This is a genomic window from Azomonas macrocytogenes, from assembly GCF_014191985.1.
Taxonomy (GTDB): domain Bacteria; phylum Pseudomonadota; class Gammaproteobacteria; order Pseudomonadales; family Pseudomonadaceae; genus Azomonas; species Azomonas macrocytogenes.
Genome location: NZ_JACHXI010000004.1, coordinates 172505 through 229450, shown reverse-complemented (window position 1 = coordinate 229450; position 56946 = coordinate 172505). Strand labels below are relative to the sequence as shown.

At 56.2% G+C, this 56946-nt stretch carries 59 protein-coding genes and 1 pseudogene (2 of these 60 only partly in view); 23 read left to right on the top strand and 37 right to left on the bottom strand.

Translation table 11 applies throughout. The annotated features are described in order from the left end of the window. The 9 genes and pseudogenes from gltB to FHR87_RS06345 all read right to left on the bottom strand — a co-directional run. Positions 1-1910 carry the 5' end (the start) of a glutamate synthase large subunit gene (gene gltB, locus FHR87_RS06385; protein ID WP_183165878.1) on the bottom strand. 2539 nt of this gene lie to the left of the window's left edge, so 1910 of the gene's 4449 nt are visible here — the first part of the coding sequence; its start codon is at positions 1908-1910; its stop codon lies beyond the left edge, outside the window. A 170-nt stretch (positions 1911-2080) separates the two neighbouring features. Next, positions 2081-3688 carry an AAA family ATPase gene (locus FHR87_RS06380; RefSeq protein WP_183165877.1) on the bottom strand — a complete coding sequence of 536 codons (1608 nt, stop codon included), beginning with the start codon at positions 3686-3688 and terminating at the stop codon, positions 2081-2083. Between the two features lie 11 nt (positions 3689-3699). Further along, complete coding sequence (aroB, locus tag FHR87_RS06375; protein WP_183165876.1) at positions 3700-4803, bottom strand: 3-dehydroquinate synthase; 1104 nt, start codon at positions 4801-4803, stop codon at positions 3700-3702. Positions 4804-4831: 28 nt separating this feature from the next. Beyond that, positions 4832-5377 (bottom strand): shikimate kinase AroK, encoded by a 546-nt coding sequence (gene aroK / locus FHR87_RS06370; RefSeq protein ID WP_183165875.1) that lies wholly within the window; start codon positions 5375-5377, stop codon positions 4832-4834. Between the two features lie 4 nt (positions 5378-5381). Next, positions 5382-7487 (bottom strand): type IV pilus secretin PilQ, encoded by a 2106-nt coding sequence (locus FHR87_RS06365; protein WP_183165923.1) that lies wholly within the window; start codon positions 7485-7487, stop codon positions 5382-5384. A gap of 50 nt (positions 7488-7537) precedes the next feature. Further along, complete coding sequence (locus tag FHR87_RS06360) at positions 7538-8065, bottom strand: pilus assembly protein PilP (protein WP_183165874.1); 528 nt, start codon at positions 8063-8065, stop codon at positions 7538-7540. Next, complete coding sequence (gene pilO, locus FHR87_RS06355) at positions 8062-8685, bottom strand: type 4a pilus biogenesis protein PilO (protein WP_183165873.1); 624 nt, start codon at positions 8683-8685, stop codon at positions 8062-8064. Before pilO ends, FHR87_RS06360 begins: the two co-directional genes overlap by 4 nt. Further along, positions 8682-9272, bottom strand: a complete 591-nt coding sequence (locus FHR87_RS06350) for a PilN domain-containing protein (RefSeq protein ID WP_183165872.1) — start codon at positions 9270-9272, stop codon at positions 8682-8684. The genes pilO and FHR87_RS06350 overlap by 4 nt, the downstream gene beginning before the upstream one ends. Then, positions 9272-10337 (bottom strand): annotated as a pseudogene (locus FHR87_RS06345) (pilus assembly protein PilM). Before FHR87_RS06345 ends, FHR87_RS06350 begins: the two are co-directional and overlap by 1 nt. Before the next feature lie 181 nt (positions 10338-10518). Between FHR87_RS06345 and FHR87_RS06340 the strand changes: the two are divergent. Further along, entirely contained in the window at positions 10519-12948 is a 2430-nt protein-coding gene (locus FHR87_RS06340; RefSeq protein ID WP_183165871.1) for a penicillin-binding protein 1A, read from the top strand. 50 nt (positions 12949-12998) lie between these two features. Here the strand turns inward: FHR87_RS06340 and FHR87_RS06335 are convergent, their stop codons facing one another. The 3 genes from FHR87_RS06335 to rpmE form a co-directional block, all read right to left on the bottom strand. Beyond that, positions 12999-14267: a malic enzyme-like NAD(P)-binding protein gene (locus FHR87_RS06335; protein WP_183165870.1), complete on the bottom strand. Its 1269-nt coding sequence runs from the start codon at positions 14265-14267 to the stop codon at positions 12999-13001. Between the two features lie 110 nt (positions 14268-14377). After that, complete coding sequence (locus tag FHR87_RS06330) at positions 14378-15172, bottom strand: thermonuclease family protein (protein ID WP_183165869.1); 795 nt, start codon at positions 15170-15172, stop codon at positions 14378-14380. A gap of 23 nt (positions 15173-15195) precedes the next feature. Next, complete coding sequence (gene rpmE, locus FHR87_RS06325; protein WP_183165868.1) at positions 15196-15408, bottom strand: 50S ribosomal protein L31; 213 nt, start codon at positions 15406-15408, stop codon at positions 15196-15198. Positions 15409-15613: 205 nt separating this feature from the next. On the opposite strand from rpmE, the gene FHR87_RS06320 reads away from it, so the two are divergent. The 6 genes from FHR87_RS06320 to FHR87_RS06295 all read left to right on the top strand — a co-directional run bounded on the left by FHR87_RS06320 (position 15614) and on the right by FHR87_RS06295 (position 23068). Next, on the top strand, positions 15614-17836 hold the full coding sequence (locus FHR87_RS06320) for a primosomal protein N' (protein WP_183165922.1): 2223 nt from the start codon (positions 15614-15616) through the stop codon (positions 17834-17836). Between the two features lie 135 nt (positions 17837-17971). Then, positions 17972-19711 carry an arginine--tRNA ligase gene (argS, locus tag FHR87_RS06315; RefSeq protein ID WP_183165867.1) on the top strand — a complete coding sequence of 580 codons (1740 nt, stop codon included), beginning with the start codon at positions 17972-17974 and terminating at the stop codon, positions 19709-19711. Between the two features lie 10 nt (positions 19712-19721). Continuing rightward, on the top strand, positions 19722-20480 hold the full coding sequence (locus FHR87_RS06310) for an SPOR domain-containing protein (RefSeq protein ID WP_183165866.1): 759 nt from the start codon (positions 19722-19724) through the stop codon (positions 20478-20480). 240 nt (positions 20481-20720) lie between these two features. Further along, positions 20721-21254 (top strand): ATP-dependent protease subunit HslV, encoded by a 534-nt coding sequence (hslV, locus tag FHR87_RS06305; RefSeq protein ID WP_183165865.1) that lies wholly within the window; start codon positions 20721-20723, stop codon positions 21252-21254. Positions 21255-21279: 25 nt separating this feature from the next. Continuing rightward, entirely contained in the window at positions 21280-22626 is a 1347-nt protein-coding gene (hslU, locus tag FHR87_RS06300) for an ATP-dependent protease ATPase subunit HslU (protein ID WP_183165864.1), read from the top strand. A gap of 67 nt (positions 22627-22693) precedes the next feature. Further along, positions 22694-23068, top strand: a complete 375-nt coding sequence (locus tag FHR87_RS06295) for a gamma-butyrobetaine hydroxylase family protein (protein ID WP_183165863.1) — start codon at positions 22694-22696, stop codon at positions 23066-23068. A gap of 12 nt (positions 23069-23080) precedes the next feature. Here the strand turns inward: FHR87_RS06295 and FHR87_RS06290 are convergent, their stop codons facing one another. Continuing rightward, on the bottom strand, positions 23081-23359 hold the full coding sequence (locus FHR87_RS06290; RefSeq protein WP_183165862.1) for a polyhydroxyalkanoic acid system family protein: 279 nt from the start codon (positions 23357-23359) through the stop codon (positions 23081-23083). Positions 23360-23499: 140 nt separating this feature from the next. Here FHR87_RS06290 and ubiE point away from each other — a divergent pair, with 140 nt between their 5' ends. The 10 genes from ubiE (at position 23500) to FHR87_RS06240 (ending at position 29942) form a co-directional block, all read left to right on the top strand. Next, a complete protein-coding gene (ubiE, locus tag FHR87_RS06285; protein ID WP_183165861.1) occupies positions 23500-24270 on the top strand; it encodes a bifunctional demethylmenaquinone methyltransferase/2-methoxy-6-polyprenyl-1,4-benzoquinol methylase UbiE in 771 nt (256 codons plus the stop codon). Further along, positions 24270-24893, top strand: coding sequence for a ubiquinone biosynthesis accessory factor UbiJ (locus FHR87_RS06280; RefSeq protein ID WP_183165860.1), 624 nt, complete (start codon positions 24270-24272; stop codon positions 24891-24893). Before ubiE ends, FHR87_RS06280 begins: the two co-directional genes overlap by 1 nt. Then, a complete protein-coding gene (gene ubiB, locus FHR87_RS06275) occupies positions 24890-26494 on the top strand; it encodes a ubiquinone biosynthesis regulatory protein kinase UbiB (protein WP_183165859.1) in 1605 nt (534 codons plus the stop codon). Before FHR87_RS06280 ends, ubiB begins: the two co-directional genes overlap by 4 nt. Before the next feature lie 93 nt (positions 26495-26587). After that, on the top strand, positions 26588-26986 hold the full coding sequence (hisI, locus tag FHR87_RS06270; protein WP_183165858.1) for a phosphoribosyl-AMP cyclohydrolase: 399 nt from the start codon (positions 26588-26590) through the stop codon (positions 26984-26986). Further along, a complete protein-coding gene (locus tag FHR87_RS06265; protein ID WP_183165857.1) occupies positions 26979-27314 on the top strand; it encodes a phosphoribosyl-ATP diphosphatase in 336 nt (111 codons plus the stop codon). Before hisI ends, FHR87_RS06265 begins: the two co-directional genes overlap by 8 nt. A 21-nt stretch (positions 27315-27335) precedes the next feature. After that, the gene (locus FHR87_RS06260) at positions 27336-27581 is read left to right on the top strand and encodes a twin-arginine translocase TatA/TatE family subunit (RefSeq protein WP_183165856.1); all 246 of its coding nucleotides are present in this window, start codon (positions 27336-27338) and stop codon (positions 27579-27581) included. 8 nt (positions 27582-27589) lie between these two features. Further along, positions 27590-27979 (top strand): Sec-independent protein translocase protein TatB, encoded by a 390-nt coding sequence (gene tatB, locus FHR87_RS06255; protein ID WP_183165855.1) that lies wholly within the window; start codon positions 27590-27592, stop codon positions 27977-27979. Further along, the gene (tatC, locus tag FHR87_RS06250; RefSeq protein ID WP_183165854.1) at positions 27976-28767 is read left to right on the top strand and encodes a twin-arginine translocase subunit TatC; all 792 of its coding nucleotides are present in this window, start codon (positions 27976-27978) and stop codon (positions 28765-28767) included. The genes tatB and tatC overlap by 4 nt, the downstream gene beginning before the upstream one ends. Continuing rightward, entirely contained in the window at positions 28764-29471 is a 708-nt protein-coding gene (locus FHR87_RS06245) for a 16S rRNA (uracil(1498)-N(3))-methyltransferase (RefSeq protein ID WP_183165853.1), read from the top strand. Before tatC ends, FHR87_RS06245 begins: the two co-directional genes overlap by 4 nt. A gap of 54 nt (positions 29472-29525) precedes the next feature. After that, the gene (locus tag FHR87_RS06240; protein WP_183165852.1) at positions 29526-29942 is read left to right on the top strand and encodes a UPF0158 family protein; all 417 of its coding nucleotides are present in this window, start codon (positions 29526-29528) and stop codon (positions 29940-29942) included. Between the two features lie 2 nt (positions 29943-29944). Here FHR87_RS06240 and dtd read toward each other — a convergent pair whose 3' ends face one another. From dtd to FHR87_RS06215, 5 genes are all read right to left on the bottom strand, one after another. Then, positions 29945-30382 carry a D-aminoacyl-tRNA deacylase gene (dtd, locus tag FHR87_RS06235; protein ID WP_183165851.1) on the bottom strand — a complete coding sequence of 146 codons (438 nt, stop codon included), beginning with the start codon at positions 30380-30382 and terminating at the stop codon, positions 29945-29947. Beyond that, a complete protein-coding gene (gene pip / locus FHR87_RS06230; protein WP_183165850.1) occupies positions 30382-31353 on the bottom strand; it encodes a prolyl aminopeptidase in 972 nt (323 codons plus the stop codon). The genes dtd and pip overlap by 1 nt, the downstream gene beginning before the upstream one ends. A 263-nt stretch (positions 31354-31616) precedes the next feature. Then, positions 31617-32219, bottom strand: coding sequence for a DUF924 family protein (locus FHR87_RS06225; protein ID WP_183165849.1), 603 nt, complete (start codon positions 32217-32219; stop codon positions 31617-31619). A 3-nt stretch (positions 32220-32222) separates the two neighbouring features. After that, positions 32223-33236 carry a class 1 fructose-bisphosphatase gene (locus FHR87_RS06220; RefSeq protein WP_183165848.1) on the bottom strand — a complete coding sequence of 338 codons (1014 nt, stop codon included), beginning with the start codon at positions 33234-33236 and terminating at the stop codon, positions 32223-32225. Between the two features lie 85 nt (positions 33237-33321). Further along, positions 33322-35799 carry a glycogen/starch/alpha-glucan phosphorylase gene (locus FHR87_RS06215; RefSeq protein WP_183165847.1) on the bottom strand — a complete coding sequence of 826 codons (2478 nt, stop codon included), beginning with the start codon at positions 35797-35799 and terminating at the stop codon, positions 33322-33324. 166 nt (positions 35800-35965) lie between these two features. Between FHR87_RS06215 and FHR87_RS06210 the strand changes: the two genes are divergently transcribed. Beyond that, complete coding sequence (locus tag FHR87_RS06210; RefSeq protein WP_183165846.1) at positions 35966-36364, top strand: YkgJ family cysteine cluster protein; 399 nt, start codon at positions 35966-35968, stop codon at positions 36362-36364. Between the two features lie 63 nt (positions 36365-36427). After that, the gene (locus FHR87_RS06205) at positions 36428-36880 is read left to right on the top strand and encodes a YiiD C-terminal domain-containing protein (protein WP_183165845.1); all 453 of its coding nucleotides are present in this window, start codon (positions 36428-36430) and stop codon (positions 36878-36880) included. Between the two features lie 21 nt (positions 36881-36901). Here the strand turns inward: FHR87_RS06205 and cysQ are convergent, their stop codons facing one another. Together cysQ and nudE are read right to left on the bottom strand one after the other, a co-directional pair. Next, positions 36902-37732: a 3'(2'),5'-bisphosphate nucleotidase CysQ gene (gene cysQ, locus FHR87_RS06200; RefSeq protein WP_183165844.1), complete on the bottom strand. Its 831-nt coding sequence runs from the start codon at positions 37730-37732 to the stop codon at positions 36902-36904. Continuing rightward, positions 37729-38295: an ADP compounds hydrolase NudE gene (gene nudE / locus FHR87_RS06195; protein WP_183165843.1), complete on the bottom strand. Its 567-nt coding sequence runs from the start codon at positions 38293-38295 to the stop codon at positions 37729-37731. The genes cysQ and nudE overlap by 4 nt, the downstream gene beginning before the upstream one ends. Before the next feature lie 153 nt (positions 38296-38448). Between nudE and yrfG the strand changes: the two genes are divergently transcribed. From yrfG to FHR87_RS06180, 3 genes are all read left to right on the top strand, one after another. Further along, positions 38449-39117: a GMP/IMP nucleotidase gene (gene yrfG, locus FHR87_RS06190; RefSeq protein WP_183165842.1), complete on the top strand. Its 669-nt coding sequence runs from the start codon at positions 38449-38451 to the stop codon at positions 39115-39117. A gap of 139 nt (positions 39118-39256) precedes the next feature. Further along, complete coding sequence (locus tag FHR87_RS06185; protein ID WP_183165841.1) at positions 39257-41416, top strand: ATP-binding protein; 2160 nt, start codon at positions 39257-39259, stop codon at positions 41414-41416. 222 nt (positions 41417-41638) lie between these two features. Further along, on the top strand, positions 41639-42103 hold the full coding sequence (locus tag FHR87_RS06180) for a hypothetical protein (RefSeq protein WP_183165840.1): 465 nt from the start codon (positions 41639-41641) through the stop codon (positions 42101-42103). Positions 42104-42260: 157 nt separating this feature from the next. On the opposite strand, the gene FHR87_RS06175 is transcribed toward FHR87_RS06180, so the two are convergent. The 4 genes from FHR87_RS06175 to FHR87_RS06160 form a co-directional block, all read right to left on the bottom strand. Continuing rightward, positions 42261-43805, bottom strand: a complete 1545-nt coding sequence (locus FHR87_RS06175; RefSeq protein ID WP_183165839.1) for a phosphoenolpyruvate carboxykinase — start codon at positions 43803-43805, stop codon at positions 42261-42263. Positions 43806-44074: 269 nt separating this feature from the next. After that, positions 44075-44962 carry an Hsp33 family molecular chaperone HslO gene (gene hslO / locus FHR87_RS06170; protein WP_183165838.1) on the bottom strand — a complete coding sequence of 296 codons (888 nt, stop codon included), beginning with the start codon at positions 44960-44962 and terminating at the stop codon, positions 44075-44077. 288 nt (positions 44963-45250) lie between these two features. After that, entirely contained in the window at positions 45251-45646 is a 396-nt protein-coding gene (locus FHR87_RS06165; protein WP_183165837.1) for an RNA-binding S4 domain-containing protein, read from the bottom strand. Positions 45647-45733: 87 nt separating this feature from the next. After that, a complete protein-coding gene (locus tag FHR87_RS06160) occupies positions 45734-47116 on the bottom strand; it encodes an MFS transporter (protein WP_183165836.1) in 1383 nt (460 codons plus the stop codon). Between the two features lie 129 nt (positions 47117-47245). On the opposite strand from FHR87_RS06160, the gene uvrA reads away from it, so the two are divergent. Further along, a complete protein-coding gene (uvrA, locus tag FHR87_RS06155) occupies positions 47246-50089 on the top strand; it encodes an excinuclease ABC subunit UvrA (protein WP_183165835.1) in 2844 nt (947 codons plus the stop codon). 111 nt (positions 50090-50200) lie between these two features. On the opposite strand, the gene rplQ is transcribed toward uvrA, so the two are convergent. From rplQ to rpsH, 13 genes are all read right to left on the bottom strand, one after another. Continuing rightward, positions 50201-50587 carry a 50S ribosomal protein L17 gene (rplQ, locus tag FHR87_RS06150; RefSeq protein ID WP_183165834.1) on the bottom strand — a complete coding sequence of 129 codons (387 nt, stop codon included), beginning with the start codon at positions 50585-50587 and terminating at the stop codon, positions 50201-50203. Between the two features lie 43 nt (positions 50588-50630). Further along, the gene (locus tag FHR87_RS06145; protein ID WP_183165833.1) at positions 50631-51632 is read right to left on the bottom strand and encodes a DNA-directed RNA polymerase subunit alpha; all 1002 of its coding nucleotides are present in this window, start codon (positions 51630-51632) and stop codon (positions 50631-50633) included. 22 nt (positions 51633-51654) lie between these two features. Further along, positions 51655-52275 carry a 30S ribosomal protein S4 gene (rpsD, locus tag FHR87_RS06140; protein ID WP_183165832.1) on the bottom strand — a complete coding sequence of 207 codons (621 nt, stop codon included), beginning with the start codon at positions 52273-52275 and terminating at the stop codon, positions 51655-51657. Between the two features lie 16 nt (positions 52276-52291). Continuing rightward, positions 52292-52681, bottom strand: a complete 390-nt coding sequence (rpsK, locus tag FHR87_RS06135) for a 30S ribosomal protein S11 (RefSeq protein WP_183165831.1) — start codon at positions 52679-52681, stop codon at positions 52292-52294. A gap of 30 nt (positions 52682-52711) precedes the next feature. Next, positions 52712-53068, bottom strand: coding sequence for a 30S ribosomal protein S13 (gene rpsM / locus FHR87_RS06130; RefSeq protein ID WP_183165830.1), 357 nt, complete (start codon positions 53066-53068; stop codon positions 52712-52714). Positions 53069-53184: 116 nt separating this feature from the next. After that, a complete protein-coding gene (gene rpmJ / locus FHR87_RS06125; protein WP_008570596.1) occupies positions 53185-53301 on the bottom strand; it encodes a 50S ribosomal protein L36 in 117 nt (38 codons plus the stop codon). Positions 53302-53326: 25 nt separating this feature from the next. Next, on the bottom strand, positions 53327-54655 hold the full coding sequence (gene secY / locus FHR87_RS06120) for a preprotein translocase subunit SecY (protein WP_183165829.1): 1329 nt from the start codon (positions 54653-54655) through the stop codon (positions 53327-53329). Beyond that, on the bottom strand, positions 54656-55090 hold the full coding sequence (gene rplO, locus FHR87_RS06115; protein WP_183165828.1) for a 50S ribosomal protein L15: 435 nt from the start codon (positions 55088-55090) through the stop codon (positions 54656-54658). 3 nt (positions 55091-55093) lie between these two features. Beyond that, positions 55094-55276 (bottom strand): 50S ribosomal protein L30, encoded by a 183-nt coding sequence (gene rpmD / locus FHR87_RS06110; protein ID WP_183165827.1) that lies wholly within the window; start codon positions 55274-55276, stop codon positions 55094-55096. A 2-nt stretch (positions 55277-55278) separates the two neighbouring features. Continuing rightward, on the bottom strand, positions 55279-55779 hold the full coding sequence (rpsE, locus tag FHR87_RS06105; RefSeq protein WP_183165826.1) for a 30S ribosomal protein S5: 501 nt from the start codon (positions 55777-55779) through the stop codon (positions 55279-55281). Positions 55780-55782: 3 nt separating this feature from the next. Continuing rightward, the gene (gene rplR, locus FHR87_RS06100) at positions 55783-56133 is read right to left on the bottom strand and encodes a 50S ribosomal protein L18 (protein ID WP_183165825.1); all 351 of its coding nucleotides are present in this window, start codon (positions 56131-56133) and stop codon (positions 55783-55785) included. A 9-nt stretch (positions 56134-56142) separates the two neighbouring features. After that, on the bottom strand, positions 56143-56676 hold the full coding sequence (rplF, locus tag FHR87_RS06095; RefSeq protein ID WP_183165824.1) for a 50S ribosomal protein L6: 534 nt from the start codon (positions 56674-56676) through the stop codon (positions 56143-56145). Positions 56677-56688: 12 nt separating this feature from the next. After that, on the bottom strand, positions 56689-56946 hold the 3' portion of the coding sequence (gene rpsH, locus FHR87_RS06090; protein ID WP_183165823.1) for a 30S ribosomal protein S8. The gene runs 135 nt beyond the window's last position; 258 of the gene's 393 nt are visible here — the last part of the coding sequence; the start codon falls outside the window, past its right edge; the stop codon is at positions 56689-56691.

Here is a 56946-nt window from a genome sequence, read left to right as displayed (position 1 = left end):
TGGTGATGTACGGCACCAACCGCCAACGAGGCATGCACCGGCAGCTTGCCTGGTGCGATATGGCGGTCGCTCAGAACCAGTAGAACCTTGCCGCCACGCACCGCCTCTTCAGCCTGCTCGGTGATATTGCGCACCGCCGCTTCCAATCCCAACGCTTGCTCATAGTTGAGATCGATCAGTTGCCTTTCGAAGCCGGGACGCTCCAGTGTCATGATGCTGTGCCACTTCGCCGGGGAAATCAGTGGCGTAGTCAGAATCGCACGGTTCGCATGCTCTCCGGTTTCCTCGAATACATTGCGCTCGGCCCCCAGGCAGGTCTCCAGCGACATGACGATAGACTCGCGTAGCGGATCGATCGGCGGGTTGGTCACCTGAGCGAATTGCTGGCGAAAATAATCGTAGGGAGAACGGACACGCCTGGACAGAACCGCTATCGGCGTATCGTCGCCCATCGAGCCGACCGCTTCCTGGCCTTGCTCGCCGAGCGGACGCAGTATTTGGTCACGCTCTTCGAAGGTAACCTGGAACATCTTCATGTACTGCTTGAGCTGGTCCGCATCGTAGAACGGCGAACCATGATCCTTGTCATCCAGGGTCGACTGGATGCGCAGGGCATTTTCACGCAGCCATTTTTTGTAAGGATGACGGTCTTTCAGCTTGTTATCGATGTCATCGCTCTGCAGTACTTCGCCAGTCTGGGTATCGACCGCCAGGATCTGGCCAGGGCCGACACGGCCTTTGGCTACCACATCTTCGGCTTTGTAGTCCCAGACTCCAACTTCCGAAGCCAGTGTGATGTAGCCATTCTTCGTGGTAACCCAGCGTGCCGGCCGGAGACCGTTGCGATCGAGCAAACAGACAGCGTAGCGACCATCGGTCAGCACAACGCCGGCCGGACCGTCCCAGGGCTCCATATGCATCGAGTTATATTCGTAAAAAGCCCGCAGATCGGGATCCATGGTTTCGACATTCTGCCAGGCTGGCGGAATGATCATGCGCAGGCCACGGAACAGATCGATACCGCCAGTGACCAATATTTCCAGCATATTGTCCATGCTGGACGAGTCGGAACCGGTACGATTGACCAGCGAGCCGAAACCGGCCAGATCTGGCAAAGCCGGACTGGAAAACTTGGTGCGCCGGGCCTGTGCCCAGTTGCGGTTACCAGTAATCGTATTGATCTCGCCATTGTGGGCGAGAAAGCGAAATGGCTGCGCCAATGGCCATTTCGGTAAGGTATTGGTGGAGAAGCGTTGGTGGAACACGCAAATGGCCGTAGCCATGCGTTCATCACCCAGATCAGGATAGAAATGAGTCAAGTCCGCCGGCATCATCAGCCCTTTATAGACAATATCCTTGTCCGACAGGCTGCAGATATAGAAATCCTGATCATCTTTCAGGGCAACCTCGGCACAACGCCGGGCGAAAAACAGCTTGAGAGCGAAATCCTGCTCGGAAAGACCGTCACCACTCAGGAAAACCTGCTCGATACGCGGCAGGTTTTCGAGAGCGAGACGCCCCAGAACGCTGGAATCCACAGGAACTTCGCGCCACCCGACCAAGGAAAGCCCTTGGGCAGCAATCTCCCGGTTCAGGCTATTGCGAGCGGCTTCAGCCTTGGCTGGGTCCTGGTTGAGGAAAATCATGCCCACTGCATATTGGGCCGGAAGTTCCGCATTGAAACACTCGCGGGCCACGACACGTAAAAAGGCATCCGGCTTCTGTAACAGGAGCCCGCAGCCATCACCGGTCTTACCGTCAGCGTTGATACCGCCACGATGAGTCATGCAGGTTAGAGACTGGATGGCCGTTTTCAGCAGGTGATGGCTAGCCTCGCCCTGCATATGGGCAATCAGGCCGAAACCACAGTTATCCTTGAACTCTTCAGGACGAAACAAACCTGCTCTCATAGGCTCTCCACCAGCTAACTTCGTTGTAAATCAACTCTTGCCAACGAACGAAATGGAGCAAAGCTCATAATTTGCGCAGGCAAAAGGCCGAGCAGTCTACATAGCCATGCGAAAAGAAAACAATATTTATTGAAAGATTTTCCACAGTGCCAAATTAAGCTGCTACCGGTTTATCGAGCCTCCGCCTGGATACTGGCGAAATTGCGTATCCACGGCTTGCTCGATTGCAAGGAAGCCGGCAGCGTCTTGATCGCTGCCATGGCAGCCTGGCGATTACCGAAATTACCATACGTCACCACATAAAGCGGTTTCCCTTCGTGCTGCTTCACATAGTAGTGATAGTTACTGCCATGCTGGCGCAGGATCGACTGAGCAGTTTGCTCCGAGCGCGTCCCCAGCACCTGAAGCAGATAATTCGAGCCAGGCTGGCTCAAGTACCAGCCTGCCACTCCAGTCGCCCTGGAGGTCACAGGTGCATTTTTAGCTGGTGTCTGGGGCTGGGCAGGTGCTTGTGGCCGTACAGCAGGCCGTGATTCGGAAATCGGTACCTTAGGCGAGGATTGAACCACAGGTGGGGTAGGTGGCGTTCGCGATGCGACAGGCGGCGTGGCTCTTTCGCGCGGCGGCACAGCCTCGATCGGCGTGGCAGGCTGGGCTTGTTGCACCTTTGCCCGAACGGGAGGCGCCTCGGCCACTCGCGGCAAGCCTGGAACTCCGCCCACCAGAGAGTCAGATGAAAGCTCCGGCATATCGCCATCTTCGCTGCTTGCCGCAGCAGCCAGTGGCTCTCGGATCAAAGGCTGTTCACCAGCATCGACCGGCGGCATCCCACCGTTTTCTTCGGAACGGCCTGTCTCTTCGCGCGAAGAATCGGCAACCCCGGTATTCGCCACCAACTGCTCACCATCAGGGGAAGGCAATTTCTCGCTCTTGCCCTGGAATAGCAAGGCGAGCACAACACCCACCATTATCACGGCAATTCCGAGCAAATGCTTCAATGGCAAGGGCAGTTGCCAACCATCAATGGAGAATCGCCCAGCGTCTGGACCCTCCTTCGGAGAATCCAGCAAGATCTCCCGGGCCACGCGGTTGATCTCTCCCGGCCAGCCACCCGATAACTCATGGATCCGCTCGATCTGCTCATCGGACAAACAATCCAGATCGCTACCTGCCCCTTCCAGACGCAGGGCAAGATACCCCCTGGTTTCCTCTTTGCTGTAACGCTGCAACTCGATGACATGAAAACTTTCCTTGTCGTCGACCTGTGCATTTACCCGAGAGACCAGCGAAGGCTCGCCAAAAAGAAATACATGCGCCCGACCTTCTACGCCGCCAATGGCCAGATGCAGAAGCGAATCGATATCCTCACGGCCCAGTCGATCGGCATCATCTACCAGAAGATAAATTTCCTGACCGTTCAAGGTTGCCTGGCCAATCTGCGCCATGACATCGCCCACGGCATGCCCATCGCAGCCCAAAGCAAGCGCGACCTGCTTCAATACAGCCGCTTCTCGGCCATCAGGGGTAATGACGATGCTCTGTACTGCCTGTTTATTACTACTGGCAACCAGTGCCTGGCGCAAAAGCGTTTTACCACTGCCTCGCGGCCCGACCACCAGCAGCAACAACTGGCTATAGCGCGCCAGATGGTGCAACTGCCCCAGAATCGGTTTGCGCTGGGCAGGATAAAACTTGAATCCCGGCACTCGCGCAGCAAATGGATCATGCGTAAAGCCATACTGGCCGAGGTACGGCTCCTGGGCGGACAAACTGGTCATGGTTTCTCTTCTCAAAATCCAGAGTTAGCCGACAGAGTGGAATAGTCGGTACTCAAGACGTCATCCAGTACATCTCTGGGAAACTGCCCTGTTACTACAGCTTCGCCAAGTTGCTTGAGTAGAACCAGGCGTAACTGACCATCAAGTACCTTCTTGTCAATTGACATATGGCGAAGAAAGTCTGCTTTTTGCATTTCGGCCGGGGGTATGACCGGGAGCCCGCAATTTTGTAGCAGACGAATCCCGCGATCACGCTCCGCTGCCTCGATCCAGCCCAAGCGGGCAGACATTTCCAACGCCATTGCCGTTCCAACGCCAACAGCCTCCCCGTGCAGCCAGGAGCCATATCCCATATGAGTTTCTATGGCATGACCGAAAGTATGGCCAAGATTCAATACTGCACGAACACCGGATTCTCTTTCATCGGTTCCAACCACCCTGGCCTTGATTGCACAAGAACGCCGGATTGCCTCGGATAAAACAGTTGCGTCCAGGCTGCGCAAACGCACCATATTGACTTCGAGCCAATCCAGGAAGGAAACGTCGCAGATGAATCCGTATTTGACGACTTCGGCCAGGCCGGCCGACAGCTCACGAGGCGGTAACGTATTCAGGGTGGATGTATCGATCAGTACGGCTTTGGGCTGATAGAACGCACCAATCATGTTCTTGCCCAACGGATGATTGATGCCGGTCTTGCCACCTACGGACGAATCCACCTGCGACAGCAGCGTTGTTGGAATCTGGATGAAATCGACACCACGCTGATAACAGGCCGCGGCAAAACCTGCCATATCACCTACCACTCCCCCCCCCAGCGCAATCAGTGTGGTGCGTCGATCGTGGCGAGCGGATAGCAATCCATCGAAGATCGATTGCAGTGTCTGCCAATTTTTATACGCTTCTCCATCGGGAAGCACGATCGGAGTGACACTGAAACCGGCCAGCGCCGACAGCAACCGATCATAATAAAGTGGCGCAACGGTTTCGTTTGTAACGATGGCGACCTGCCGACCGGAGATATGCCGAACAAGCAACTCGGAATCGCTCAAGACCTGATCGCCGATATAAATAGGATAACTACGATCGCCAAGCTCGACCTGTAGAGATTGCATGCAAACCCCAGCGCAATGGTTAGGTTGACTAGAATAACGCAGATCGACTCAGCGACTCATGCACTTCAAGCGCCCTTAAGCGCTCCAGGATTTCAACGACGACCATTCGGGGAGGGCGCTCATCGGTCTCGATCACCATGTCGGCTATGGAACGATACAAGGGATCGCGAATAGCCAATAACTCGGTCAGGACTCGGCGCGGATCGGCAGTTTGCAATAATGGACGATTTCGATCACGCGCCGTACGTTCCAACTGCTGGTCGACAGATGTGCAGAGGTAGACGATGTAACCACCAGCTCGCAGAGCCTGCCTGTTGTCCTCACGCAGCACCGCCCCACCGCCAGTTGCCAATACTAGACCACCGGCCAGACAAAGATCGGCGAGGACAGCATGCTCGCGATCACGAAATCCCTGCTCGCCCTCGACATCGAAGATCCAGGGAATATTAGTGCCCGTTCGCTGCTCGATTTCCTTGTCGGAGTCCTTGAACGGCAAACGCAGTTCCTTGGCCAATAGACGTCCGATGGTACTTTTTCCTGCGCCCATCGGACCAACCAGAATGGTATTGCGCACTGCTTCATTGCCTCACTGCAATGGATTGGTGATTGAGAATCCGAGGAGTGAGGAAGATCAGTAGTTCTTCCTTGGCATCTCGTACTACGTCACGCCTGAACAGCCTTCCTATCATAGGCAGATCACCAAGAAATGGCACCTTGTCCACGGTCTTTTCCTGAACATTGGAAAATACACCACCAATGACGATAGTTTCACCATCATTTATCAAAACCTTGGCATTGACTTCATTCGTATCGATAGGTGGTACACCGTTCAGTGCGTTGGAATAGTCGGGAGCATCCTTGTTTACCTTGACCTCCATGATGATCCGGTTGTCCGGTGTGATCTGCGGCGTAACTTCAAGAGACAGGGCCGCCTCCTTGAAGGAAGTGGATGTAGCACCGCTCGAACTGGCCTCCTGGTAAGGGATCTCAGAGCCTTTGAGGATTTTTGCAGTTTCCTTATCAGCTGTCACAACCTTGGGTTGAGAAATCACTTCACCATTGCCGGTCTTTTCCATTGCCGATAATTCGAGATCCAGAATTGTATTATTGGTCACGAAGCCGATGCCTATACCCGATGTTGAACCAACTGCTCCCAAATCCACGAATGGGCTGTTCATCGGAAGTTCCTGGCGCCCTTCAAAGCGCCCGACTTGCTGATTTTTCGCACTGTCATCCACACCCATCTGGCCATTCTTGCCCCAGATGCTGTATTTATCTCCCAACCAGAAATTGCCCCCCCAGCGCACCCCCATGGACTTGTCGAAGCCCACACTTGCTTCGACTATCCGCGCCTCGATCATGACTTGCCGAACAGGAATATCCAACTGGGCAACGATTCGGCGCAACTCATCCAGCCGCTCTTGAGTCTGGTAGGCAATAATGTTGTTCGTGCGGTCATCAACCGCCATGGAGCCTCGCTCATCAGTGGCCTCCCCGGCCTTGGTCACCGACTGGAACAACTTGGCGATATCCGATGCTTTCGCGTAATTGACCTGCACAACTTCCCGCCGCAAGGGAGCAAGCTCGGCCATCTGTTTCTGCGCCTCCAGCTCTTGTCTCTCGCGCGCCGCGATTTCATCTGCCGGCGCAACGAGCAGCACATTACCGATTTGCCGCTTATCCAAAGCCTTGGTCTTTAAAACCAGATCCAGCGCCTGGTCCCAGGGAACATTCTGCAGACGCAACGTGATATTACCTTGAACCGTATCGCTGGCGACCAGATTCAAATTAGTGAAATCGGCAATAAGTTGGAGCACCGAACGGACCTCGATATCCTGAAAGTTCAGCGAGAGTTTCTCTCCCTTGTAAACAAACCGCTCGGCTCTTTGATTGGCAAGCTGCTGCTGAGTCAACGGCTTGACACTTACCGTCAACTTGTTATCGGTCTGAAAAGCCATGTATTCGTATTGACCATCAGGCTCGATGGATATACCAACCCCATCCCCTTCACTCGTCGAATTGATGAATTTTACCGGTGTAGCAAAATCCACTACATCCAAGCGGACTCTGAGTGGCTCTGGCAAGATGGCTTTGTCGAAATGTACCCGGATCTTTCCGCCCTGCTCTTCAATCTTGGGAGTCATTGAGCTCTCGGAAAGCGTGATAACTACGTTACCGGCACCATCTTCTGTCCGTCTGAAATCAATATCGTTGACAGCCCGACTGCTCGCGCCCACCGCAGATGCTCTGGGAGAAGCCAAAGTAGACGCCTTAGGAGCATAAACTGAACGGGCCGCAGCAGATGGCTTATCGCCTATCATCACATAAAGATTCTTACCCTCTCCTCTCACGGAATAGGGAACAAGCATATTGAGATTGACGATAACTCGCGTACGGCCTTCCGCCTCAACGATCAAGAGGCTGCGAGCGTTGCCAATCCCAAGCTCCCGCTTTCGCTCTGTCGATTTATTGATTACGCCAGGCAAATCCAAAGCAATGCGAGCAGGCTGATCGAGAGCATATCCCTTGGGGACAGGAACAGCTTGATCGAACGACAACTTCAACTCCACGCGTCCTCCAGGAAGGGAGGCGACGTCCAATGCTTCAAGATTGGCAGCCAGGACAATGGGCGAAAACAGAATCGCCAGAACGTAAATGCCGATACGCGAGAAGCGGATATTCATAGAAGGCTTCCATTTAACAACAGTAATTTTTACCAATTGCTTGTTGTGAATCAGGAATGCTCTTTCAGTAGCAAAGTGTGAGGACGTTCCAGCCATCCACCTTCTCCATCAGGAACAATCTCGACTACATCGACGCGGATACCGTCGATAGCAATGATCCGTCCGTGGTTGCGCCCTAAATAATCTCCAACCTTGACCCGATGTACGCCACCCGCCCCTCTGATCAAGGCATAAACTCCCACCTGGTTGGCCAGAGTTCCAACCATGCTGAAGTCATCGATATTGAAGCCTTCAAGAAACTGCTTGACCCGCCCATCATCAGGGCGAATCTCTTTCGAGCCTCTTTGCTTTCTGGCCAATTCGGCTTTTTCTGGCGGCAAAAACGGGCTACGTAAACCAGAAGCGTTATAAGTGAAGGCCTCATAAGGTGGAAATACCGGCAAAGGCTCGATAGTGCCTTTTGGTTTGGCTTGGATTTCAGCCATATAACTTTTCAAATCCGGAAAATCACCATCTCTATCGCAGCCGCCGAGTACCATCATGGCAACTATGAGCAACAAGAATTCAATCACTTTCATTTATGCAAACTCTTGTCATTATAGCGATAGGTCTTGGCCAGAATTGTCATTTGCAGCGCAGAACTGGATTTTGAATTTATTGCTTTTATATCGAAATCATGCAAAGTTACAATTCTAGGCAAACTTGCGACACCACTGACAAAAGTAGCCAAATCATGATAATTACCTATAGCTTTTATTTGTATAGGCAGTTCAATGTAATACTGCTGAACGGCTTCAGGTTGCAGTTTTATTTCCTCGAACTCCAAACCACTCCCCAATCCAGTTCGAGTTATATCTTCAAGCAAGCCCGGCACTTCAGTATCACTTGGCAACTGGCGTAGAAGAGCACTAAAAGATGTTTCTATTTCATTCATTTGTGCACGATAGGCATCCAGATTCGCTGCTTGAAAAGCCTTGGAAGAATATTGCTGCTTGAGCGTTTCTTCTTCTGCTTGTCGTTGTTCCAGTTCTTCCTGCAATGCTTCCAGATGAAAATTGTAGCCCGCAAACAGCAGCAGCGAAAAAAGCAGCAGACAGGCCAAAATCTTCACAGGAATTGGCCAGGAACCAAGATTGTTTACATCCAGCTCGGAAAGCTCGACTTTGCGAAGACTGTCGACAAACTCGGTAACGTTCATCGATTTGCACCCTTAACAGCCTTTCCAGCGTCTTGCAAAGCTGCTGTTGGCTGGGTCTGCCGTACCGTAAGTTGGAACCAGTTACCTCCAGCATCTCCGTTGTTGGCGGCCTTAACTTCATTGAGGTTAGGAGCCTCAAGCCATTCGGAAGCATCAAGATTACGCATCAGGCTGGAAACACGGTTATTGGATTCGGCTGCACCAGCAATGGATATATTTTGACCGATCATTTTTAAGCTAGTGAAATAGGCGCCATCAGGTAATGTTCGAACCATTTGATCAAATATATGCGCAATTACCGGTCTATTCCCTTGCAAACTTTGAATGGTTTTCATTCGATCCAATAATTGCTGGCGACGCGTTTTTAATTCACTGATTTCTTTAATACGCGCATCAAGGGCAGAAATCTCACTACGAATAAAAGTATTTCGAGCAGTCTGGTATTCGATCGAACTATTCAAAAACCCGTCGGCAATGAAAATTATGAAACCCGCAACCGCAAAAACACCAGCCAGAATAATCAGAAATCGTCTCTGGCGCTCTTCTCGCAAGTGCTCTCGCCATGGGAGCAGATTGATCCTTGCCATTAATCGAAGCTCCTCATTGCCAACCCACATGCAATCATCAAGGCAGGAGCATCGTTAATCAGCAAATTGGCACTAACTTTGTTACTCAGTAACATGTCTCCAAAGGGATTAGCGATCAGTGTTCGCGTACCAATCTTTCACTGAATAAGCTCACCCAATTCCGGGATCGAAGCAGTGCCTCCCGCCAAGACAATATAATCCACAGCATTGAGCTGCCCGGAAGCAAAGAAAAACTGCAAAGAGCGCGAAACCTGTTGTACGACGGACTCTTTGAAGGGCTGTAAAACTTCGGTATCGTAGTTATCTGGCAAATTACCCTTTCTTTATGGCAAGCCCGGCCTCTTCCCATGACAACCCATAGCGGCGCTGGATTTCCTCAGTTAATTGAAGGCCGCCAAAAAGCTGCTCACGGCTGTAGATGGTACGTCCATCGCGGAGAATGCTCAGGGTGGTCGTGGTCGCTCCGACATCGACAACAGCAACCGTCAGCCCATCCTGGCTGCCATCGAACTGCGACTGCAGCAGTTCGCATGCACGCTCGAGAGCATAAGCTTCGACATCCACCACCTTTGCCGTCAAACCTGCCAGGGCCAGTGCAGCTTCACGTATTTCGACGTTTTCCTTTCGGCAGGCGGCCAGCAGTACTTCGACACGCCCCGGGTTTCGCTCGGAAGGCCCCTGTACTTCGAAGTCGAGAGCAACCTCTTCAAGCGGATAGGGAATATATAGATCAGCTTCTATATGCAGCTGGTTTTCCAGCTCATCCTCACTCAACTGCGCATCCATTTCGATGGTCTTGGTAATGACCGCCGAACCGGCTACCGCCACCGCAGCCGACTTGAGCCCGGTCTTGGTTCGAGCGATGACTCGAGACAACACCTCACCGACTGCTTCCAGTTGCACAATGTTCTTTTCCACCACGGCGCCGGGTGGAAGTGGCTCCACGGCATATGCCTCTACTCGATAGCGGGTTCCAGAACAGCTTAATTCCAAGAGTTTGATCGAAGTGGAACTGATATCGACTCCGAGTACCGTATTCGCTTTTTTGCCAAAGAGCCTTGACACGATCAATTCCTATCCTGATTCGACACTTGCGGATTAATCCCTTAACCGCAAAACAAGATAGCAGCTTGCCAGGACAGCAAATGACCCCTACCAAGGAAAAAAGCTTATAATGTGACCGACTTTTGCTTTCGGCTTCGTGCATGGTTCTTTTCTATACTCCCACCGGAATTCCAAGTACCCGATGCCTGTTCTGAAGTTCTTCCTATGGTCCCTCGTCGCCGCTTTTTCCGCGTTGCTGGTAGGTCTGGGCGGAACATACCTTTACCTGAGCCCTGGTCAGCCTTCCGTCGAAGCATTGCGGAGCATCCAGCTTCAGATTCCGCTGCGGGTCTACAGCAAGGACGAGAAACTGATCGCCGAATTCGGCGAAATGCGCCGCTCGCCCATACGCTTTAGCCAAATTCCGCAAGATTTCATCAATGCCTTGCTGGCAGCCGAGGATGACAACTTCATCAATCACTATGGCGTGGATGTTTCCAGCCTGATGCGGGCTGCGACCCAACTGGTGCAGACAGGCCATATCCAGACGGGTGGCAGCACCATTACCATGCAGGTGGCGAAAAACTATTTCCTCACCAACGAGCGCAGCTTTTCGCGCAAGATCAACGAAATTCTCCTGGCACTGCAGATCGAGAGAAAACTCACCAAGGATGAGATCCTCGAGCTCTACGTGAACAAGATCTACCTCGGCAACCGTGCCTACGGTATCGAGGCTGCCGCCCAGGTTTATTTCGGCAAATCCATTGGTGAACTCAGCATGGCGCAGATGGCCATGATCGCCGGCTTGCCCAAGGCGCCATCGGCATACAACCCGCTCAGCAACCCGACGCGCAGCAAGGAACGCCGTGATTGGATCCTGGGACGGATGTATCGCCTGGGCACCCTGGACGATGCCCGCTACAGGCAAGCTTTGGCCGAACCTGTCGATGCCCATTATCATATAGCCCAGCCCGAGCTGGATGCGCCTTACATTGCCGAGATGGCACGCGCGGAAATGGTCGGCCGCTACGGTAGCGCGGCCTATACGGACGGCTTCAAGGTTTTCACCACCATTACCAGCGAACGACAGGATGCCGCCAGGCTTGCATTGATCGATGGGCTGACAGAATACGACCAGCGTCATGGCTATCGCGGTCCCGAGGCTCGCGCATCGGGCAAGTCACACCAGGAAGCCTTGCAGATATTAGCCCAGCATCGGAATTTATCAGGCCTGCAGGCGGCACTGGTCACTCAGGTGGGTGATGACGGAATCGAAGTAGTGACGCGCGATGGTAGTGAATATTCCGTTGCGTGGGAAAGCATGAAATGGGCTCGTCCGTTCATCAATACGAATGCCCTTGGAGCACTTCCCAGACGACCTGCCAACGTGGCGAAGGTCGGCGATATCGTGCGTATTCGGCTGCTCGGTGACAAGGCTCTGTTCAGCCAGATACCGGCTGCCCAGGCGGCCTTGGTTTCCTTGTCGCCGGATACTGGCTCGATCGAAGCCCTGGTCGGTGGTTTCTCCTTCGATCAAAGCCACTACAATCGCGCAACCCAGGCCAAGCGCCAGCCTGGATCAAGCTTCAAGCCATTCATCTATAGCGCGGCGCTGGATGCAGGCTTCACCGCATCCAGCCTGGTGAACGATGCCCCCATCGTCTACATCGACCAGGGCATGAACAAAGTCTGGCGACCACAGAACGACACCAATACATTCCTTGGTCCGATACGCCTGCGTGAAGCGCTGTACAAGTCGCGCAATCTGGTTTCGATCCGCTTGCTGCAAAGTATCGGCATTGACTATGCGATCAATTACATCACCCGTTTCGGCTTCAATCGCCAGGACTTGCCACGCAACCTATCCATGGCACTGGGAACTGCTGCCTTGTCACCCCTGGAAATCGCCACAGGCTGGACGGTGTTCGCCAACGGTGGCTACAAGGTCGAACCGTATTTGATCGACCATGTTCAAGACCGGGATGGCAAGCTTATTTTCCAAGCCAATCCTCGTCGAGTCCCGCCCCAAAACATCCATGTGTCACAAACCAATCCCCAGCAGCCCGAGCAAAGCGCACAGCCAGTTGACGAAGGAAAAACTCCAATAGCGGAACCACCTGTTTTCGCAGAACGAATAGTGGACGAGCGCACCGCCTACATCATGACCAGCATGCTGCGGGACGTGGTAAAACGCGGTACTGGCCGACGCGCCATGGAACTGGGACGCAACGATCTGGCCGGCAAGACGGGCACGACGAACGATGCGATAGATAGCTGGTTTTCTGGCTACAACAGCGATTTCGTCACCACCGTCTGGACTGGATTCGATCAGCCGCAGACCCTTGGCCGCAGCGAGTTCGGTGCGAGCGTGGCCCTTCCCATCTGGATGAAATACATGGGTACAGTGCTCAAGGATCGCCCCGAACATCTATCGCCAGAGCCTTCCGGGCTGATCAGCCTGCGCGTCGATCCGATCAGCGGCCGGGCTGCGTCGCCGCGAACACCCAACGCCTACTTTGAATTGTTCAAGAGCGAAGAAACGCCACCATCGGTCAACGAATTCAATTCAGATATCCAGGTACCTGGCAGTCCGCTGCCAGCATCTGAAGCGGCACCGCTGGATCTGTTCTGATCACGAGGAACCAAAATCCACTCAATGCAAGTTTTGGTTCCTGCTTTCATTTATTTGCGAAACAGATCATCAAGCGAACGCAGTGGATAATTCGATGGGTACGGCAGGGTTGCCACGCCGCTTTCAATGGCTGCCCTCGCTACGGCATCGGCTACTACGGTAATCAGGCGTGGATCGATCGGTTTCGGAATGATGTATTGGCGACCGAATTCCAGGGCATCGACATCATAGGCTGCCTTGACCTCAGCGGGTATTGGCAGCTTCGCCAGCTCGCGTAGTGCATGGGCAGCAGCAATCTTCATATCTTCGTTGATACGGGTTGCCCGAACGTCCAGCGCACCACGGAAAATGAAAGGGAACCCCAGAACGTTATTTACCTGGTTTGGATAGTCCGAACGACCGGTAGCCATGATCACATCGCTGCGAGTGGCATGGGCCAGTTCAGGAAGAATTTCCGGATCGGGATTGGAGCAGGCGAATACGATAGGGTTGGGCGCCATTCGCTTGAGGTCATCAGGCGCAAGCAGATTGGCACCGGACAAGCCAATAAATGCGTCAGCGCCTTCCATCGCTTCGGACAGCGTACGCTTGTCCGTTTCATGGGCGAACACTGCCTTGTACTGATTCAGATCGTCACGCCCGGCGTGAATGATGCCCTGGCGATCGATCATGAAGATGTTTTCGATATTCGCGCCCATACCGATCAACAACTTCATGCAGGAAATCGCTGCCGCACCACCGCCCAGACAAACGATTTTTGCATCGCTCAGCTTCTTGCCGGCAAGTTCCAGTGCATTCAGCATGCCTGCAGCAGTCACGATAGCCGTGCCATGCTGGTCGTCATGAAAGACCGGAATATCGCATTGCTCGATCAGGGCACGCTCGATCTCGAAACATTCCGGTGCTTTGATATCCTCGAGATTAATGCCGCCGAACGTGACGGAAATTCGCCTGACCGTATCGATGAAGGCCTGCGGGCTTTCGGCATCGACCTCGATATCGTATACATCGATTCCAGCGAAGCGCTTGAATAACACCCCTTTGCCTTCCATGACCGGCTTCGACGCCAGCGGCCCCAGGTTACCCAGCCCGAGAATTGCAGAACCATCGGAAATAACCGCGACCAGATTGCCCTTGCCCGTGTAGCGATAGGCCAATTCCGAATCCCGGGCGATTTCCCGTACCGGTTCAGCGACACCTGGGCTATAGGCCAGCGCAAGATCGCGTGCGCTTTGCGTAGGCTTGGTCAACTCGGTACTCAGCTTTCCGGGACGAGGCTCTGCGTGATACTGAAGGGCGGCTGTCTTTAAATCAGTCATGACTGTGTTCGCTTGTTCTGATTGAAACCCGATCGCGGGCATAAAATGTAGTGGACTTAAAATATCGCTACATCTCTATCTGGACAATAAGAACACAGCGAAAATTCGACTCAATTCAGCTCTCGCAGCATGGCCGGATGAGTGACCGGCAGCAACCAGCGACGTTGGCCGGAGGAACGCCCAGTGCCATGCTCGATAACCCAGCCACGAACCTCGACACGCTTGCCCGGCAGCGCCGACAGCAGGGCTTCGTCAAACACATCCAGTACCCTGAGCGGTATGTTCACTACCAGCGAAGCCGTGGTTTCCAGCCATATACCGCCCCGATTTCGCCTCACGCGTTCGATTTGCACCTCTAATAGGGAAAAGCCCGGACGATTCAGCATTTCCACTGAGCCAACTGGCGACTGCCGCCATAGCCTAGAGTGCGTTAATCGGGCCTGATGCTCGGCTTTACTATGGCAGTCCACCAGGTCGGTGTTGGGCGCTAAAGCAACGAAATAACCCAATCCTTCGGCAAGCAGAAGGGCTTCGAGGTTTCGTCCGCGAGCATCGTAGGCATGCGCCAGAAGGCGTCCGTAGCGATCATGCCCCTGCTGCCCGATCCGTAGGCCGATCCGTTCATTACTAGCCGTCACCAAGGCTTGCAAACGTTTCCTGGCAGCTTCGGCAAAAGGCTCCGGCTGTATGCCGTTGTGCCCTGTTTCAGGGGCATTCATGCCGATCAGTCGGACGCTGCGGCCATCGTCGAGACGCAAGGTATCACCATCGATCACCTTGCTCACGCGCACGAATTGAAGATGCTGCGCAACCGGGCAAAACGCCTGCGCCTGGAATGTGCTGAACAGGAAAATGAAAAAGGCGCCCACAAGGGACGCCTTTTTCTGTTGCTCGGGAGATTCCATCGGAATTCCCGTGGTGCGCCTTGTCATTTGGCGCCAAAGACACCGAAACGCTGCTTGAAGCGATCGATACGGCCACCGGTATCCAGCATTTTCTGTTTGCCGGTATAGAACGGGTGACACTCGGAACACACGTCAATGTTGAGGTTCTTGGCCAGCGTGGAACGGGTCTTGATGACGTTCCCACAGCTGCAGGTAGCCTCGATGTTCTCGTAGGTCGGATGGATGTCGGCTTTCATGGATGAGCCCTCTGATCTGAACCGGCGTGCCGCCGCCCGACCCCATGTCGAGTACCGCACGCAGAAGAGCGCGGATAATACCAGAGCGAAAGGTCGTTGCAAGGACGAAAAACAGGAGCCACGCAAACTGTCAAGCTTTTTGCTCGAACTTGCCGCTGGCAAGCGCTTTTGCCCTACTATCGCGCCTTCTCGCCTGGAGGCTCGCTTGCCTGTTCCTATCCTGCGTCTGGCCCTGCCCTCGCCACTGCGCCGCCTGTTCGATTATCGAGCACCGGCCAATACGCCACTGACTGCCCTGCAGCCTGGCGTTCGCGTGCGGGTGCCATTCGGTCGCCGCCAGATGATCGGCGTGCTGGTAGCGCTGGCTGAGCACAGCGACGTGCCGAAAGAAAAGCTGCGCGATGCACTCGAGCTGCTCGACGAGGCTTCACCCATACCGCCGAAGCTTTTCGAATTCTGTCTCTGGGTAGCCAATTATTACCAGCACAGCCAAGGCGATACGCTGAGTTGGGCACTGCCGGTCCTGCTGCGCCAAGGCGAGCCGGCCAGTACGCGCCAGCAGCATGTCTGGCTGCTCACCAAGGATGGCCACCCGGACGATCCGCGCCTGGAACGCGCCCCACGTCAACGCCAAGCATTGAAAATAATTGCTCAGCATCCAGCCGGCCTCCCCCATCAACTAATAGGCAAACTGCAAATAAGCAAGAGCAGCCTCGACGCTTTACAGGACAAAGGCTTGCTGCGCCGAGAAACGCGCCGGATCACGGCGACACGCCACCATGGCAGTTGGTTACTAGAGGCGGAGTTGCCACTCAATCCGCAACAGCAGGCGGCATACGAAGCCGTACGGGCCGGCCAGGGTCGCTTTCATCCCTGTCTGTTGGCCGGCGTGACCGGCAGTGGTAAGACCGAAGTCTATCTGCAGTTGATCCACCGAGTGCTCGAAGCCGGCAAACAGGCACTAGTGCTGATTCCGGAAATCAACCTGGGCCCGCAAACCCTGGCTCGCTTCGAGCGCCGCTTCAACGCCCGTATCGCCCTGCTTCACTCGAATCTGACCGACCGTGAACGCCTGGATATCTGGCTGGCCGCACGGGATGGCGAGGCAGATATTGTTATCGGCACCCGCTCGGCGCTTTTTACGCCAATGAAGTCCCTCGGCCTGATTATCGTCGACGAGGAGCATGATGCGTCCTATAAACAGCAGGACGGTTTACGCTACCAGGCGCGCGATCTGGCAGTGGTACGCGCGCGCCAGGAAGAACTGCCAGTCCTGCTCGGCTCGGCAACCCCCTCCCTGGAAAGCCTGCACAACGCACACATTGGCCGTTATACCCTGCTGAAGATCGGCCAGCGGGCGGGTAATGCCCAACCACCAAAGTTCCTGCGCCTGGACGTAAAAAGCCGCCCTCTCGACTCAGGTATTTCCAGGCCCTTGCAACAGGCCATCGCCCAGACACTTCAGGCGGGTCAGCAGGTACTGGTCTTTCTTAATCGCCGAGGCTTTGCGCCCGTCCTGCTCTGCCACGATTGCGGCTGGATCGGGGTGTGCCCGCGCTGCGACTCACGCATGACGTTGCACCAGCGCCTGCACGAGTTGCGCTGCCATCATTGCGGTCACGTCGAACGCCCTCCGACCAACTGCCCGCAGTGCCATCAGGTCGACCTGCGACCGATAGGTGCTGGCACCGAACGCGCCGAAGCACGCCTGGCCAGGCTGTTTCCGGAATACCCGGTGCTGCGTATCGACCGCGACAGCACCGCGCGCAAAGGCTCCATGGAGCGCCTGTTGATAACCGTCAAACGTGGCGAGCCCTGCATCCTGGTCGGCACCCAAATGCTCGCTAAAGGACATCACTTTCCGCGCGTGACTCTGGTAACTATTCTGGATGCCGACAGCGGACTGTTTTCCGCAGACTTTCGCGCCAGCGAACGCATGGCCCAGCTCGTCGTACAGGTTGCCGGACGCGCCGGACGCGCCGAAGAACCGGGCAAGGTAATTATCCAGACCCACTGCGCCGAGCACCCTTTGCTAGTGCAACTGACCGAACAGGGCTATTTCGCCTTCGCCGAACAAGCACTGGCAGAGCGCCGCGCGACCAACCTACCGCCATTCAGTCATCTAGCCTTGCTAAGAGCCGAAGCGCACAAACCTGGCCAGGCCGAAGCCTTCCTCGAACAAGCCTGCCTGGAAGCGCAGCAGCTATGTCGGCTGAACGCATCCTGGGGACATATCGAATTGCTCGGTCCAGTGCCTTCACCCATGGAACGCCGGGCCGGGCGTTACCGTGCCCAGTTGTTGCTCCAGGCCCAGGCCCGGGCGCCACTGCACCGCTTGCTTGCCGCCTGGTTGCCCCAGGTGGAGCAATTGCCGGGATCGCGCAATGTACGCTGGTCGTTGGACGTGGACCCGATGGATCTTTATTGAGAAGCTCAGTCGACAAACGTGACGAGCGGTTCGCAGCCAACCGCTTAACCCTTGAAGCCGACTTCCCGGCGCACCGATAATGTGCGATTTTCGGCATCCCTCTACGGCGCTGCCGTCTCCGTCCAAGAGCAGACCATGAAAGACACCATCCGCCAGTTGATCCAGCAAGCCCTGACCCGCTTGACCGAGCAGGGTGTACTGCCCGAGGGCCTGTCCCCGACGATCCAGGTGGAAAACACCAAGGACAAGGCCCACGGCGATTTCGCCAGCAATATCGCCATGATGCTGGCGAAACCGGCAGGCATGAAACCACGCGATTTGGCCGAAAAGCTGATCGCCGCCTTGCCGGTCGATGCCCAGATAAGCAAAGCGGAAATCGCCGGCCCGGGCTTTCTCAACTTTTTTCAGAACAGCACGGCATTGGCCGGGCGACTGGAAGCAGCACTGGCCGATCCGCACCTTGGCGTACATAAAAATGGATCCAGACAGAAAACCGTAGTTGACCTTTCCTCGCCCAACCTGGCCAAGGAAATGCACGTCGGCCATCTGCGCTCGACCATCATCGGCGATGCCGTTGCACGGGTACTGGAGTTTATCGGAGATGAAGTCATCCGTCAGAACCATGTGGGTGACTGGGGTACCCAGTTCGGCATGCTGCTGGCTTATCTGGAAGAGAATCCGGCCTGCGCTGAAAGCGAGCTGACCGATCTCGAACAATTCTACCGCGCTGCCAAGAAACGCTTCGATGACTCCGCCGATTTCGCCGTACGCGCCCGCGAACTGGTGGTCAGGTTGCAGAGCGGCGATGCGCAATGCCTGCATCTGTGGCGCCGCTTCAACGAAATCTCCCTGTCGCACTGCCAGGAAGTCTACGACCGCCTGGGCGTCAAGCTGACCCAGGCCGATGTGCGCGGTGAAAGTGCCTACAACGATGACTTGCCGAGCATTGTGCAAGACTTGCACGAACAGGGGCTGCTGGTCGAAAGCGATGGCGCCCGCTGTGTGTTCATGGACGAATTCAAGAACGCCGAAGGTAATCCGTTGCCGGTGATCGTGCAGAAAGCCGGTGGTGGTTATCTCTACGCCACCACTGATTTGGCTGCCATGCGCTACCGCAGTCAGACGCTCGCTGCCGATCGCGTCCTGTATTTCGTCGACCAGCGCCAGGCCCTGCACTTCCAGATGGTATTCGCGCTTGCACGCCGTGCCGGCTTCGTCGGTCAGAACGTGCAGCTCGAACATATGGGCTTCGGCACCATGAACGGTGCAGATGGCCGCCCGTTCAAGACCCGCGACGGCGGTACGGTCAAATTGATCGACCTACTGGATGAAGCCGAACAACGAGCCTATGCCCTGGTCAAGGACAAGAATCCCGAGCTGGACGAGACCGAGCTGCGCCAGATCGCCCATGCTGTCGGCATCGGTGCCGTGAAGTACGCCGACCTCTCCAAGCATCGCACCAGCGACTACAGCTTCAACTTCGAACAGATGCTGAGCTTCGAAGGCAACACCGCTCCTTACCTACTCTACGCCTACACCCGGGTAGCCAGTATCTTCCGCAAACTGGGCAGGGAAATCGGCGATACCGAAGGCAGTATGTTGCTGGAAGCCGAGCAGGAGCAGGCCCTGGCTGCCAGACTGGCCCAGTTCGGTGAAGTGCTGGGCAGCGTGGCCGACAAAGGGTTGCCACATTTGCTGTGCACCTATCTCTACGATCTGGCTGGCCTGTTTTCCAGTTTCTACGAACACTGCCCGATTCTCGCTGCTACGGAACCGACCAGGCAGCAAAGCCGCCTCAAGCTGGCCGCCTTGACCGGACAGACACTCAAGCAAGGCCTCGAACTGCTGGGCCTGGAACCTTTGGAACGGATGTAACAGACGACAGATGGCCAGAAACAAGACAACTCCAAAACACGGCGCCAGTCGCTACCAACCCTCGGCTCCGGCGAAAAAACCGCTGCCAGGCTGGCTCTGGCTGGCCTGCGGCCTGGTCGTCGGCGCCTTCGCGACGCTGCTGCTCAATCTCAACCCGGGCGACAAGGCAATCAAGCGCGCCGAAGAGCCCGAGCGAACGACAAGCCGACCACAACCGCCGACCCGCTCCACGACCGTCGACGGCAAGGAAGCCCCCAAACCCACCTACGACTTCTACACCCTGCTGCCGGAATCCGAAGTCATCGTGCCCTCGGAAAGTGCAACACCCACCGTCCAGCCAGCGCCCAAGCCGCAGCCACCAGCCAAACCCGAGCAACCGGCCAAACCGGAACAGGCTGCCAAGCTCGAAACGCCCAGCAAACCGGTAGTAACACCTGCCGAAGCTGCACGGATCGACACCGCCCGGGCTCAGGCAGCCCTCAAGGGTGAAATACCACCACCGCCGCCAAGCGTGGCCAAGGCATCCTCTACCCAGTTTTTCCTGCAGGCCGGCTCCTTCCGCAAGCCTGACGATGCGGACAAGGTTCGGGCACAGATCATTCTGCTCGGCCAGAACGTTCGAGTGGAGTCCGGCAACGTGCGCGGCGAAACTTGGTATCGGGTACTCGTCGGCCCCTATCCGGACCAGCAGAAACTTTCCCAAGCCCAGAAACAGCTCGCTGCCGGCGGTTACAACAATCTGCTGCCGCAAAAAAGGCAGAGACCCTGAAACGGTCGGAATAGACCGCCTTAAAAGCACGGGCCGGACAGTCGCTCATCCGGCCCGCTGTCGCTTCTAGCCACACCGTCCCCAGGCAGACCAGCCCACCCAGGCAATTTCTTGTCCTTATGGACAATTAATTGCGTATTATCCAGCCCACCGGGGCTATCAATAGTTGAAAACCCTCTGGCCTCTCCCCATATCCACGAAATCGGGCGTTCACGCCCCGTCACCGTGGAGATCCACCCTTTGACCACCATCGTCTCAGTCCGCCGCAACGGCAAAGTCGTCATGGGCGGCGACGGCCAGGTTTCTCTCGGCAACACCGTCATGAAAGGCAATGCCAAGAAAGTCCGCTACCTGTACCACGGCCAAGTCCTGGCAGGTTTCGCCGGCGCGACCGCCGATGCCTTTACCTTGTTCGAACGCTTCGAAGGCCAGTTGGAAAAACACCAGGGACATCTGGTCCGGGCCGCTGTCGAGCTGGCCAAGGATTGGCGTACCGACCGCTCACTGAGCCGCCTGGAAGCGATGCTGGCAGTGGCCAACAAGGACGCCTCGCTGATCATTACTGGCAACGGTGATGTGGTCGAGCCCGAGCATGGACTGATCGCCATGGGCTCCGGCGGCGGCTACGCCCAGGCCGCAGCCATGGCGCTGCTGCGCCACAACGAAAAAATGTCCGCCCGCGAGATTGCAGAAACTGCCTTGAACATTGCCGGCAGCATCTGTGTCTTCACTAACCAGAACCTGACATTGGAAGAGCTGGATTCGGTCAACTGACCGGAGTCGACTCTGGAGTAATCACATGTCCATGACGCCCCGCGAGATCGTCCACGAACTCAACCGCCACATCATCGGCCAGGACGATGCCAAGCGCGCTGTCGCCATTGCTCTGCGTAACCGTTGGCGGCGCATGCAGCTGCCACTGGAGCTGCGCCAGGAAGTCACCCCGAAAAACATCCTGATGATCGGCCCAACCGGTGTCGGCAAGACCGAAATCGCCCGGCGCCTGGCCAAACTGGCCAATGCCCCTTTCCTTAAAGTGGAAGCCACCAAGTTCACCGAGGTCGGCTATGTGGGCCGGGATGTGGAGTCCATCATCCGCGATCTGGCGGATGCCGCACTGAAGATGCTGCGCGAGCAGGAAATGCACAAGTTGCAGGACCGTGCCGAGGATGCCGCCGAGGAGCGCATCCTCGATGCCCTGCTGCCAACTGCACGCCCAACCGGCTTCGACGAGGAAGCTACGGTCCGTCACGAAGACAGCAATACCCGCCAGCTGTTTCGCAAGCGTCTACGCGAAGGCCAGTTGGACGACAAGGAAATCGATATCGAAGTCGCGGAAAGCCCGACCGGTGTCGAAATCATGGCTCCGCCGGGCATGGAGGAAATGACCAGCCAGTTACAGAACCTGTTCTCCGGCATGTCCAAGGGCCGCCGTAAAAGCCGCAAGCTGAAGGTCAAGGATGCGCTGAAACTGGTACGCGAAGAAGAAGCTGCGCGCCTGGTCAACGAGGAAGAACTGAAGGCCCGGGCGCTGGAAGCGGTGGAGCAGCACGGTATTGTCTTCATCGATGAGATCGACAAGGTTGCCAAGCGTGGCAATGTCGGTGGTGCCGATGTTTCTCGCGAAGGCGTGCAGCGCGACCTGCTGCCACTGATCGAAGGCTGCACGGTCAATACCAAGCTCGGCATGGTCAAGACCGATCACATTCTGTTCATCGCCTCCGGTGCCTTCCACCTGTCCAAACCCAGCGACCTGGTACCGGAACTGCAGGGTCGCCTGCCGATTCGTGTCGAACTCAAGGCACTTTCGCCAGAGGACTTCGAACGCATTCTGACCGAACCGCACGCCTCGCTCACCGAGCAATATCGCGAGTTGCTAAAGACGGAAGGACTGGCCATCGAGTTCATCGAAAGCGGCATCAAGCGCCTCGCCGAAATCGCCTGGCAGGTCAACGAGAAGACCGAAAACATCGGCGCGCGCCGCTTGCATACCCTGCTCGAACGTCTGCTCGAAGAAGTTTCGTTCAGCGCAGCCGACCTGGCTGCGCAGCATAGCGACACGCCGATCAGAATCGATGCGCACTACGTCAACGACCATCTGGGCGAATTGGCGCAAGACGAGGATTTGTCGCGGTATATCCTTTAAAAGCAGCGGAAGCCTGAGGCTTCAGGCTTCAGGCTTCAGGCTTCAGGCTTCAAATTGGAGCATACTCATGCGCGTTCCCACGGCTATCAAACTGCACAAGGCATCCAAAACCCTGGCACTGCAGTATTCGGCGACCGAAAGCTACGCGCTTTCGGCCGAATTTCTGCGGGTGCATTCTCCCTCCGCCGAAGTCCAGGGGCACGGCAAGCCCATCTTGCAGCATGGCAAACAGCAGGTGGGGTTGGAGAAGATCGAACCGGCTGGGCAATACGCCCTCAAGCTGAGTTTCAGCGATGGGCACGATAGCGGGCTGTATACCTGGGATTACCTCGAACACTTGGCGCTGAACCGGGAGCGCCTCTGGAGCGAGTATCTCGATGCCTTGTACCAGGCCGGAAAATCGCGCGACCCGGATGAATCAGTGGTCAAGCTGATACTCTGAATTTATCGGCAATCAGGCCTGCAACACTTTGTCCAGCGACTGCTCGATCTTGCCCTGAATGGCTCCGGCCATCGGCGACAGCAATATCCCCAGGTTCAGCCGAACCCGGACATTGTCCTCGCCAACCTCGATGCGGCCGTCGGCACCACGGCGCCTGACTGCCAATACATCGCCATCCCAGCAGCAGTCGACACCGAACTCCTGTGCCAGCCGCTCGGCCAACTTATCCGCTTTTGTGCGGGCGGCCTGAAGACCAAGGTTGTGCGAGCGTTCGACGACAATACGAGCCATGGCAATTCCTGACGGCAAAATGGAAAAAGGCCCTTACTATACAGGGCCAGGCTTCAGGATGGCGCCATCACACAGCAACTACAGCCGAAAACGGCTTTTTGGGTTTAGAATGGCTAGTACATTTCAGCAGTGACAAAACCATGACCGACTTCCACAACGATCGCGATGCGGAACGCAGCACTCACTTCGGCTATCAGAGCGTACCGGAGAGCCAGAAAGCGCAGAAGGTCGCCGAAGTGTTCCACTCCGTGGCCGCCAAGTACGACCTGATGAACGACCTGATGTCCGCAGGCATCCATCGCCTATGGAAGCGCATCACTATCGAGCTATCTGGCGCACGGGTTGGCAACCGGATTCTGGATATCGCCGGCGGCACCGGCGATCTGACTCGGCAGTTCTCCCGCATTGTCGGCCCCACCGGCGAAGTGGTGCTGGCCGACATCAATGCCTCGATGCTCGAGGTCGGTCGTGATCGCCTGCTGGACAAGGGAGTATCGGGCAATATCCGCTTCGTCCAGGCCGATGCCGAAAAACTGCCATTTCCAGACAACCACTTCGATGTGGTCACCATTGCCTTTGGCCTGCGCAACGTCACGCACAAGGAAGATGCCTTGCGCTCCATGCTACGCGTCCTCAAACCGGGCGGACGGCTATTGGTGCTGGAATTTTCCAAGCCGACCAATGCCTTGCTGTCCAGGGCCTACGACGTCTATTCGTTCAACATCCTGCCGACCATGGGCAAGCTGATCACCCAGGATGCCGACAGCTATCGCTATCTCGCCGAATCGATCCGCATGCACCCTGACCAGGAAACCCTCAAAGCCATGATGAGCGAAGCCGGCTTCGAGCGTGTGACCTACCACAACATGACCGGTGGCATCGTCGCCCTGCATCGGGGTATCAAGCCCTGATGCTCTATACCGCCCTGCTGGCAACGGCCGAACAAGGCGTCAACGCAGCCCTGCGCATGGACCCTGCCGCGTTGCCGCACCTGGCCACTATCTCCGGTCTGATCGTCGAAATAGAATGCACGACACCACCGTGGAAATTATTCGTACAGGTCGGCGATACCGGCCTGCGTCTGGCCGCGCACTGGGAAGCCGAGGCGGACGTACACCTGCGAACCTCTGCCAGATCCCTGCTGCACCTGGCGCTGACCCGCGACAAACTTGCCGTGCTTCAGGGTCGAGAGGTCACGCTGCAAGGCAACCGCCAGGCCCTGTTTGAGCTCGCGGCCGTACTACAGAATCTCGAACTGGACTGGGAATACGAACTATCCCGCTGGCTCGGTCCACTCGGTGGTCAGCTGCTGGGCTCTTCCTTTAAAGGCCAGCGCGAGTGGATCGGCCAGAGTATCGCCAGCCTGTACCAGATGCTGGCCGATTACCTGAACGAGGAAACCCGGGCGCTGGTAGGCCAGGCCGAAGCACAGGCCCGCTTCGCCGAACTGGACGACATGAACGCCACCCTCAGCCGACTCGAGGCGCGCATCGAGCGCCTTGCCCAGAATCCGACCCCGCGCGCCCCTGAATGAAGCTGCTTGCTGCCACTCGCCGACTATTCCGTATCCTGCTGGTGATGATCCGCTACCGCCTGGACGATCTTGTTTTCGATCTATCCCTGCCCTGGTGGATACGCTCGTCAAGCTATCTGCTCCCCTGGCGCTGGCTGCCACGCCGCCGCGCCAAGCTGTCCCGCGGTGCGCGCCTGCGCCTGGCGCTCGAAGGGCTGGGGCCGATCTTCATCAAATTCGGCCAGCTGCTTTCCACCCGGCGCGACCTGCTGCCACCGGATATCGCCGATGAGCTGACCCTGCTTCAGGATCAGGTTCCGCCTTTCGACCCGAACAAGGCAATAGCCCTCATCGAACGGCAACTCGGCGCCAGCATCGAGAAAATATTCGCCAGTTTCGAGAGCAAGCCACTGGCTTCTGCCTCAGTCGCCCAGGTACATGCCGCACGCCTGCACAGCGGTGAGGAAGTCGTGGTGAAAGTGGTCCGCCCAGGCCTGAAATTCGTCATCGATCAGGACCTGGCCTGGCTCTACCTGCTGGCCAAGACGGCCGAGCGCACCTTCAGTGAAGCCCGTCGCCTGCATCTGGTCGAAATCGTCGATGATTACGCCAAGACCATCTACGACGAGCTCGACCTGCTGCGCGAAGCAGCCAACGCCAGCCAGCTCAAGCGCAACTTCGAAAACTCACAAGTGCTCTATGTCCCACAGATATACTGGGACTACTGCCGGGCTCAGGTACTGGTGATGGAGCGCATCTACGGCGTTCCAGTGACCGATCTGGCCGCCCTGGCCAACCAGCAGACCGATATGAAATTGCTGGCCGAACGTGGCGTGGAAATCTTCTTCACCCAGGTCTTTCGCGACAGCTTCTTCCATGCCGACATGCATCCGGGCAATATCTTCGTCAGCACCGACCAGCCCTGGAGCCCGCAGTACATCGCCATCGACTGCGGGATTGTCGGCAGCCTGACGCCCGAAGACCAGGATTACCTGGCACGTAACCTGATGGCCTTCTTCAAGCGCGACTATCGCAAGGTAGCGCAACTGCATATCGATTCTGGCTGGGTGCCGGCAGAAACCAAGGTCAACGAATTCGAAGCGGCGATCCGTACCGTCTGCGAGCCAATCTTCGAGAAGCCGCTCAAGGACATATCCTTCGGTCAGCTACTGGTGCGTCTGTTCCAGGTCGCCCGGCGTTTCAACATGGAAGTGCAACCGCAACTGGTGTTGCTGCAGAAAACCCTGCTCAATATCGAGGGGCTTGGCCGCCAGTTGTATCCGGACCTGGACCTGTGGGCCACTGGCCAACCTCATCTGGAGCGCTGGATGCGCGAACGCCTGAGCCCCAAGCGACTGGTCAGAAACGTCCAGTCCCAGATAGAACAACTGCCACACCTGGCGAATATGGCACGCGACCTGCTTGAGCACATGTCCCATACACAGCGACAACCCCCACCATCCCGCAAGCCACGCGCCGATTGGCTGTTGTCACTGCTGGGAGCGGGATTGCTCGCTGGCGGCGCGGTACTGGTGGCAGGCGCTCGCGCCGATGCCCTGCTTGCTGCCTGGCCGGCCTGGCTGATGCTGACGACCGGGCTCTACATCATCGTGCGCCGTTAGAACAAGGCGCGTACTCTGCAACATATGGCATCCGGTGCGAGGCTCGTCAGGAACGCCCCACACTGGCACACTGGTAACCTGATGGAGCACGCCATGAGCTGGCTGGACGAAATCAACTGGAACGCCGACGGCCTGGTCCCGGCCATTGCCCAGGATCACCGCTCGGGACGAGTCCTGATGATGGCCTGGATGAACCGCGAGTCGCTGGCCTTGAGCGTCCAGGAGAATCGCGCCATCTATTGGTCACGTTCGCGTGGCAAGCTGTGGCGCAAGGGCGAGGAGTCTGGCCATGTCCAGAAGCTGCATGAGCTGCGTCTGGATTGCGATGCCGACGCAGTTGTCCTCATGGTCGAACAGATCGGCGCGATAGCCTGCCATACCGGGCGCGAAAGCTGCTTCTATCGGATTCTGAACGATGGAGTCTGGAAAACCGTTGAACCGGTGCTCAAGGACCCCCACAGTATTTACCAGGCAGGACACAGCCATGAGTAACACCCTGAACCAGTTGGCCGAGGTACTCGAAGCGCGCAAGAATGCCGCGCCGGACAGCTCGTACGTAGCCAGCCTGTACCACAAGGGCTTGAACAAGATCCTGGAAAAGGTCGGCGAAGAATCGGTCGAAACCATCATCGCCGCCAAGGATGCCGCAGCCAGTGGTGACTGCAGCGATCTGATCCACGAAACCGCCGACCTGTGGTTTCACAGCATGGTGATGCTGGCAGCCCTCGGCCAGCACCCGCAAGCCGTACTCGACGAACTCGAGCGCCGCTTCGGCCTTTCCGGGCATGTGGAAAAAGCAGCGCGCAGCGCTTCCAACTAATTCATTCGAGGAACGTTATCCATGGGTATTTTCGACTGGAAACACTGGCTCGTCATTCTGATCGTGGTCGTTCTGATCTTCGGCACCAAACGCCTGAAAACGCTCGGTTCGGACCTGGGTGAAACCATCAAGGGCTTTCGCAAAGCCATGCACACTGAAGACGAAGAAACACCTAAAGCAGGTAACCCATCCAACGAACCCCTGCAAAAGCCCCAAACTATTGATGGGCATTCGCAGAAAGTCGACGATCCGCTGCACAAGAACTGAGCCTGCGCATGTTCGATATCGGCTTTTCCGAATTACTGTTGGTTGGCGTTGTAGCACTGATCGTGCTGGGTCCCGAACGCCTGCCGGGGGCTGCGCGTACAGCTGGTCTGTGGATCGGTCGCCTGAAGCGCAGCTTCCAGTCGCTGAAAAGCGAAGTGGAACGCGAAATAGGTGCCGAGGAAATCCGCCGCCAGTTGCACAACGAACGGATCCTCGAGCTTGAGCGGGAGATGAAGGAGATGCGAGAAAGCATCAACCTTTCAGCTTCCCCACCAGCATCGCCCAGCAATACCGCCGAGCCAGCACATGAGCAAGGCGCGTCGTCCGAGCCGCAGCCAACGTCTGCCCAGTCCGACGCCATTGCAACCTCCAGAACGGACAAGACACCCGAACCATGAGCAACCACGCCACCGACGATCAGGAAATGCCACTAGTGGCTCACCTGGCCGAACTGCGTTCGCGCCTGATGCGCAGCCTGATCGCCGTATTTCTGGTATTCGCCTGTCTGTTCTATTTCGCCCAGGACATCTACACCCTGGTTTCTGCTCCGCTGCGTGCTTACCTGCCAGCGGGAGCCACCATGATCGCAACCGGAGTCGCCTCGCCGTTCACCGCACCACTCAAGCTGACGATCTGGATATCCCTGTTCTTGAGTATTCCGGTGATACTGCACCAAGTCTGGAGCTTCGTCGCACCGGGGCTGTACAAGCACGAAAAACGCATCGCCGTTCCTCTGCTGCTGTCCAGCATCCTGCTGTTCTATGCCGGTATGGCCTTCGCCTATTTTCTGGTATTTCCGCTGATCTTCGGCTTCTTTGCCAGCTATACGCCGGAAGGCGTGGCGATGATGACGGATGTCAACGAATATCTGGACTTCATCCTTACGTTATTCTTCGCTTTCGGCGTGACCTTCGAGATTCCGGTCGCGACATTTCTCATCATCTGGGTCGGTATCGTCGATATCGCGACCCTGAAGAAAAGCCGGCCTTACGTGATCGTCGGTTGCTTCGTTATCGGCATGATCCTCACGCCACCGGATATCTTTTCGCAGACACTGCTCGCCATCCCCATGTGGCTGCTGTTCGAAGTGGGCATTCTGTTCGGCGCCATGGTGCATAAAAGCGAAGCGAATGAAGCGAAAGATGAAGAAAACGACTCGGCGAAACCACCTGCTCACCAGCCATGAACCTGCTGTTGCTGGAGCCGACCGACCTGGTCGAGCATGATCGTGCGATTCTGCATGGCCGTCGCCTGAAGCACCTGCTGGAAGTCCATCGGGCTGAAGCGGGCGACAATCTGCGAGTCGGTCTGGTAGGCGGGGCGATGGGTACGGGCTGCCTGCTGCGTCTGAATGGCAGCGAGGCAGAGCTGACCATCAGCCTCGAACAGCCGCCACCAGCCAAGCTGCCAATCACTCTCCTGCTCGCGCTGCCGCGCCCCAAGATGCTGCGTAGAGTCCTGCAGACCATTGCCAGCATGGGGGTGCCGCGCCTGGTACTGCTCAACAGCTACCGGGTGGAAAAGAGCTTCTGGCAGACACCCTTTCTCGAACCGCCAGCCATTCACGAGCAATTGATCCTTGGGCTGGAGCAGGCCCGCGACACCATACTGCCGGAGGTCTTGCTGGAGAAGCGCTTCAAACCCTTTGTCGAGGATCGTTTGCCGCAGCTTGCAACCGGCAGCCTCGGTCTGATTGGCCATCCTGGCAGCTACCCACCTTGTCCTCGAGCAGTGACCGAAGCGGTGACCCTGGCCATCGGCCCGGAAGGCGGCTGGATTCCTTACGAAGTGGAAAAGCTCTGCGCTGCGGGCCTCGAGCCGGTACAACTGGGCGAGCGGATACTGCGTGTGGAAACGGCTGTGGCCGCATTACTGGCCCGGCTATTTTGAATCGAGCCCTATAACGATGGTCGGATGTAGTGAAATGACAGATACGAATCGACCATGCAAGCCTTGACTATCGACCTCGATCATCTGCAACAAGCACTCGACAGTTACGCCAGCGACCACTATCTGGACCTGGAAAGCGGCGAAATCCGCGCCATCACCCCAGGCGAACCATTACCGGGCAGCGACGAGAAATACGCGGTCCAACCAGACCGTTATCTGCATATCGAACCGCTCGGCCAGGCCCAAGCCCTGGCAATGCGCGCGGAATTTCTCTTTGCCCAGCCGCACCCCCATGCCCATCCGATACTCATCGCGGCTCTCGAAGGTCGCCGGCCCTTGCGCACCTTCGACTACAAGCTGGAGGATTTCCCGGAGGTACGCAACGCATGGCACGCCTATCGGCTCGCCCGGTTACGGGAGTATGCCCTCGCCTGGCTGGAGGAAAACGATCTGGAATCGCTCGGTCACTGACATCAACTTTCGAGCAGAAAAGTCACCGGCCCGTCGTTTAACAGATGCACCTGCATATCGGCGCCAAAGCGGCCACAAGCCACGACCGGATGCTGTCGACGCGCCTGGGCAACGAGGTAATCGTAGAGCGCTTCGCCCTCGACTGGAGGCGCAGCACTGGAAAAACTGGGCCGCAAGCCGCTACGAGTATCGGCAGCCAGGGTGAACTGTGAAACCAGCAGCAGACCACCACCGATATCTCGCAGCGAGCGATTCATGCGCCCCTGCTCGTCGGCGAATACACGATAACGCAGCAGTCTGTGCAAGAGCCGGTCGGCACGGGTATGACTATCTTCGCGTTCGACACCAATCAGTACCAGTAAGCCTTGTTCGATGGCTCCCAGCGTTTCACCTGCCACCTCAATGCGGGCATGGCGAACACGCTGGATCAGAGCCTTCATTAGGCATCGGCCGGTGACAGGCCGAACAGACGGCTGGCGATTTCGCCAGTCGCGCGCACCAGAGCGTCGGTAATACCCGGCTCGGCAACGGAATGGCCGGCGTCACGAATGATCTGTAGCTCGCTGTTGGGCCAAGCCTGGTGTAGAGCCCAGGCATTTTCCAGCGGGCAGATCACATCGTAGCGACCATGCACGATGATTCCTGGCAGATGGGCGATTTTCGCCATGTCACGCAACAGCTGGTTGGGTTCAAGGAAGGCACTATTGACAAAATAGTGACATTCGATACGGGCGATGGACAACGCACGCATGGGTTCGCTCAGTCGTTCGACCACCTGCGAATTGGGCCGCAGGGTGGCGGTACGTCCCTCCCAGCAGGACCAGGCTTTGGCCGCATGCATCTGAGCGATCTGGTCGCTACCGGTCAACCGGGAGTAATAGGCCCGCATCAGGTTGCTGCGCTCTTCCTGCGGGATCGGTGCCAAATAATCATGCCAATAATCCGGGAACAGGCGGCTGGCACCTTCTTGGTAGAACCAGTGAAACTCCTCCGGTCGACATAGGAAGATACCACGCAGAATCAGTGCCTGGACCCGCTCGGGATGAGCCTGAGCGTAGGCCAGCGCCAGGGTTGACCCCCAGGAGCCGCCGAACAGTACCCATTTGTCGATGCCAAGATGCTCACGGATACATTGCATATCCTCGATCAGGTGCCGGGTGGTGTTGTTCTCCAGGCTGGCATGAGGCGTCGAGCGACCGCAGCCGCGCTGGTCGAAGGTGACGATGCGATACAGCGCCGGATCGAAGAAGCGCCGGCTGGACGCATCGCATCCAGCACCGGGGCCACCATGGATAAAGACCACCGGCAAACCGTCCCGCGAACCGCTTTCATCGACATAAAGAACGTGTCCGTCCCCTACCGGCAATTCGTGGCGAGCATAGGGTTTGATTTCTGGATACAGGGTCTGCATGCGCGGCTCCGGGCTGGAAACGATGAAATTCCGTTTCTTCATCATAACGGGTGTGATCGGCTGCGGGCGTACCGCAGGTGATAGGTTAACCGATACGCTACCTCGACTGACCAGTTCGGTGGGCACCCGCCTGGAAAATTTCCAAACGAAGAGGTTTTTCCCTTTCGAAAATCGCCAGCATTGCTTCCAGCGCTCGGGCTTATCGCGAAATCGACCGAGCGTGGCGATTTTCGTTGCAGACCGACGAACGATAAGCTGTGCGCTCAAAAGCGCGTTCCCGGCTGGCTGAGAAATTTTACTTCCGCTTCGCTCGACGCTCGCCCGAGAGCGGCGTTGCGGTAGGGAAAACGGCCGAAATGGGCAATGACGTCGCGATGACGCAGGGCAACAGCCAGAAACCCATCGAATAGCTCACGCTCTTCGGATTTGGCGATATCGCGCAAAACCCCGAAGTAGCCGACCGACTGCTCCTGCATCGCCAGGTTCTCGGCATGCTCCAGCACAAGATAGGCGAAGACTCGCTGGATCGGCGACAACAGCATGTCGACCCCATGAGAAAGCCCGTCGCGCACCAACTGCAGGGCGCGTTCGTCGCCGGCGAAAGCCTGCGGCGTATCACGATGGATCATCCGCGGCAATTGATCGAGCAGGATGATCAAGGCCAGCCAGCCTTGCGGCACGTCAGCCCAATCGTCGAGCTCTCCATGCAGCGCGTCGTCTACCCAGTTAGAGAAGAGTCTGTGGGTTTCAGCATCCTGCTCGGCTCGCTGACCGAACCAGAGCAGTTTCTTCTCAGCGAAGATCGAGCCCGCACTCGTACCCCGCCCGAACCACCAATCGAACAAAGGCTGCCAGGGCTCGAGCATGAGTCAACCCTGGTGGTGATATCCGGTAACGCGCTCGACTTCTTCACGCGAACCGAGGAAGACGGCAACCCGCTGATGCAGGGATTCGGGCTGGATATCGAGAATGCGCTCAGAACCATTGGTGGCGGCACCGCCAGCCTGCTCGATAATCAAAGACATGGGGTTCGCTTCGTACATCAAGCGCAGTTTTCCCGGTTTGCCCGGCTCGCGGGCATCGCGCGGATACATGAAGATGCCGCCACGGGTGAGGATACGATGCACATCGGCCACCATCGAGGCAATCCAGCGCATGTTGTAGTCCTTGCCCAACGGACCATCCTTGCCGGCCAGCAGCTCTTCAACATAGCGCTGCATTGGTGCTTCCCAGTGGCGCTGGTTGGACATATTGACGGCGAATTCGGCAGTGCTTTGCGGGACGTGGATGTTGTCGTGGGTCAGCACGAAGCTGCCTAGTTCACGGTCCAGGGTAAACCCCTTGACGCCATCGCCCAAGGTCAGCACCAGCATGGTCTGTGGACCATAAATGGCATAGCCGGCAGCCACTTGTTTGGTTCCCGGCTGGAGGAAGGCTTCTTCGCCAAGCGAATCGTTCTGCGAGAAACTGTCTGCCGGACAGCGCAGCACGGAAAAAATGGTACCGACAGAAACGTTGACATCAATATTCGAAGACCCATCCAGCGGGTCGAATACCAGCAGGTAGGCACCTTTTGGATACTTACCAGGAATCTGGTAAGCCTTGTCCATCTCCTCGGATGCCATGCCAGCCAGGTGTCCGCCCCATTCGTTGGCTTCCAGAAGAATTTCGTTGGACAGCACGTCCAGCTTCTTCTGCACTTCGCCCTGGATGTTTTCCGTATCCATGCTGCCAAGCACGCCACCCAGGGCGCCTTTCGATACGGCATGGCTGATTCCCTTACACGCTCGGGCGACGACCTCTATGAGAAAGCGTAGATCGGCCGGCGTGTTGTGACTGCGGGTCTTCTCAATGAGATACCGGCTCAAGGTGATGCGTGACATGACAAGGCTCCGTCGATGGAAAATGAGTGCAGTTTAGCGCGGCTCGTACAATGAGTCCTTCAGACCGAAGCGACAGGCGTGTAGTTCAGCGCCCGATCACTACACCAGGTGTAGCCACCTTCCAGATTTCGTTGGCGTACTCGCGAATGGTGCGGTCAGCGGAGAACCAGCCGACTCGGGCAGTGTTCAGCACCGCCGAACGCCACCAACTGGTCTGATCGCGCCAGCGGCTCTCTACCTCAAGCTGCGCCTGCCAGTAAGCTTCGAAATCGGCGCAAACCATGAAGGTATCATGCCAGATAAGGCTATCCACCAGCCCGGTATAACGCTCCTGATCGTCAGGAGAAAAGACGCCGTTACGAATGGCCGAAAGCACTTCCTTGAGGCGTGAAGAAGCAGCAATGGAAGCATCGGCATTGTAGTCTTCGGCGCGCTTACGCGCCTCCACCTGCTGAGCAGTCAGGCCGAAGATGAACATGTGTTCGCCACCAATCAGTCCGTGCATTTCCACATTGGCACCATCCATGGTGCCGATGGTCAGCGCGCCGTTCAGGGCGAATTTCATGTTGCTGGTGCCGGACGCCTCCAGGCCGGCGGTGGAAATCTGCTCGGAAAGATCGGCAGCCGGGATGATGCGCTCGGCCTGGCTGACATTGTAGTTGGGGATGAAGACCACCTTGAGCAGGCCACGTACGGTCGGGTCGTCGTTGATGGTGCGGGCGATGTCGTTGGCCAGCTTGATGATCAGCTTGGCCCGCTGGTAGCTGGCCGCCGCCTTGCCACCGAAGATCTTCACCCGTGGAACCCAATTCCCTCCCGGATCGGCCCGGATCGCCTGATACAGCGCAACGGTATGCAGCAGATTGAGCAACTGACGCTTGTATTCGTGAATACGCTTGATCTGCACATCAAACAAAGCCGTGGGATCCAGATCGATGTTCAGGCGCTCCTTGACCAGCCTGGCCAGCACATCCTTGTTGTGCCGGCGCTGGGCAGCGAAACGCTGCCGAAAGCTGTTGTCGTTGGCATAAGGTTCCAGTTCTCGCAGCATGGTTTCCGGTGAATCCAGCAGCTTTTCGCCAAGAACGCTTACCAGTAGCCTGGTGAGTTCCGGATTGGACTGATACAGCCAGCGCCGGAACGTGATGCCATTAGTCTTGTTGCTGATGCGTTGGGGATACAGGCTGTGCAAGTAGGTGAAGACCGTTTTACGCATCAGGTCGGTATGCAGTGCGGATACGCCGTTGATGCTGTGCGAACCGATGAAGGCCAGGTTGCCCATGCGCACTCGACGCCCGTGGTCCTCTTCGATCAGCGAGGCGGCACGCAGCAGCTCGGCATCGTGAATATCCCGGGCCCGCAGGGAATCGAGATGATAGGCATTGATCAGATAGATGATCTGCATGTGCCGGGGCAGAAGCCGCTCCATCAGACCAACTGGCCAGGTTTCCAGGGCCTCGGGCAACAGGGTGTGATTGGTGTAGGACAGCGTGCCCACCGTGCGCTCCCAGGCACGCTCCCACGGCATGCCGTGGATGTCCACCAACAGGCGCATCAGTTCGGCCACAGCGATTGCCGGGTGGGTGTCGTTGAGCTGGATGGCGGCATACGCAGGCAGATTGTCCAGGGTGTCGTCATGTTGGGTGAGATGGCGCCGGATCAGATCCTGCAGCGATGCCGCGACGAAAAAGTACTCCTGGCGCAGCCGCAGTTCCTGACCCGCTTCGGTACTGTCAGCCGGATACAGTACCCGGGAGATGCTTTCCGCACGCGCTTCGTCGGCCACTGCGCCAATGTGATCGCCCGCATTGAAGCGCTCCAGATGAAAATCGCTTTCGGCGCGGGCACGCCACAGACGCAGCGTATTTACGCTGGAACCGCGCCAGCCGACAATCGGGATGTCGTAGGCGATGGAACGCACACCCTCGGCCCAATGCCAGAAGTGCTTGGTCTCGCCGGTTTCACCGGCTCTGGCCACCACGCTACCACCGAAGCCGATCAGATAGCTGACCTCGGGCCGCTCGAATTCCCAGGGGTTGCCGAAGTCCAGCCAATTCTCGGTCTGCTCGTGTTGCCAGCCATCGAGAATTACCTGGCGAAACAGGCCGTGTTCATAACGAATACCGTAACCATGGGCCACGACTCCCAGAGAAGCCATACTCTCCATGAAGCAGGCAGCCAACCGGCCCAACCCGCCATTGCCAAGCGCGGCATCGGGCTCCAGGCGGCGGATCCGCTCGAGATCAACATCCAGGTCAGCAAGCGCCTGGCGGGCAATCTCCAGGATGCCAAGATTGCTCATGCTATCAATCAGTAGCCGACCGATGAGGAATTCCAGGGAAAGGTAATAGACCCTTTTCCGCTTTTCACGGTATGACTTTTCGGTATGCGCCATCCAGCGGTCGATCATCCGATCACGCGTGGCCAGGGCAATGGCCTCGAACCAGTCATGATCGAATGCGTGCTCGGGATCCTTGCCGATAGCATAGGCCAGCTTCGAAAGAACGGCGTCGCGAAAGGCAGCAACTTCTGCAGCATCGACAGCGGTAGGCTCCAAAGACATAAGTGAACCTCGGTAACGATGATAGGGCATGCGGGAAAGTGCACTTTCCCTGCAAGACTAGCAGGCACAGCGAGCAATGTGATGTCTTGCCTTTGGACAGCGGAGCGCCTGGAAATTCTGCGCCCAGCGGCTATGATCTACCGCCTCGAAAGACCAACGACTGCCGATGAAGAATCACCTGCTCGCGCCTGCCGACCCGGATCGCCTGGAAACCTGGGTTCGCTATCGCAACGGACTGTGCCGGGACTGCCAGGCCACCTGCTGTACCCTGCCGGTGGAAGTTCGCCTGGATGACCTGATCCGCATGGAGCTGGTCGACCCTTTCGAGCGCGGCGAGCCGCTCAAACTCATTGCCAGGCGCCTGATGAAGGCTGGTCTTGTCGAGCATTTCAGCCACAAGCACGAACAGTTCACCCTGACGCGCCTGGCCAACGGCGACTGCATCTACCTGGAGAGGCAAACGCGGTGGTGCCGTATCTACGGCCAGCGTCCGGATACATGCCGCAACCACCCGGCTATCGGCCCGCGACCGGGACACTGCGCCTATCGACCGAAGATAAGTTGAGGCAGGATGTGCCGATCAGCCACTCTGGAGAGTGACTACGGAACACGCCAAGGAGAACAGTGGATGACGACCCCCGAACAAGACCTCGAAGCCACACTACATCGGGAAATTCCGCTGACTCGCGCCATGGGGCTGCGAGTCGCACGATGGGTAGATCATGAACTGCGACTGATGCTGCCACTGCAAGGCAATACCAACCACACCGGCAGCATATTCGGCGGCAGCCTCTACAGCGCAGCTGTACTGGCCGGTTGGGGCTGGCTGCTACTGCGCCAGCGGGACGCTGGAATCGAGGATGGGCATATCGTCATTCAGGAAAGCAGCATCGAATACCCGCTGCCCGCGCTCGCCAATGTCACCGCCGTCTGCAATGCACCGCCGCAAGGTACCTGGGAGCGCTTCGAGAAAACCTATCGCCGCCACGGCCGTGCCCGACTGACCCTGGAAACGCGAATACTGCTGGACGATGGTCGGGAAGCCGTGCGTTTCAGCGGGCAGTATGTGCTGCATAAATGAGTAAACTGCAAGCAGTAGGAATCAGCGCAGCAAAACGGCACGCTGGGCCAGTGCGATCAGCCCGGTCTGCCATTGCACGCCGTTCGGCAAGGCCAGGAAATCAGGATTGAGATAACTGTCTCGCGCCTCGTAGGAAAGCGACCTGCCACTGGTGTCGAGCACCGCGCCACCCGCCCCCTCCAGAACGCCCTGGGCTGCGGCAGTATCCCACTGGGAGGTCGGAGCCAGGCGCGGATAGCAGTCGGCAGAACCTTCGGCAACCAGGCAGAACTTCAGCGAACTGCCGATAGTCACCAGCGCCAGCTCGCCGAACGCCTGCCGCAACCCGGCCAGCAGGTGCTCTTGCGCAGGGCTGGAATGACGCCGGCTGGCCACCAGCGTGAAAGCATCCGCAAGGCGCTGGCGCACACTCAGAGGATGCACGTTCCCCGATGCTGCCTGGCACCAGCAGCCAAACCCTGCCCCACCATAATAGCAGCGGCCATCGGCCGGTATGCCGACCACGCCGAACACCACTCTGCCCTGCTCGATCAACGCTACGTTGACGGTAAATTCTTCGGTGCCGGCGATGAATTCCTTGGTTCCGTCCAGCGGATCGACCAGCCACCAGCGTGTCCAGCCGGAACGCTCCGCCAGCGAAAAATCGCAATCCTCTTCGGACAGTACCGGAATAGCAGCATCCAGCCGACTCAAGCCATCGCTCAGCAACCGGTGTGCGGCCAGATCCGCCGCGGTCACTGGTGACGCATCGGCTTTTTCGATCACAGCGAGCTCACTGCGCCAATACGGCAGGATGGCTCGCCCGGCCAGTCCGACCAGTTCGACGACCGCTGCGAGATAGGGATGACTCATGGGTGGAATTCTCCTCGCTGCATCAGTAGATCACGGGCCAAGTACAGGGCAGCCAGCGCACGTCCTTCGCTGAACAGCGGATTCTGCATAAGGGCAGCCAACTCATGCAGATTGACCCGGTCCAGGCGCAGCGGTTCGGGTTCGTCGCCCGGCAGGCGTTCGGGATACAGGTCGCAGGCCATTACTACCTGGATCTTCTGATTCATGTAACCTGGTGACAGGGATAGCTCACCCAGATATTCGAGATACCGGGCACCAAAGCCGGCCTCCTCCTTGAGCTCCCGATTGGCAGCCACCAACACATCCTCGCCCGGTTCGATCAACCCCTTGGGCAGCGAAAGCTCGTAGGTTTCCGTCCCGCCGCAATACTCTTCGACCAGCAAGGCATGCTCGGCATCCTCGAGCGCGACGATCATCACCGCTCCATAACCGACCCCCTTGCCAACCAGGCGTTCATAGGTGCGCTCTACACCGTTGGCGAATCTGAGCTGCATTTCTTCCACGCGGAACAGCCGACTGGACGCGACAATCTCACGGGCGAGCACGGTAGGTTTTTGACGCATGCCGGCACTCCTGCAAAAACGAAGGGTTATCATATCCTGACTTTGCACAACCGCTGCAGGCTGCTTAACATCGCGGCCAGCGCCCTACTCGCAGCAACTCCTTATCATTATCGGGCGTCGAATCTGCCAAGCCATATGCCAGACGAGCCCGCCATGACTGATCTTTTACCCTGGCCCGCCATCGATACCGTACTCCTGGACATGGACGGTACGTTGCTGGATCTACATTTCGACAACCATTTCTGGCTGGAATATCTCCCCCAGCGTTACGCTCAATGTCATGGCATCAGCCTGGCGATGGCCAAACTGGAATTATTACCGCTGTTCGATGCACAACGCGGCCGGCTCAGTTGGTACTGCCTGGACTACTGGACCCGCGAACTAGAGCTACCGATCCGCGAAATGAAACGCGAAATCGCCCACCTGATCGCCCTGCGCTCCGGAGCCGACGATTTTCTTGCCGCTCTGCGTCTGGCCGGTAAACGGGTAGCCTTGGTCACCAATGCGCACCCTGACTCTCTGTCGCTCAAGCTCGAACGTATCGAACTCACGCCGTGGTTCGAGCGTATCATCAGTGCCCATGAGTACGGTTTCCCCAAGGAAGATCAACAATTCTGGCACGCCCTGCAGCAGGATTTTGGTTTCGACCCCGCGAACAGCCTCTTCATCGACGACAGCCTGCCGATATTACGTAGCGCCCGCCACTTCGGTGTTGCCCATCTTATGGCGATCCGCGAACCGGACAGCCGGCAAGGGCAACGCAACACCGAAGAATTTATTGCTGTTGCGGACTATCTGGATCTGATACGCAGCCTGGCCTGAAGCAACTACTATTCTTTATAACGGGCTTCATAACGGGAATACCGGAAATTCATCGACCAACATCATGATGCAAAAAAAAGGAAGAGATGATTCGGTGACCGCGTGCTTATCCTCGTTGTGGCCATGCAGCAACAGCCAGATGGCTGACAGAATTCGCCGCTTCGACTGGAATGGCCATGCACTGGGCCTGCCGGCAAACTGGCCAGCACCGCTATGCCAGTTGCTCGATACGTTTCTCGAAACTCCGCTGCCCATGTGCATCATGTGGGGAGAGCAAGCCCTGCAGCTGTACAACGACGCTTATGCCCACCTGATCGGCGACCAGCACCCAGCAGCGCTTGGCAATTCGGCAACGGCCTCATGGAAGCAAGATTGGTCCCTGATTGCCGATGCCTGGGCAACCGCTCGACGAGGCCAGGCCATCCAGCTACATGGTGTGCATCTGCATATTGTCGGCCAGGGCTTGGCCAAAGAAACCTGGCTCGATCTGACCTTCAGCCCGATCGCTCAGGATGGCAATATCGCAGGAGTACTGCTGTGCATACGGGATACCACCGAGCAAATGCTCAACGATGCCCGCCTGAGCCAAGTCGCGTTCCATTACAGGCTCAGCGCGCACAGTCATCGCTTGAGCGAGCAGCGTTTGCAACTGGCGCTGGAAGCCAGTGATCTGCTGGGCATCTGGGATTGGGATCTGCGCGTGGAACGGACTTTGCCTGATATCAACCCACTCGACCTCACCTTGTCCGAACTGTCGCAGGCCACTCAGGGGTTCAGCCGGCATGGTTTCATCGAACATGTGCATCCTATCGACCGCGAGCGCATCCAGCAGGCTCTCGACCAGTCCATCCAGCATAGCGGTACGTTTGCCGAGCGGTATCGCATTAATCTCCCCGATGGCGAACAGCGTTGGGCCTTTGCCCGGGGTCGCTGTCATTACGACAAATATGGCAAACCCCTGCGCTTTCCCGGCGCGATCATGGACATCACCCGCCAACAGGAAAGCGAGGAAGCGCTGCGCAAACGTGAAGCCGAACTGCGTGAATTGAACGAGACGCTGGAAAGCCGAATCCAGGAACGCACCAGCGCACTGGCCGAAGAATACGAGCGCTTGTTGACGGAAATGGCCAAGCGCGAACAGGCTCAGGAAGCCCTGCGCCAATCACAGAAAATGGAAGCAGTCGGCCAACTTACTGGCGGTATCGCACACGATTTCAACAACATGCTGACGGGCATAATCGGCAGCCTGGACCTGATCCAGCACTACATCCGTACTGGCCGGCACGACAACACCCAGCGTTTCATCGAAGCTGCGATCATCTCAGCCAACCGGGCTGCCGCCCTGACCCATCGGCTGCTAGCCTTTTCCCGCCGCCAACCACTGGATCTCAGGCGAGTGAACCTGAACCAACTGATCGAATCCATGCATGAATTGCTGGTTCGAACCCTGGGTGCCCATATCCGGATCGTCATCGAGCTGCAAAGTAAAGCATGGGCCGTCAACAGCGACGAAAACCAACTGGAAAGCGCTCTGCTCAATCTGGTTATCAATGCCCGCGATGCCATGCCGGAAGGCGGTACCCTGCATATCGCCACCCGCAACGTCGAGCTGACATGCAATCGTCAAGTAGGCGAGCTACCACCAGGAAATTACGTCGTATTGAGCATCAGCGATACGGGTTGCGGCATGTCGTCCAAAGTACTCGCCAGTGCCTTCGAGCCTTTTTTCACCACCAAGCCCATTGGCCAGGGTACCGGCCTCGGACTATCGATGATCTATGGCTTCATGCGTCAATCAGGTGGTCATGTGCAACTCGAAAGTAAAAGCGGAGTTGGTACCGAAATCAGCCTCTACCTGCCCGTTCATGAAGGCAATATATCGCCCGAGCAAAGCAACGAGCCGATACGCACTTCCATCCAGGTTCGCCAGAATGAAAACATCCTGGTGGTCGAAGATGACCCAGCAGTACGCATGCTGGTTATTGAAGTATTGCAAAGCCTGGGCTACCACGTGTTGGAGGCAGCGGAAGGCAATGCTGGCCTGGCTCTGCTGGAATCAGCGGCCCGTATCGATCTAATGATCACGGATGTAGGCCTGCCAGGTATTAACGGGCGCCAGCTCGCAGAATTGGGTCGCCAGCAGCGCCCCGGCCTGCGTGTACTGTTCATGACCGGCTATGCCGCACAGGCCGCTAGCAGTGGCTTTCTGGAACCTGGCATGGAATTGCTCGGCAAGCCATTCAACGTCGATACCTTCATTCAGTATGTACACCAGGCACTGCATATCCAGCTTGGCTGACTGCCGGTTTCGAATGTAAAGAGTTCGAAAAGATGGCCTTACAACATCTATATGCCATCCCTTGCAAGGAACTCGAGACATCACTGGATGTCCGACATAAGGCTTCGATACAGGTTCACTGACAAAACCAAATAATCGAAGAGATATTTCGCCGTTTGTTCCAGTCTCTTGCGAGCACGGCAAGATAACCAGCAAAGGCGTAACCTTGAAAGGAACTCCCTCATGAAGTATTCATCTGCGCTGCTGTTGATTTTCGGCCTGGCCCTAACTGGCCAGACCATGGCCCGAGGCACCACCGAAGCAGCCGTAGGCGGCGCTCTAGGCGGTGGTTTGGGCACTCTGGTAGGAGAGCACCTGGGCGGTTCTACAGGTGCAGCCATCGGCGCCGGCGTAGGCGGTGCCGCTGGCAGCGCGGTAGGAGCAAGCCGCAATAGCCGCGCCGAAGCAGCCATCGGTGGCGGGCTAGGCGCCGCAGGCGGCAATGTGCTGGGGCAAAACATCGGCGGCAGCACTGGCGGCCTGATCGGTTCGGCGCTGGGCGGCGGCGCGGGTGGCGGATTGGCCAATGCCTACTCAAAAGATGACGATGACGATCACAAGAAACGTCGCTATCGTGACGATGATCGTGATCATCACCCTGCAGCCAGAGGCCATTACAAATACCGCAACTGGCATAGACATCATTGAATCCAGAAAACCCCACCAACCTGGCGGGGTTCTTTTCTATCCGGGAAAGCGATCCGCACAAAGGAAAAACCCCGATTCGAATCGGGGTTTTCGCTGATTTGGGAGCTTCCCAGAAGCTTCCCTGCTTGATTGATGATCGGCCTCTATAACTTCAGCTTCATAGTTGCGGACCAGCATCGCGAATGGCCGCAGAAACATCGAATTTCTTGAAGTTCTCGATAAATTGCTTGGCTAGACCACGAGCAGCTTCATCGTAGGCGCTTTTGTCTGCCCAGGTATTGCGTGGATTGAGCAAGCGGGTATCCAGCCCCGGCACGGCCTTTGGCACATCCAGATTGATGATCGGCAGGCGCTCGGTCTGTACATCGATCAATTCGTTATTCTGGATGGCCGCAATCACCGCACGAGTCGCAGGAATGCTAAAGCGCTTGCCGACTCCATAGCCACCACCGGTCCAACCGGTATTGACCAGATAGACAGTGGAGCCAAAACCATTGATACGCCGGATCAACAGATCGGCGTACTCACCGGCCGGGCGCGGAAAGAACGGAGCACCGAAGCAGGTGGAGAAAGTAGACTTGATACCGCTGCCCGACCCCATCTCGGTGGAGCCGACCAAAGCAGTGTAGCCGGACAGAAAATGATAGGCAGCCTGCTCGTTGTTCAGGATCGAAACCGGAGGTAGCGCACCGGTAAGATCGCACGTCAGAAAGATTACAGCGTTCGGCTCGCCAGCACGGTTTTCCGGTACACGCTTGACGATCAACTCGCGTGGGTAGGCAGCGCGGCTGTTCTGCGTCAATGAGGCATCGGCATAATCAGGCTGGCGAGTGCGCGGATCGAGCACTACGTTTTCCAACACGGCGCCGAACTGGATGGCTTTCCAGATCACCGGTTCGTTCTTCTCGGACAGATCGATGCACTTGGCATAGCAGCCGCCCTCAATGTTGAAGACCGAACCGACACCCCAGCCATGTTCGTCATCACCAATCAGGTAACGGCTTTCATCAGCGGACAACGTCGTCTTGCCCGTACCGGACAGACCAAAGAACAGGGTCACGTCGCCCTCTTCGCCCATATTGGCGGCACAGTGCATCGGCAGCACATCGGCCTCCGGCAGCAGGAAGTTCTGCACGGAAAACATGGCTTTCTTCATTTCACCGGCATAGCGCATGCCCGCGATCAAGACTTTTCTCTCGACGAAGTTGATGATCACGCAACCATCGGAGTGGGTACCGTCACGCTCAGGCACGCACTCGAAGGACGGGACATTCAGGATACGCCACTCACTTTTGCCGGAAGGGTTGAACTTGTCCGGGTTGATGAACAAGCAGCGACCGAACAGATTATGCCAGGCGGTTTCGGTGCACATCTTGATCGGCAAGTAGTATTCGGGAGCAGCGCCTACATGGACATGTGAAATGAACTGCTCACGCTCGGCCAGATAGCCTTCTACGCGCTCCCAGAGAGAGGCGAATCGATCTGCCGGAAACGGACGGTTGATACCTCCCCAGGCGATTTTGTGCTGGGTGCTGAGCTCTTCGACAATGAAACGGTCCGCTGGGGAGCGCCCGGTACGATGGCCGGTTTTCACTACGAGCGAGCCGTTTGCAGCCAGCTCGCCTTCACCTCGCCGGATGGCTTCTTCAATCAGTTGAGCAGTGCTGATGTCGGTGTACACGGCATTAGTGGGTTGTATCATGAGAATCCCCGTCGGCTTCTGGCCGATTCCTTCCAAAACAGGTCATGACAAGACATGGTGTGCCCGGCCATATCGGAAAAAGGTACGCCGGATACAGGCCAACAAAACCGGCGTACTGGCGTACGAGCGTACTGTAAGGGAAAAGGTTCCGGCGCGACAGAACAATATGTAGTGCCAATCGGCTGACACTAGGCGACTGTATCATTGCATTGCTTCGCACAAGATCAGGCGCCAGCCGAGCTCGGAAAGAGACCGCTGCTTCACACTGTTTAATGCCTGGTTTGCGAAGGCGCCCCGCTACCACCACCTGCAAACAACTGCGCAATATCTGCCGCATCGAATTCATAGCGTTGATTGCAGAACTGGCAATCGATCACAACCTGTCCATCCTGTTCCTCCAGCAACGCTTCGGCATCATCACGGCCGAGACTGCTCAAGGCATTGGCCGAGCGCTCACGAGAGCAACTGCAATCGAAACGTAGCGTACGGGGTTCCAACAGGCGGACCTGCTCTTCATGGTACAGGCGATGCAGCAGGGTCTGGGTATCGAGCCCTAGCAATTCTTCGGCAGTCAGAGTATCGGCCAGTGTAGTCAAGTGCTGCCAGTCGATTTCGCGCGCATCGGGATCCTTGATGAGTTGCGCCGGTAACTGCTGCAAGAGAAAACCGCAGGCACGGCGACCATCGGCATTTAGCCAGAAACGGGTAGGCAATTGCTCTGAAGTGGCGAAATAATCGGTCAAGCATTCGGCCAACGTAGTGCCATTGAGAGCGACAATACCCTGATAGCGTTGCCCCTCGTGCGGATCGACCGTCACAGTCAGAACTCCTTCGGGCATCAACTCGCGCAGAGATGCACCGGCCGCAATCTGGTTGGCATCGTAGCGGGCAATTCCTCGTACTTCACGTTTGCTCGAGCACTCCACCATGAGCAGGGGCACCGCACCGACGGAGCGTACCTGTAGTACCAGCAGGCCATCGAACTTGAGCGTGCCGGCCAATAGCGCCGCGGCAGCAAGCAATTCGCCCAATAGTTGTCCGACCGGCTCAGGATAAGGGTGCTTGGCCAGTACATGACCATAGCTGGCACCAAGCGAGACGCATTCACCACGAACATCAGTATCATCGAAGATAAAGCGCCGGATAAAATCGGACATGGCGTAGCTCCTCGGTTGGATTGGAGTCGGCAAGTGGAAGTACGGGAAGCGACAGGATTCGAGTGTTGCCAAGCGAAAAAAGAGCTTCATTCTAACGTAAAAGCAGGATGAAGCAGAAAATCGCGGCGCAGGCTGGCTTAAGTTCAGGTGGTAATCGCCTTAACGACGATCCATAGAAAGCTGCCGAAGACCTTCGGTGCCCCATTTCATTTTCAAGCGGCTGCGTGGTGCGATTACTGTCCCCTAAGCGAGTCAATCTGACTCGTATAGCTATTGAGTCCTGTAGCACTATTCATGATTATCGCGAAACTGGCTGAGCTGCCGCCGCTGCTTCTTGCTTGGCCGGCCATCGGTGCTCAAGCCGAAGCTGCCGGCCTTGCGCAGTGCCGCTGCCTGTTCACGGCGCTCGATGCTATTGGCCGTTTCCCGATAGAGCATTTGCGCCTCGGGAGCCCCTCGGCGTACTGCCGATAAAGAGAGAATCTGCACAGTCCGCTCATCGAAGCTAGTACGAATCACTAATTCATCACCAACCTTGGGCTCACGGGATGGCTTGCAACGCTCTCCCCGACAATGCACCTTGCCACCTTCGATCGCTGCCTTGGCCTGTGCCCGGGTTTTATAAAAACGGGCGGCCCAGAGCCATTTGTCCAGCCTTATCTTATCGTCGCCTGCTTCGCTCATCGCTCTCGTTCTGATTGTACCTGGCCAGCCTGGAACTACCTGCGTATTCAGTTGCCGGCTGACCAGGATATTCCAGATCAACTCACCTCAAGCAACCGCGCCAGTCGATACTAGACGCTCCAACTCGTTGCGGTCGATTACCAAGGTATCTATCTTCAAGTAGATGGCTTCTTCTTCAGAAGCCACGACTACATCCGTGACTCCGGGTAGCGCCAACAGCCTTTCGGCCAACCCCTTATCCTGCAATGCAGCCTTCGCCAGCGGCAGCCGCAAGCTAGTGACATAAGGCGGCTCGTTCATGCCGATGACAACCATCAGCCAGAGCGCGCAAAGCACGGCGCAGCCCGCGAAAACCCACGTAGCGCCGCCCTGCTGGAACAACCAGCCGCCAAAGATTCCGCCCAGCGCTGCGCCAAGGAACTGGCTGGTTGAATAGACCCCCATTGCCGTTCCTTTTCCCCCAGCAGGAGCAACCTTGCTGATCAGCGAAGGCAAAGAAGCCTCCAACAGGTTGAATGCTGTGAAAAACAGCACCATCCCCAGCACTAGCGCCCACAGGCTGTTTCCCAGCAACCAGAAGAAAACCTCACAGAAGAGCAAAAGGCCAACTGCTCCAAGCAGTACCCGCCTCATCTGTCGCTTCTTTTCACCATAAACGATGAATGGAATCATCCCGCAGAAACCGATGAGCAGAGCCCCCAGGTACACCCACCAATGATGCTCCTTCGGCAACCCACCCGGCTCCACCAGAGCCAAGGGCAGAACGACAAAGCTGGCCATGAGAACCGCGTGCAGCACCAGGATGCTGAAGTCGAGGCGCAGCAGATCAGCATGGCGCAACGTAGCGACCAGAGCCTGTCTGGCGACGACCGACTCACGGTGCTGCCTTTGAGAACTGGCCTTGGGCATTGCCGCCACGATCAGCATGCCGAGCAAGGCCATGATCGTCGTTACCCAGAACAGGCCGGACAAACCGAACGCATGGGTCAGTAGCGGGCCAATGATCATGGCGACGGCAAACGATAACCCGATGCTCATGCCAATCATGGCCATGGCCTTGGTTCGATGCTGCTCGCGGGTCAGATCGGAAAGCAGCGCCATGACTGCAGCCGAAATCGCTCCGGCGCCCTGGATTACTCGCCCAGCAATAACGCCCCAGATGGAATCGGATGAGGCCGCCAGTGCCGCTCCCGCGGCAAAGACCAACAATCCGAGGTAAATGACGGGAAGACGCCCGATACGGTCCGAGATGATACCGAGCGGAATTTGCAGTATTGCCTGGGTCAGACCATAGGCACCGATCGCCAGACCGATCAGCGCCGGCGTAGCGTCATCCAACTCCAGTCCATAAGTTGCCAGAACCGGCAATACCATGAACATGCCCAGCATTCGAAAAGCGAATACTAACGCCAGGCCACCAGCCGCGCGGGCTTCCGTCGCATTCATGCGCTCTGCATTCGGATCCAGCATAAAAGTCTCGCATCAATTGACTGAAATCGATTCTAACAGCCCACCCAAACGCGGCACAGACGCACACCATTACGCTATCTTGCCCCTCAGCCGTATACTTGATCGTTTCTGCCGCGATGCGAGGCCACTTTGGATAAGATATTGATTCGTGGGGCTCGTACTCACAACCTCAAGAATATCGACCTGACCCTTCCCCGCGACAAGCTGATCGTAATCACCGGCCTCTCCGGCTCCGGAAAATCCTCCCTGGCTTTCGATACCCTATACGCGGAGGGGCAGCGGCGCTATGTCGAATCGCTTTCTGCCTACGCCAGACAGTTTTTGTCGATGATGGAAAAGCCCGACGTCGATACCATCGAAGGCCTGTCTCCAGCGATATCCATCGAGCAGAAATCCACGTCGCACAACCCACGCTCGACCGTCGGCACGATCACGGAAATCTACGATTACCTGCGCCTGCTCTACGCCCGCGTCGGCACACCACGCTGTCCGGATCACGATATCCCGCTGGAAGCACAAACGGTCAGCCAGATGGTGGATCAGGTCCTGGCCCTGTCGCAAGGACACAAGCTGATGCTGCTGGCTCCAGTGATACGAGAACGCAAGGGCGAACATCTTGCTGTTTTCGAGGAGTTACGTGCCCAAGGGTTCGTGCGTGCTCGCATTGACGGACAGCTTTATGAACTGGATGAGTTACCCAAACTGGAAAAACAGAAGAAGCATTCGATCGATGTCGTAGTCGATCGCTTCAAAGTACGCAACGATCTTCAGCAGCGTCTGGCCGAGTCGTTCGAAACGGCGTTGAGGCTCGCCGATGGAATTGCACTAGTCGCATCGATGGAAGACGAAAAAAGCGACGAGCTGATTTTTTCTGCACGTTTTGCCTGCCCGATCTGCGGCCACTCCATCAGCGAACTTGAACCCAAGCTGTTCTCCTTCAATAACCCGGCCGGAGCTTGTCCTAGCTGCGATGGGCTAGGAGTTCGCCAGTTCTTCGATACCAAGCGTCTGGTCAATGGCGAGCGGGCATTGTCCGATGGCGCGATTCGCGGCTGGGATAAACGCAATACCTATTACTTCCAGATGCTTGGCTCTTTAGCTGCACATTACAAATTCAGTCTCGATGAGCCCTTTGGCAAACTCGACGAAAGTCTGCAGAAGGCCATTCTTTACGGGAGCGGACGCGACAGCATCGAATTTCGCTATCTCAATGACCGGGGCGATATCGTCAAGCGCTCACATCCCTTCGAAGGCATCATCCCGAATCTCGAACGACGCTACCGGGAAACCGAATCGCAGAGTGTGCGAGAGGAGTTGGCCAAATACCTGAGCAGCCAGTCCTGCCCAGAATGCCATGGTACCCGCTTACGCCGCGAGGCACGCCATGTCTGGGTCGGCGACAAGACACTACCGGCGGTTACTGCCTTGCCCGTGGGTGAAGCCTGTGGTTACTTCGCAACGTTGTCGCTGAGCGGGAGACGCGGGGAAATCGCTGACAAGATTCTCAAGGAGATTCGTGAACGCCTGCAATTCCTGGTCAATGTGGGCCTGGACTATCTGACGCTCGACCGCAGCGCTGATACTCTTTCCGGCGGAGAAGCCCAGCGGATACGCCTGGCCAGCCAGATCGGGGCCGGGCTAGTGGGCGTTATGTATATCCTCGATGAGCCATCGATCGGTCTGCATCAACGCGACAATGAACGTCTACTGGCCACACTCACCCATCTGCGTAATCTGGGCAACACCGTCATCGTTGTCGAGCATGATGAAGATGCCATACGTTTAGCCGATTACGTCGTCGATATCGGGCCAGGCGCCGGTGTACACGGCGGGCAGGTCGTGGCGGAAGGAACTCCTCAGGAAGTCATGGCCAATCCGGCATCCTTGACCGGTAAATATCTGTCAGGCCAAGAAAAGATTCACTATCGGCAACAGCGTACGTCAAGGGACAAGCAGAAAGCGCTCCGCCTGAAAGGCGCCAAAGGTAATAATCTGCAGAACGTCGATCTGGAAATTCCTATCGGCTTGCTTACCTGCATCACCGGTGTTTCCGGCTCAGGTAAATCCACCCTGATAAACAACACCCTGTTTCCAATCGTGGCAACAGCCCTGAATGGTGCCAGCACCCTGGAAAGCTCGCCCTATAAATCCTTCGCCGGGTTGGAACACCTGGACAAGGTCGTGGATATTGATCAAAGCCCCATCGGCCGCACACCTCGCTCCAATCCAGCGACCTATACAGGACTGTTTACGCCTATACGCGAGCTTTTTGCCGGCGTACCCGAGGCTCGTTCACGTGGTTATGGACCAGGTAGATTTTCCTTCAATGTCAAGGGCGGACGCTGTGAAGCTTGCCAGGGCGATGGCGTAATCAAGGTAGAAATGCACTTCCTGCCAGATATTTACGTACCTTGCGATGTATGCAAGGGCAAGCGCTACAATCGGGAAACACTCGACATTAAATATAAAGGCAAAAATATCCACCAAGTGTTGGAAATGACAATCGAAGAGGCTCGAGACTTTTTCGACGCCGTACCGGCAGTCTCTCGTAAATTACAGACATTGATTGATGTTGGGCTGGCCTATATTCGCCTTGGTCAGAGCGCCACCACGCTATCAGGCGGAGAAGCACAGCGGGTAAAACTTTCCCGCGAACTGTCCAAACGTGATACTGGTAAGACTCTCTACATCCTGGATGAACCAACTACCGGGCTGCACTTTGCCGACATCCAGCAATTGCTGGATGTCCTGCATCGTTTGCGCGATCACGGCAATACCATAGTCGTCATCGAACATAATCTCGACGTGATAAAGACGGCTGACTGGCTGGTCGACCTCGGTCCAGAAGGCGGCTCTCGTGGCGGTCGAATCATTGCAAACGGAACGCCCGAAGAGATCGCGGCAATCACACATTCATATACGGGGCAGTTCTTGAAGCCGCTCTTGGAACGAGATCAAATAAATAAAGATTGAAAGCAGCAAGAACCTACAGCATAAAAGCGAAAGCCCCGAATAAGTCGGGGCTTTCGCTATCCAGCAGAGCCAGAAGGATTATGTATAAACACAATCCACTAGCATGACAGCTTAGTCGGCAGCCTGAACATCACCAGCCAATGGGCGATCAACCAGCTCAACATAAGCCATCGGAGCATTGTCACCAGCCCTGAAACCACACTTCAGGATACGCAGGTAGCCGCCTTGACGATTGGCATAGCGCTTGCCAAGGTCGTTGAACAGCTTGCCTACAGCCGTTTTAGAACGGGTACGGTCAAAAGCAAGACGACGGTTGGCAACGCTATCTTCTTTAGCCAAAGTAATGAGCGGCTCGGCAACCCGACGAAGCTCCTTTGCCTTCGGCAAAGTAGTCTTGATCAGCTCATGTTCAAACAGAGAAACCGCCATATTCTGGAACATGGCTTTGCGGTGTGCGCTAGTGCGGCTCAGATGACGGCCACTTTTACGATGACGCATAATGGATTCCTTACCAAACAAGCGAGTTCGGTGGTTAGGGAGATCAGGCGGTAGCCTTATCGTCCTTCTTGAGACTTGCTGGCGGCCAGTTGTCGAGACGCATACCCAACGACAAACCACGAGAAGCCAGCACGTCCTTGATTTCGGTCAGGGACTTTTTACCCAGGTTCGGAGTTTTCAACAGCTCCACCTCGGTACGCTGAATCAGATCACCGATGTAATAGATATTCTCTGCTTTCAAGCAGTTGGCCGAACGAACGGTTAGCTCCAGATCATCGACCGGACGAAGAAGAATCGGATCGATTTCATCCTCCTGCTCGACGACAACTGGCTCACTATCCCCTTTGAGATCGACGAAGGCGGCCAATTGCTGCTGCAAAATCGTGGCAGCACGGCGAATAGCCTCTTCCGGGTCCAGGGTACCGTTAGTTTCCAAGTCGATAACCAGCTTATCCAGGTTGGTACGCTGCTCGACACGAGCATTTTCGACAACATAGGCGACACGCCGAACCGGACTGAACGTGGCATCGAGCTGCAAGCGACCAATGCTCCGGCTTTCATCCTCGTCATTCTGACGAGCATCTGCAGGTTCATAACCACGGCCACGAGCCACTTTCAGCTTCATATTCAGCAAGCCGCTATTCGCCAGATTAGCAATCAAATGATCGCCATTGACAATTTCAACGTCATGATCCAGCTGGATATCGGCAGCAGTCACCGTCCCTGGGCCCTTCTTCTGCAGGCTCAGGGTTACCTCATCACGTCCATGTAGCTTGATCGCAAGCCCTTTGAGGTTGAGCAGGATCTCGATCACATCTTCCTGCACGCCTTCAATTGCGCTGTACTCATGAAGCACACCGTCGATCTCGGCCTCGACCACAGCACAACCGGGCATGGAAGATAGAAGAATACGACGCAACGCATTACCCAAGGTATGACCAAAACCACGCTCGAGAGGCTCGAGAGTGATTTTAGCCCGGGTTGGACTCACCACCTGCACATCGATATGGCGAGGGGTCAGAAACTCATTTACCGAACTCTGCATGGATACACCTATTTTCTAGCTCTTACTTGGAGTAGAGCTCGACAATCAGGTTTTCGTTAATGTCGGCGGACAAATCACTGCGAGCCGGCACGCTTTTGAAGACGCCAGACTTTTTGTCGGCATCAACATCGACCCACTCGACGCGACCACGTTGAGCGCAAAGCTCAAGCGCCTGGGTGATACGAAGCTGATTCCGGCTTTTCTCGCGAATAGCGACTACATCACCGACCTTGACCTGATAAGAGGGAACGTTCACTACTTTGCCATTTATCGTAATGGCTTTATGGGAAACAAGCTGGCGGGATTCCGCACGTGTGGAGCCAAAGCCCATCCGATAGACAACGTTGTCCAGGCGGCACTCAAGCAACTGGAGCAGATTCTCACCAGTAGCTCCTTTACGGCTGGCAGCCAACTTGTAGTAGCCATTGAACTGGCGCTCAAGTACGCCATAGATACGACGAACCTTCTGCTTCTCGCGCAACTGGGTACCGTAGTCGGACAGACGACCACGGCGCTGACCATGAACGCCTGGAGGCGTTTCGATGTTGCACTTGGATTCAAGCGCGCGCGCACCACTCTTCAGGAAGAGGTCAGTACCTTCACGACGAGACAGTTTGCATTTAGGACCAATATAACGAGCCATCTTCTACTGTCTCCTGTTACACACGACGCTTCTTGGGCGGACGGCAACCGTTGTGCGGAATCGGCGTCACATCGGTAATACTGGCTATCTTGTAACCGCAGGCATTGAGCGCACGTACGGCTGATTCACGACCAGGTCCTGGTCCCTTCACATTGACATCCAGGTTCTTCAAACCGTATTCCAGAGCAGCTTGACCAGCACGCTCGGCTGCTACCTGGGCAGCAAATGGCGTACTTTTGCGGGAGCCACGAAAACCGGATCCACCGGAAGTAGCCCAGGCAAGAGCATTACCCTGACGATCAGTGATAGTTACGATGGTATTGTTGAAAGAGGCATGAATATGAGCGATGCCATCAACTACCGTCTTTTTTACTTTCTTACGAGGACGAGCAGCGGGTTTTGCCATGATCAGTATCCTGTCGATTCGCTAAAGCGATTATTTGCGGATCGGCTTGCGTGGGCCCTTACGGGTACGAGCATTGGTTTTGGTACGCTGACCGCGAACCGGAAGACCTCGACGATGGCGCAAACCCCGGTAGCAACCCAGGTCCATCAGTCGCTTGATCTTCATATTGATTTCGCGGCGCAAATCACCTTCGGTAGTCAGCTTGGCGACTTCGCCACGCAGCTGCTCGATCTGATCATCGGAAAGATCCTTGATCTTCGCTGCCGGATTGACTCCAACGGCAGCACAGATCTTTTGTGCCGTGTTACGGCCGACCCCATAGATATAGGTCAGCGAGATAACAGTATGTTTGTTATCTGGAATATTGACGCCTGCAATACGGGCCATTCAGTGAAACTCCAAATGACAGCGATCCAGCCCTCGGAAGCCAAGAAAAGGGTAGATCTTGACGCTGTAAAAACGATTAGCCCGACAGCACACTAGCTGCCGGGATCAAGACGCAATCAGCCTTGGCGCTGCTTATGGCGTGGTTCTGCACTGCAGATCACTCGAACTACGCCATCACGGCGAATGATCTTGCAGTTACGGCACAGCCTTTTAACTGATGCACGAACTTTCATATCAACTCCTCGAACCTTACAAACTTCAGCGAAGCATGTTGCCGCCGTAGTTTTTCAGATTGGCTTTCTTCATCAAAGACTCGTACTGTTGAGAAACGAGGTGTGACTGAACTTGAGACATAAAGTCCATCACGACCACCACTACGATCAGCAACGAAGTCCCACCGAGATAAAACGGCACATTTGCCGCTACGACCAGAAATTGAGGCAGCAAACAAACTGCCGTCATGTATAAGGCACCAAACATGGTCAGACGCGTCAGAACTCCATCGATATAACGTGCCGATTGCTCACCGGGACGAATACCAGGAATAAACGCTCCTGATTTTTTCAGATTTTCTGCAACGTCTTTTGGATTGAACATCAAAGCAGTATAAAAGAAGCAGAAGAAAACAATTCCGGCACTGAACAGCAGAATATTCAACGGCTGGCCAGGTGCAATCGCTTGAGAGATATCAGCCAGCCAACTCATTCCTTCCGATTGCCCGAACCACTGTCCGAGAGAAGCGGGAAAAAGTAGCAAACTACTGGCAAAGATCGCTGGGATCACACCAGCCATATTCACTTTCAATGGGAGGTGACTGGTCTGCGCAGCAAAGACTTTGCGGCCTTGCTGGCGCTTAGCATAGTGCACAGCGATCCGACGTTGGCCTCGCTCAATGAACACTACAAAGCCAATGATGGCAACAGCCAGCAATCCTACCCCTAGCAAGGCGACGATATTGATATCACCTTGGCGGGCAGACTCGAATGATTGCCCCAGTGCAGCAGGAAGCCCAGCAACAATTCCAGCAAAAATGAGCATGGAGATACCGTTGCCAATACCTCGCTCAGTAATTTGCTCTCCCAGCCACATCATGAACATCGCACCCGCAACGAAGGTACTGACAGCCACGAAATGAAAACTGAAATCGGAAATAAAAGCTACGCTTTGCCCTGCCAGCCCCACCGACATACCGATTGCCTGAACAATTGCCAGCAGAAGCGCGCCATAGCGCGTGTATTGGCTGATCTTGCGGCGACCGGACTCACCTTCTTTTTTCAACTGTTCCAGTTGCGGACTCACAACAGTCATAAGCTGCATGATGATCGATGCCGAAATATACGGCATGATCCCCAATGCAAAAATACTCATGCGTTCAAGCGCACCACCAGAAAACATGTTGAACAGGCTAAGAATGGTTCCCTCGTTCTGCTGGAACAGCTGCGCCAACCGATCTGGGTTGATGCCCGGAACAGGAATATGAGCACCTATTCTGTAGACAATTATTGCCAAGAATAGAAATCGCAGACGCGCCCAAAGCTCGGACAAGCCGCCATTGGTTAGCGCGGAGAGAGCACCTTGCTTAGCCATTTAGTCCTCGAGCTTGCCACCAGCTGCTTCGATCGCTGAGCGAGCGCCTTTGGTAGCAGCAATGCCTTTCAAAGTCAGAGCACGACCAACTTCCCCTGACAACATGACCTTGACCCGACGTATGTTCTGCCCGATCACATTCGAGTCTTTCAAGGCTTGTAAGGTGACAACATCGCCACTTACTTTAGCCAATTCAGAAGTGCGAACTTCAGCACGATCCATGGCCTTGAGAGAAACAAAACCGAACTTAGGCAAACGACGATGCAATGGCTGTTGGCCACCTTCGAATCCGGGAGCAATCGTGCCACCAGAGCGTGAGGTCTGACCTTTGTGGCCACGCCCACCAGTCTTGCCCAGACCGCTACCGATTCCACGACCAGGGCGCAATTTCTCACGACGCGCACCAGGTGCCGAACGGAGATCATTCAGTTGCATGAGTCAATCCTCCACACGCAGCAGATAGCTTGCCTTATTGATCATGCCGCGATTTTCAGGCGTATCCTGAACTTCAACAGTATGACCAATACGACGCAGACCCAAGCCTTTCACGCAAGCCTTATGGCCGGCAATACGTCCATTAAGGCTCTTGATCAAGGTAATTTTGACAGTTGCAGCAGCCATGGTTAAAGAATCTCCTCGACACTTTTGCCACGCTTGGCAGCAACCGACTCAGGCGACTGCATAGCCTTCAAACCTTTGAAAGTGGCATTGACCACGTTCACTGGATTGGTAGAGCCATAGCACTTGGCGAGAACGTTCTGAACACCAGCAACTTCCAGAATGGCGCGCATGGCGCCACCAGCAATGACTCCCGTACCTTCGGAAGCAGGCTGCATGAAAATCTTGGATGCGCCATGGTTGGAGCGAACCGGATACTGCAAAGTAGTGCCGTTCAGTTCTACCTGAATCATATTGCGGCGGGCGGCTTCCATAGCCTTCTGAATCGCGGCAGGTACTTCGCGAGACTTTCCACGACCGAAGCCAACTCGTCCTTTACCATCGCCGACAACAGTCAGAGCAGTAAAAGTAAAAATCCTGCCACCTTTTACTGTTTTAGCCACACGATTGACCTGGACCAGCTTCTCTACGTAGCCCTCGTCGCGCTTTTGCTCATTGTTTGCCATAACTTAGAACTCCAGCCCGCCTTCACGAGCAGCATCGGCCAGTGCTTTCACACGACCGTGGTACTTGAAGCCAGAACGATCAAAAGCAACTTGAGTAACACCTGCTGTTTTGGCGCGCTCAGCTACAAGTTGACCAACTTTTTTGGCTGCATCGACGTTGCCGGTGGCAGTGCCACGCAGCTCTTTGTCCAACGTAGAGGCTGAAGCCAAGATTTTGCCCCCATCGGCTGAGATAACCTGGGCGTATATGTGCTGAGAAGAGCGATACACACAAAGGCGTACGATCTCCAAATCGCGCATTTTCAGGCGTGTCTTGCGAGCACGGCGCAGACGGGTTTCTTTCTTTACGCTCATTGCTATGCCCTACTTTTTCTTGGCTTCTTTACGACGAACGACTTCGTCGGAATAGCGCACACCCTTACCCTTATAAGGTTCAGGACGACGGAAATCACGGATTTCAGCCGCAACCTGACCAACCAACTGCTTATCGATACCCTTGATAAGGATATCCGTCTGGCTAGGAGTTTCCGCGGTAATTCCTTGAGGAAGCTGATAATCGACCGGATGAGAAAAACCTAATGCCAGCGAAAGGATCTGGCCCTTGGCTTGAGCTTTATAACCAACACCGACCAACTGCAGCTTCCGCTCGAAGCCCTGGCTCACGCCGACAACCATATTATTGACGAGTGCACGAGTAGTACCCGCCATCGCCTTGTTTTGCTGGTCACCATTCCTCGCTGCGAAGCGTAGCTCGCTGGAATCCTGAACGACCTCGACAGACGGATGAACATACAATTCGAGGGAGCCTTTGGCACCCTTGATCGAAAGCTGCTGACCGGCCAGTTTCACTTCTACACCCGCCGGCAGCTTGACGGGGTTCTTAGCAACGCGAGACATGCTTACCCCCCCTTAGAAGACAGTACACAGCACTTCACCACCAACGCCTGCGGCGCGGGCAGCACGATCAGTCATCACACCTTTATTGGTGGAAACGATCGAAACTCCCAGACCACCACGAACCTTCGGTAGCTGGTCGACTGATTTGTACTGGCGTAGGCCGGGACGACTGGCTCGCTTGAGCTCTTCGATAACTGGACGGCCTTCGAAATATTTCAACTCAATAGATAGTAGCGGCTTAACATCGCTACTGATCTGATATCCGGAGAT

Coding starts and splice junctions, on each gene's coding strand:
- FHR87_RS06380 (WP_183165877.1), bottom strand. CDS start 3,688: ATGACCAGTTTGTCCGCCCAGGAGCCGTACCTCGGCCAGTATGGCTTT.
- aroB (WP_183165876.1), bottom strand. CDS start 4,803: ATGCAATCTCTACAGGTCGAGCTTGGCGATCGTAGTTATCCTATTTAT.
- FHR87_RS06365 (WP_183165923.1), bottom strand. CDS start 7,487: ATGAATATCCGCTTCTCGCGTATCGGCATTTACGTTCTGGCGATTCTG.
- FHR87_RS06360 (WP_183165874.1), bottom strand. CDS start 8,065: ATGAAAGTGATTGAATTCTTGTTGCTCATAGTTGCCATGATGGTACTC.
- pilO (WP_183165873.1), bottom strand. CDS start 8,685: ATGAACGTTACCGAGTTTGTCGACAGTCTTCGCAAAGTCGAGCTTTCC.
- FHR87_RS06350 (WP_183165872.1), bottom strand. CDS start 9,272: ATGGCAAGGATCAATCTGCTCCCATGGCGAGAGCACTTGCGAGAAGAG.
- FHR87_RS06340 (WP_183165871.1), top strand. CDS start 10,519: ATGCCTGTTCTGAAGTTCTTCCTATGGTCCCTCGTCGCCGCTTTTTCC.
- FHR87_RS06335 (WP_183165870.1), bottom strand. CDS start 14,267: ATGACTGATTTAAAGACAGCCGCCCTTCAGTATCACGCAGAGCCTCGT.
- FHR87_RS06330 (WP_183165869.1), bottom strand. CDS start 15,172: ATGGAATCTCCCGAGCAACAGAAAAAGGCGTCCCTTGTGGGCGCCTTT.
- rpmE (WP_183165868.1), bottom strand. CDS start 15,408: ATGAAAGCCGACATCCATCCGACCTACGAGAACATCGAGGCTACCTGC.
- argS (WP_183165867.1), top strand. CDS start 17,972: ATGAAAGACACCATCCGCCAGTTGATCCAGCAAGCCCTGACCCGCTTG.
- FHR87_RS06310 (WP_183165866.1), top strand. CDS start 19,722: ATGGCCAGAAACAAGACAACTCCAAAACACGGCGCCAGTCGCTACCAA.
- hslU (WP_183165864.1), top strand. CDS start 21,280: ATGTCCATGACGCCCCGCGAGATCGTCCACGAACTCAACCGCCACATC.
- FHR87_RS06295 (WP_183165863.1), top strand. CDS start 22,694: ATGCGCGTTCCCACGGCTATCAAACTGCACAAGGCATCCAAAACCCTG.
- FHR87_RS06290 (WP_183165862.1), bottom strand. CDS start 23,359: ATGGCTCGTATTGTCGTCGAACGCTCGCACAACCTTGGTCTTCAGGCC.
- ubiE (WP_183165861.1), top strand. CDS start 23,500: ATGACCGACTTCCACAACGATCGCGATGCGGAACGCAGCACTCACTTC.
- FHR87_RS06280 (WP_183165860.1), top strand. CDS start 24,270: ATGCTCTATACCGCCCTGCTGGCAACGGCCGAACAAGGCGTCAACGCA.
- ubiB (WP_183165859.1), top strand. CDS start 24,890: ATGAAGCTGCTTGCTGCCACTCGCCGACTATTCCGTATCCTGCTGGTG.
- hisI (WP_183165858.1), top strand. CDS start 26,588: ATGAGCTGGCTGGACGAAATCAACTGGAACGCCGACGGCCTGGTCCCG.
- FHR87_RS06265 (WP_183165857.1), top strand. CDS start 26,979: ATGAGTAACACCCTGAACCAGTTGGCCGAGGTACTCGAAGCGCGCAAG.
- FHR87_RS06260 (WP_183165856.1), top strand. CDS start 27,336: ATGGGTATTTTCGACTGGAAACACTGGCTCGTCATTCTGATCGTGGTC.
- tatB (WP_183165855.1), top strand. CDS start 27,590: ATGTTCGATATCGGCTTTTCCGAATTACTGTTGGTTGGCGTTGTAGCA.
- tatC (WP_183165854.1), top strand. CDS start 27,976: ATGAGCAACCACGCCACCGACGATCAGGAAATGCCACTAGTGGCTCAC.
- FHR87_RS06245 (WP_183165853.1), top strand. CDS start 28,764: ATGAACCTGCTGTTGCTGGAGCCGACCGACCTGGTCGAGCATGATCGT.
- FHR87_RS06240 (WP_183165852.1), top strand. CDS start 29,526: ATGCAAGCCTTGACTATCGACCTCGATCATCTGCAACAAGCACTCGAC.
- dtd (WP_183165851.1), bottom strand. CDS start 30,382: ATGAAGGCTCTGATCCAGCGTGTTCGCCATGCCCGCATTGAGGTGGCA.
- pip (WP_183165850.1), bottom strand. CDS start 31,353: ATGCAGACCCTGTATCCAGAAATCAAACCCTATGCTCGCCACGAATTG.
- FHR87_RS06225 (WP_183165849.1), bottom strand. CDS start 32,219: ATGCTCGAGCCCTGGCAGCCTTTGTTCGATTGGTGGTTCGGGCGGGGT.
- FHR87_RS06220 (WP_183165848.1), bottom strand. CDS start 33,236: ATGTCACGCATCACCTTGAGCCGGTATCTCATTGAGAAGACCCGCAGT.
- FHR87_RS06215 (WP_183165847.1), bottom strand. CDS start 35,799: ATGTCTTTGGAGCCTACCGCTGTCGATGCTGCAGAAGTTGCTGCCTTT.
- FHR87_RS06210 (WP_183165846.1), top strand. CDS start 35,966: ATGAAGAATCACCTGCTCGCGCCTGCCGACCCGGATCGCCTGGAAACC.
- FHR87_RS06205 (WP_183165845.1), top strand. CDS start 36,428: ATGACGACCCCCGAACAAGACCTCGAAGCCACACTACATCGGGAAATT.
- cysQ (WP_183165844.1), bottom strand. CDS start 37,732: ATGAGTCATCCCTATCTCGCAGCGGTCGTCGAACTGGTCGGACTGGCC.
- nudE (WP_183165843.1), bottom strand. CDS start 38,295: ATGCGTCAAAAACCTACCGTGCTCGCCCGTGAGATTGTCGCGTCCAGT.
- yrfG (WP_183165842.1), top strand. CDS start 38,449: ATGACTGATCTTTTACCCTGGCCCGCCATCGATACCGTACTCCTGGAC.
- FHR87_RS06185 (WP_183165841.1), top strand. CDS start 39,257: ATGGCTGACAGAATTCGCCGCTTCGACTGGAATGGCCATGCACTGGGC.
- FHR87_RS06180 (WP_183165840.1), top strand. CDS start 41,639: ATGAAGTATTCATCTGCGCTGCTGTTGATTTTCGGCCTGGCCCTAACT.
- FHR87_RS06175 (WP_183165839.1), bottom strand. CDS start 43,805: ATGATACAACCCACTAATGCCGTGTACACCGACATCAGCACTGCTCAA.
- hslO (WP_183165838.1), bottom strand. CDS start 44,962: ATGTCCGATTTTATCCGGCGCTTTATCTTCGATGATACTGATGTTCGT.
- FHR87_RS06165 (WP_183165837.1), bottom strand. CDS start 45,646: ATGAGCGAAGCAGGCGACGATAAGATAAGGCTGGACAAATGGCTCTGG.
- FHR87_RS06160 (WP_183165836.1), bottom strand. CDS start 47,116: ATGCTGGATCCGAATGCAGAGCGCATGAATGCGACGGAAGCCCGCGCG.
- rplQ (WP_183165834.1), bottom strand. CDS start 50,587: ATGCGTCATCGTAAAAGTGGCCGTCATCTGAGCCGCACTAGCGCACAC.
- FHR87_RS06145 (WP_183165833.1), bottom strand. CDS start 51,632: ATGCAGAGTTCGGTAAATGAGTTTCTGACCCCTCGCCATATCGATGTG.
- rpsD (WP_183165832.1), bottom strand. CDS start 52,275: ATGGCTCGTTATATTGGTCCTAAATGCAAACTGTCTCGTCGTGAAGGT.
- rpsK (WP_183165831.1), bottom strand. CDS start 52,681: ATGGCAAAACCCGCTGCTCGTCCTCGTAAGAAAGTAAAAAAGACGGTA.
- rpsM (WP_183165830.1), bottom strand. CDS start 53,068: ATGGCCCGTATTGCAGGCGTCAATATTCCAGATAACAAACATACTGTT.
- rpmJ (WP_008570596.1), bottom strand. CDS start 53,301: ATGAAAGTTCGTGCATCAGTTAAAAGGCTGTGCCGTAACTGCAAGATC.
- secY (WP_183165829.1), bottom strand. CDS start 54,655: ATGGCTAAGCAAGGTGCTCTCTCCGCGCTAACCAATGGCGGCTTGTCC.
- rplO (WP_183165828.1), bottom strand. CDS start 55,090: ATGCAACTGAATGATCTCCGTTCGGCACCTGGTGCGCGTCGTGAGAAA.
- rpmD (WP_183165827.1), bottom strand. CDS start 55,276: ATGGCTGCTGCAACTGTCAAAATTACCTTGATCAAGAGCCTTAATGGA.
- rpsE (WP_183165826.1), bottom strand. CDS start 55,779: ATGGCAAACAATGAGCAAAAGCGCGACGAGGGCTACGTAGAGAAGCTG.
- rplR (WP_183165825.1), bottom strand. CDS start 56,133: ATGAGCGTAAAGAAAGAAACCCGTCTGCGCCGTGCTCGCAAGACACGC.
- rplF (WP_183165824.1), bottom strand. CDS start 56,676: ATGTCTCGCGTTGCTAAGAACCCCGTCAAGCTGCCGGCGGGTGTAGAA.